At 65.3% G+C, this 57,538-nt stretch carries 52 protein-coding genes (1 of these 52 only partly in view); 13 read left to right on the top strand and 39 right to left on the bottom strand.

Annotation, left to right across the window (positions count from 1 at the left end):
- Positions 1–185 precede the first annotated feature (185 nt).
- The 3 genes from NFI08_RS01645 to NFI08_RS01655 all read left to right on the top strand — a co-directional run bounded on the left by NFI08_RS01645 (position 186) and on the right by NFI08_RS01655 (position 1,996).
- A complete protein-coding gene (locus NFI08_RS01645) occupies positions 186–947 on the top strand; it encodes a hypothetical protein (protein ID WP_108449751.1) in 762 nt (253 codons plus the stop codon).
- 92 nt (positions 948–1,039) lie between these two features.
- Positions 1,040–1,675: a transglycosylase SLT domain-containing protein gene (locus tag NFI08_RS01650; RefSeq protein WP_108449750.1), complete on the top strand. Its 636-nt coding sequence runs from the start codon at positions 1,040–1,042 to the stop codon at positions 1,673–1,675.
- A 195-nt stretch (positions 1,676–1,870) separates the two neighbouring features.
- On the top strand, positions 1,871–1,996 hold the full coding sequence (locus NFI08_RS01655; RefSeq protein ID WP_345840323.1) for a hypothetical protein: 126 nt from the start codon (positions 1,871–1,873) through the stop codon (positions 1,994–1,996).
- A 96-nt stretch (positions 1,997–2,092) separates the two neighbouring features.
- On the opposite strand, the gene NFI08_RS01660 is transcribed toward NFI08_RS01655, so the two are convergent.
- The 8 genes from NFI08_RS01660 to rho all read right to left on the bottom strand — a co-directional run bounded on the left by NFI08_RS01660 (position 2,093) and on the right by rho (position 8,362).
- A complete protein-coding gene (locus tag NFI08_RS01660; protein ID WP_108449749.1) occupies positions 2,093–3,172 on the bottom strand; it encodes a 3-deoxy-7-phosphoheptulonate synthase in 1,080 nt (359 codons plus the stop codon).
- Between the two features lie 4 nt (positions 3,173–3,176).
- Complete coding sequence (locus NFI08_RS01665; RefSeq protein ID WP_185696394.1) at positions 3,177–3,335, bottom strand: hypothetical protein; 159 nt, start codon at positions 3,333–3,335, stop codon at positions 3,177–3,179.
- Between the two features lie 152 nt (positions 3,336–3,487).
- Positions 3,488–3,655 carry a hypothetical protein gene (locus NFI08_RS01670; protein ID WP_156088602.1) on the bottom strand — a complete coding sequence of 56 codons (168 nt, stop codon included), beginning with the start codon at positions 3,653–3,655 and terminating at the stop codon, positions 3,488–3,490.
- 113 nt (positions 3,656–3,768) lie between these two features.
- Entirely contained in the window at positions 3,769–3,924 is a 156-nt protein-coding gene (locus tag NFI08_RS01675) for a hypothetical protein (RefSeq protein WP_181248593.1), read from the bottom strand.
- A gap of 81 nt (positions 3,925–4,005) precedes the next feature.
- Complete coding sequence (gene folM / locus NFI08_RS01680; protein WP_108449748.1) at positions 4,006–4,719, bottom strand: dihydromonapterin reductase; 714 nt, start codon at positions 4,717–4,719, stop codon at positions 4,006–4,008.
- Positions 4,716–5,495 (bottom strand): NAD(P)H-flavin reductase, encoded by a 780-nt coding sequence (locus NFI08_RS01685; protein ID WP_108449747.1) that lies wholly within the window; start codon positions 5,493–5,495, stop codon positions 4,716–4,718. The genes folM and NFI08_RS01685 overlap by 4 nt, the downstream gene beginning before the upstream one ends.
- A complete protein-coding gene (ubiD, locus tag NFI08_RS01690) occupies positions 5,492–6,985 on the bottom strand; it encodes a 4-hydroxy-3-polyprenylbenzoate decarboxylase (protein WP_045991170.1) in 1,494 nt (497 codons plus the stop codon). The genes NFI08_RS01685 and ubiD overlap by 4 nt, the downstream gene beginning before the upstream one ends.
- Before the next feature lie 117 nt (positions 6,986–7,102).
- Positions 7,103–8,362, bottom strand: a complete 1,260-nt coding sequence (gene rho, locus NFI08_RS01695; RefSeq protein WP_045991171.1) for a transcription termination factor Rho — start codon at positions 8,360–8,362, stop codon at positions 7,103–7,105.
- Positions 8,363–8,800: 438 nt separating this feature from the next.
- On the opposite strand from rho, the gene ppx reads away from it, so the two are divergent.
- Complete coding sequence (gene ppx, locus NFI08_RS01700; protein ID WP_108449746.1) at positions 8,801–10,360, top strand: exopolyphosphatase; 1,560 nt, start codon at positions 8,801–8,803, stop codon at positions 10,358–10,360.
- Positions 10,361–10,428: 68 nt separating this feature from the next.
- Here ppx and tilS read toward each other — a convergent pair whose 3' ends face one another.
- The 18 genes from tilS to rpsB all read right to left on the bottom strand — a co-directional run bounded on the left by tilS (position 10,429) and on the right by rpsB (position 31,746).
- Positions 10,429–11,739, bottom strand: a complete 1,311-nt coding sequence (gene tilS / locus NFI08_RS01705; RefSeq protein WP_045991172.1) for a tRNA lysidine(34) synthetase TilS — start codon at positions 11,737–11,739, stop codon at positions 10,429–10,431.
- Positions 11,740–11,895: 156 nt separating this feature from the next.
- On the bottom strand, positions 11,896–12,849 hold the full coding sequence (locus NFI08_RS01710; RefSeq protein ID WP_045991173.1) for an acetyl-CoA carboxylase carboxyltransferase subunit alpha: 954 nt from the start codon (positions 12,847–12,849) through the stop codon (positions 11,896–11,898).
- A gap of 158 nt (positions 12,850–13,007) precedes the next feature.
- Positions 13,008–16,517, bottom strand: a complete 3,510-nt coding sequence (gene dnaE / locus NFI08_RS01715) for a DNA polymerase III subunit alpha (RefSeq protein ID WP_108449745.1) — start codon at positions 16,515–16,517, stop codon at positions 13,008–13,010.
- Between the two features lie 46 nt (positions 16,518–16,563).
- The gene (rnhB, locus tag NFI08_RS01720; RefSeq protein WP_349586725.1) at positions 16,564–17,202 is read right to left on the bottom strand and encodes a ribonuclease HII; all 639 of its coding nucleotides are present in this window, start codon (positions 17,200–17,202) and stop codon (positions 16,564–16,566) included.
- Entirely contained in the window at positions 17,192–18,475 is a 1,284-nt protein-coding gene (gene lpxB, locus NFI08_RS01725; protein ID WP_108449744.1) for a lipid-A-disaccharide synthase, read from the bottom strand. The genes rnhB and lpxB overlap by 11 nt, the downstream gene beginning before the upstream one ends.
- 132 nt (positions 18,476–18,607) lie before the next feature.
- Positions 18,608–19,375 carry an acyl-ACP--UDP-N-acetylglucosamine O-acyltransferase gene (gene lpxA / locus NFI08_RS01730; protein ID WP_045991176.1) on the bottom strand — a complete coding sequence of 256 codons (768 nt, stop codon included), beginning with the start codon at positions 19,373–19,375 and terminating at the stop codon, positions 18,608–18,610.
- Positions 19,372–19,815: a 3-hydroxyacyl-ACP dehydratase FabZ gene (gene fabZ / locus NFI08_RS01735; protein ID WP_045991177.1), complete on the bottom strand. Its 444-nt coding sequence runs from the start codon at positions 19,813–19,815 to the stop codon at positions 19,372–19,374. Before fabZ ends, lpxA begins: the two co-directional genes overlap by 4 nt.
- A gap of 115 nt (positions 19,816–19,930) precedes the next feature.
- Positions 19,931–20,971, bottom strand: coding sequence for a UDP-3-O-(3-hydroxymyristoyl)glucosamine N-acyltransferase (lpxD, locus tag NFI08_RS01740; RefSeq protein WP_045991178.1), 1,041 nt, complete (start codon positions 20,969–20,971; stop codon positions 19,931–19,933).
- A 56-nt stretch (positions 20,972–21,027) separates the two neighbouring features.
- On the bottom strand, positions 21,028–21,534 hold the full coding sequence (locus NFI08_RS01745) for an OmpH/Skp family outer membrane protein (RefSeq protein ID WP_108449743.1): 507 nt from the start codon (positions 21,532–21,534) through the stop codon (positions 21,028–21,030).
- Positions 21,534–23,882 carry an outer membrane protein assembly factor BamA gene (bamA, locus tag NFI08_RS01750; RefSeq protein WP_349586731.1) on the bottom strand — a complete coding sequence of 783 codons (2,349 nt, stop codon included), beginning with the start codon at positions 23,880–23,882 and terminating at the stop codon, positions 21,534–21,536. Before bamA ends, NFI08_RS01745 begins: the two co-directional genes overlap by 1 nt.
- Positions 23,883–24,057: 175 nt before the next feature.
- Complete coding sequence (rseP, locus tag NFI08_RS01755) at positions 24,058–25,416, bottom strand: RIP metalloprotease RseP (RefSeq protein ID WP_045991180.1); 1,359 nt, start codon at positions 25,414–25,416, stop codon at positions 24,058–24,060.
- 97 nt (positions 25,417–25,513) lie between these two features.
- Complete coding sequence (ispC, locus tag NFI08_RS01760; RefSeq protein WP_108449741.1) at positions 25,514–26,737, bottom strand: 1-deoxy-D-xylulose-5-phosphate reductoisomerase; 1,224 nt, start codon at positions 26,735–26,737, stop codon at positions 25,514–25,516.
- Positions 26,734–27,540 carry a phosphatidate cytidylyltransferase gene (locus NFI08_RS01765; protein WP_349586735.1) on the bottom strand — a complete coding sequence of 269 codons (807 nt, stop codon included), beginning with the start codon at positions 27,538–27,540 and terminating at the stop codon, positions 26,734–26,736. Before NFI08_RS01765 ends, ispC begins: the two co-directional genes overlap by 4 nt.
- Positions 27,533–28,303, bottom strand: coding sequence for a polyprenyl diphosphate synthase (gene uppS / locus NFI08_RS01770; protein WP_045991283.1), 771 nt, complete (start codon positions 28,301–28,303; stop codon positions 27,533–27,535). Before uppS ends, NFI08_RS01765 begins: the two co-directional genes overlap by 8 nt.
- 203 nt (positions 28,304–28,506) lie before the next feature.
- A complete protein-coding gene (gene frr / locus NFI08_RS01775) occupies positions 28,507–29,064 on the bottom strand; it encodes a ribosome recycling factor (RefSeq protein ID WP_045991183.1) in 558 nt (185 codons plus the stop codon).
- 4 nt (positions 29,065–29,068) lie between these two features.
- On the bottom strand, positions 29,069–29,836 hold the full coding sequence (pyrH, locus tag NFI08_RS01780; protein ID WP_349586739.1) for a UMP kinase: 768 nt from the start codon (positions 29,834–29,836) through the stop codon (positions 29,069–29,071).
- Positions 29,837–29,979: 143 nt separating this feature from the next.
- Positions 29,980–30,849, bottom strand: coding sequence for a translation elongation factor Ts (tsf, locus tag NFI08_RS01785; protein WP_108449740.1), 870 nt, complete (start codon positions 30,847–30,849; stop codon positions 29,980–29,982).
- Between the two features lie 150 nt (positions 30,850–30,999).
- The gene (gene rpsB, locus NFI08_RS01790) at positions 31,000–31,746 is read right to left on the bottom strand and encodes a 30S ribosomal protein S2 (RefSeq protein ID WP_045991186.1); all 747 of its coding nucleotides are present in this window, start codon (positions 31,744–31,746) and stop codon (positions 31,000–31,002) included.
- A 395-nt stretch (positions 31,747–32,141) separates the two neighbouring features.
- Between rpsB and map the strand changes: the two genes are divergently transcribed.
- The 7 genes from map to NFI08_RS01825 all read left to right on the top strand — a co-directional run bounded on the left by map (position 32,142) and on the right by NFI08_RS01825 (position 40,062).
- Entirely contained in the window at positions 32,142–32,933 is a 792-nt protein-coding gene (map, locus tag NFI08_RS01795; RefSeq protein ID WP_348814851.1) for a type I methionyl aminopeptidase, read from the top strand.
- Between the two features lie 6 nt (positions 32,934–32,939).
- On the top strand, positions 32,940–35,615 hold the full coding sequence (locus NFI08_RS01800) for a [protein-PII] uridylyltransferase (RefSeq protein ID WP_349586743.1): 2,676 nt from the start codon (positions 32,940–32,942) through the stop codon (positions 35,613–35,615).
- 156 nt (positions 35,616–35,771) lie between these two features.
- Positions 35,772–36,968 (top strand): succinyldiaminopimelate transaminase, encoded by a 1,197-nt coding sequence (gene dapC, locus NFI08_RS01805; protein ID WP_349586746.1) that lies wholly within the window; start codon positions 35,772–35,774, stop codon positions 36,966–36,968.
- 43 nt (positions 36,969–37,011) lie between these two features.
- Positions 37,012–37,350, top strand: coding sequence for an arsenate reductase (locus NFI08_RS01810; protein ID WP_349586748.1), 339 nt, complete (start codon positions 37,012–37,014; stop codon positions 37,348–37,350).
- A gap of 50 nt (positions 37,351–37,400) precedes the next feature.
- A complete protein-coding gene (gene dapD / locus NFI08_RS01815; RefSeq protein WP_108132279.1) occupies positions 37,401–38,426 on the top strand; it encodes a 2,3,4,5-tetrahydropyridine-2,6-dicarboxylate N-succinyltransferase in 1,026 nt (341 codons plus the stop codon).
- A 45-nt stretch (positions 38,427–38,471) separates the two neighbouring features.
- Positions 38,472–39,668 carry a succinyl-diaminopimelate desuccinylase gene (dapE, locus tag NFI08_RS01820; RefSeq protein WP_349586752.1) on the top strand — a complete coding sequence of 399 codons (1,197 nt, stop codon included), beginning with the start codon at positions 38,472–38,474 and terminating at the stop codon, positions 39,666–39,668.
- 4 nt (positions 39,669–39,672) lie between these two features.
- A complete protein-coding gene (locus tag NFI08_RS01825) occupies positions 39,673–40,062 on the top strand; it encodes a hypothetical protein (RefSeq protein ID WP_349586755.1) in 390 nt (129 codons plus the stop codon).
- Positions 40,063–40,210: 148 nt separating this feature from the next.
- Here the strand turns inward: NFI08_RS01825 and NFI08_RS01830 are convergent, their stop codons facing one another.
- Positions 40,211–40,675, bottom strand: a complete 465-nt coding sequence (locus NFI08_RS01830; protein WP_349586758.1) for a cold-shock protein — start codon at positions 40,673–40,675, stop codon at positions 40,211–40,213.
- Positions 40,676–40,807: 132 nt separating this feature from the next.
- Here NFI08_RS01830 and NFI08_RS01835 point away from each other — a divergent pair, with 132 nt between their 5' ends.
- Positions 40,808–41,086 (top strand): SlyX family protein, encoded by a 279-nt coding sequence (locus NFI08_RS01835; protein WP_181248591.1) that lies wholly within the window; start codon positions 40,808–40,810, stop codon positions 41,084–41,086.
- 92 nt (positions 41,087–41,178) lie between these two features.
- Here NFI08_RS01835 and trxB read toward each other — a convergent pair whose 3' ends face one another.
- The 3 genes from trxB to NFI08_RS01850 all read right to left on the bottom strand — a co-directional run bounded on the left by trxB (position 41,179) and on the right by NFI08_RS01850 (position 43,470).
- Entirely contained in the window at positions 41,179–42,132 is a 954-nt protein-coding gene (gene trxB / locus NFI08_RS01840; protein ID WP_045991195.1) for a thioredoxin-disulfide reductase, read from the bottom strand.
- Between the two features lie 283 nt (positions 42,133–42,415).
- Positions 42,416–43,018: a peroxiredoxin gene (locus NFI08_RS01845; RefSeq protein ID WP_045991196.1), complete on the bottom strand. Its 603-nt coding sequence runs from the start codon at positions 43,016–43,018 to the stop codon at positions 42,416–42,418.
- Positions 43,019–43,260: 242 nt separating this feature from the next.
- Positions 43,261–43,470, bottom strand: coding sequence for a zinc ribbon domain-containing protein (locus NFI08_RS01850; protein WP_045991197.1), 210 nt, complete (start codon positions 43,468–43,470; stop codon positions 43,261–43,263).
- 220 nt (positions 43,471–43,690) lie between these two features.
- On the opposite strand from NFI08_RS01850, the gene acnA reads away from it, so the two are divergent.
- Entirely contained in the window at positions 43,691–46,435 is a 2,745-nt protein-coding gene (gene acnA / locus NFI08_RS01855; protein ID WP_349586764.1) for an aconitate hydratase AcnA, read from the top strand.
- Positions 46,436–46,691: 256 nt separating this feature from the next.
- Here the strand turns inward: acnA and NFI08_RS01860 are convergent, their stop codons facing one another.
- The 9 genes from NFI08_RS01860 to NFI08_RS01900 all read right to left on the bottom strand — a co-directional run.
- Positions 46,692–48,371, bottom strand: coding sequence for an NAD-dependent malic enzyme (locus NFI08_RS01860; RefSeq protein WP_108132277.1), 1,680 nt, complete (start codon positions 48,369–48,371; stop codon positions 46,692–46,694).
- 270 nt (positions 48,372–48,641) lie between these two features.
- Positions 48,642–49,676, bottom strand: coding sequence for a tryptophan--tRNA ligase (gene trpS / locus NFI08_RS01865; RefSeq protein ID WP_045991200.1), 1,035 nt, complete (start codon positions 49,674–49,676; stop codon positions 48,642–48,644).
- A 110-nt stretch (positions 49,677–49,786) separates the two neighbouring features.
- On the bottom strand, positions 49,787–50,902 hold the full coding sequence (gene ald, locus NFI08_RS01870) for an alanine dehydrogenase (protein WP_349586769.1): 1,116 nt from the start codon (positions 50,900–50,902) through the stop codon (positions 49,787–49,789).
- Positions 50,903–51,116: 214 nt separating this feature from the next.
- Positions 51,117–51,797 (bottom strand): response regulator transcription factor, encoded by a 681-nt coding sequence (locus NFI08_RS01875; RefSeq protein ID WP_108449734.1) that lies wholly within the window; start codon positions 51,795–51,797, stop codon positions 51,117–51,119.
- Positions 51,794–53,353, bottom strand: a complete 1,560-nt coding sequence (locus NFI08_RS01880) for a sensor histidine kinase (RefSeq protein WP_108449733.1) — start codon at positions 53,351–53,353, stop codon at positions 51,794–51,796. Before NFI08_RS01880 ends, NFI08_RS01875 begins: the two co-directional genes overlap by 4 nt.
- Complete coding sequence (locus NFI08_RS01885; RefSeq protein WP_045991204.1) at positions 53,350–54,960, bottom strand: ABC transporter ATP-binding protein; 1,611 nt, start codon at positions 54,958–54,960, stop codon at positions 53,350–53,352. The genes NFI08_RS01880 and NFI08_RS01885 overlap by 4 nt, the downstream gene beginning before the upstream one ends.
- Positions 54,957–56,066, bottom strand: coding sequence for a P-loop NTPase family protein (locus NFI08_RS01890; RefSeq protein ID WP_052704214.1), 1,110 nt, complete (start codon positions 56,064–56,066; stop codon positions 54,957–54,959). Before NFI08_RS01890 ends, NFI08_RS01885 begins: the two co-directional genes overlap by 4 nt.
- Positions 56,067–56,344: 278 nt before the next feature.
- Positions 56,345–56,905 (bottom strand): gamma carbonic anhydrase family protein, encoded by a 561-nt coding sequence (locus NFI08_RS01895; RefSeq protein WP_045991206.1) that lies wholly within the window; start codon positions 56,903–56,905, stop codon positions 56,345–56,347.
- 214 nt (positions 56,906–57,119) lie between these two features.
- Positions 57,120–57,538, bottom strand: partial view of a TraR/DksA C4-type zinc finger protein gene (locus NFI08_RS01900; RefSeq protein ID WP_349586775.1) — the 3' portion only. Its footprint extends 4 nt past the window's final position; 419 of the gene's 423 nt are visible here — the last part of the coding sequence; its start codon lies off the right edge, out of view; it ends in the stop codon at positions 57,120–57,122.

A 57,538-nucleotide genomic window follows, 5' to 3' on the forward strand; every position in this document is an offset into this window, starting at 1 on the left:
CACAGGGGCGCCAGCGGTCCGCCGACAACACTAGGTAGTCCAGATGACACTCGTATGACGATAGACGAGGTTGAAGCAGAGCACAGGAAGTAGCGCTATTGTAAAAAGAGTAACAGTTGGTGAAAGAAAATGGCTTTGCTCGTCGACACAGTGCACCAACAATCGCTATCGACAGGACCAGAACCATGTGGAATCTGGGACACCGACATCAGCGCATACTTCTTATGCCCCAACGCGCCCCTTCAGCCGACGAAGATCCCGAGCCTCGTTGGTACTGGGTCCACTGTGTCGATCAACAGAGCCTCGACCGGGGCAGCGCCGCCAATGTCCAATCGCTTTCATTCCTCGACCAGGCACTTCCCTGTTGTCTCGTCATACCTCCACAATCGGTCACCCTGGTAACGCTGGACGGCGCCCTGGCCGAGGAGGTCGACAGCAGGGAGTCACTGGATGAACTGGTTGAGCGGGAGCTTTGCGTAATACCGCACACTCTCGCGCTCCATGTACTCTATCGCGATGACAGCGCCCTGGATGTCATGGTGGTTCAGCGTACCCTGCTGGCCCAGTGCAGCCGACGCCTGGGACGCCATCACCTCTCGCCCCGCTGGTGGGCCAGCGCCTTCCAGGGTCTGCCGCCGCCCGAACCCGACACCCTGGGCGTACTGCCCTGGGGCGACGACTGGATGCTGAAGTGGCGCCACCCCGAGACCCCTGAACGGGAGCGCTGGCTGTGCTGGCCCAAGAGTCAGGACATGGAGGATCTGAGCGACCTTCTTCCGGAAGTGCTGCGCGAGTCGCCATGGAATTGTCCACTGGCCCCCCAGGCCGTCAACGGCCTCGACTGCCTGGACTTCTGTGCCCGCCACCTGCCCGAGGACCTGCCACTGGTGCCCTCGGACATCGGAGGTGGAGGCCAACCCAGGCAGAGAGAACCCGAGCCCGTCTAAGACGTGCAAGGATGGTCCGGAAGTGCACGGGAGGGCATACTGGGGGCGATATCACTGAACGGGAAAATGTTGTGAAACGGGCCATGCCAAGGATGCGGTCTGCTCTACTCACTACGGTGCTTGCCGCGGCGCTTGTTACCCTCAACGGCTGCGCCGCCTTCGCCCCGGCGCCGCCGAGCCATCAGGACAATCTGTGCGAGATCTTTCGCCAGCAGCCGGACTGGTACGACGCCACCCAGGCCTCCTATGAAAAGTGGGGCACGCCCCCCTGGACCCAGATGGCCTTCATCAAGCGCGAGTCGTCGTTTCGCAGCCACGTCAGGCCGCCACGTACCAAACTACTGGGCTTCATTCCGTGGACGCGCCCGTCCTCGGCCTACGGCTATGCCCAGGCCCAGGATCCGGTATGGGGCGAATACGATGACGCCGCCGGCGGGCTGTTCGCCAGTCGCACCGACATGGACGACGCCACCGACTTCATCGGCTGGTACAACGCCCGCACGCGGCGCATGACGGGGGTGTCACTGTCCAACCCCGAGCACCTGTACCTGGCCTACCACGAAGGCCAGGGCGGCTATCAGCGCGGCAGCTATCGCGCCAAGCCGGCGGTGCAACGCGCGGCGCGGGAGGTGGCCAGCACAGCTTCCCGCTACCGCGGCCAACTGGCGGCCTGCGAGGCGGAATTCCGCTGCGACAGCTTCTATCAGGTATGGCCCTTCTGCCGCTGAGTCAGGTGGCCTCCCACCATGCTTCCCGCTACCGCAGCCAACTGGCGGCCTGCGAGGCGGAATTCCGCTGCGACAGCTTCTATCAGGTATGGCCCTTCTGCCGCTGAGTCAGGTGGCCACCCACCATGCTTCCCGCTACCGCAGCCAACTGGCGGCCTGCGAGGCGAAATTCCGCTGCGACAGCTTCTATCAGGTATGGCCCTTCTGCCGCTGAGTCAGGTGGCCATCCACTATGCTTCCCGCTACCGCAGCCAACTGGCAGCCTGCGAGGCGGAATTCCGCTGCGACAGCTTCTATCAGGTATGGCCCTTCTGCCGCTGAGTCACGTCCCCACCCACGGCGCGAGCCAGTTACGCCGGACATAAACGACCAGAGGCCCGAAAGGGCCTCTGGTCTGGTTCGTTCGCATCGTCGGGCTCAACCCTGCTGGGCGAGGCGCTCGGCAGCCAGGCTCAACAGGTGTTCGGTGGTCTCCCAGCCGATGCAGGCGTCGGTGACCGAGACACCGTAGCGCAACTTGCCGGGCTCCAGCGGCTGCTTGCCCTCGTTCAGGTGGCTTTCGAGCATCACCCCGATCAGCGAGGTGTCACCGGCCAGGCGCTGGGCCAGCACCTCAAGCAGGACCTCACTCTGGCGGCGATGGTCCTTGCGCGCATTGGCGTGGCTGCAGTCCACCATCAGCCGTGGCGGCAGGCCGGCGCCGATCAGCGCTTTTCTAGCCGCGGCGACCGCATCGACCCCGTAGTTGGGCTCACCGTGACCGCCCCGCAGCACCACATGGGTGTAGGGGTTGCCGGCGGTCTCGCGCATGACCGGCTGCCCCTGCTCGCCCACCGCGAAGTGCTGGTGGGGGTGGGCGGCCGAGCGCATGGCGTCCAGTGCCACCTGGACGTCGCCGCTGGTGGCGTTCTTGAAGCCGACCACCGCGCCGATGCCACTGGCCATCTCGCGATGCAGCTGGGATTCGGTGGTGCGTGCGCCGATCGCGACCCAGGCCAGCAGGTCCTCAAGGTAAGGAGCGATCATCGGCTGCAGGATCTCGGTGGCCACCGGCAGGCCCAGCTCGACGATCTCGCGCATCAGCTGGCGTGACAGCTCGAGCCCACGCGCCATGTCGCCCTTGCCATCCAGGTCCGGGTCATAGGCCAGGCCCTTCCAGCCCACGGTGGTGCGGGGCTTCTCGACGTACACCCGCATCACCACCAGCACTCGATCACGGATGCTGTCGGCCAGGGAGGCCAGACGCCGGGCGTATTCAAGCGCCGACCTGGGGTCATGGATCGAACAGGGCCCGACCACCGCCAGCAGGCGATCATCACGACCCTCGAGAATGTCACGGATCTGCTGACGCTGAGCGTCGACGCGATCGCTCAGGGTCGTCCCGAGTGGGCACTGGCGCTTGAGCGCCTGCGGGGTCGGCAGGGTCATCTGGGGGGCGGTCTCTTGCGTCGCGGCAGCGTTGAGGTCGGCGGTGGCAAGCGAAAGGCTGGCGGTCATGGTATCAGCTCCGTGTGGTCGTACATCGTTGGGTGCGTCGACCACCGAGGCGCTCACGGTCGGAGGTGGCCAGTTGGGCCGACCGCGCGTCGATAAATCGCCAGCTATCGCCATAGGCATAGCCATGGGAAATGGTGCTGGCGAAGAGTCGATATGCGGTCATGTCATTGCTCCGGTTGCCTGCCTTTCGCAGGTGAGTGCTACTGAGTGAAAACGTCTGGCCACACAAACAAGGAACCCCCGGACGGGCAGCCGTCCGGGGGTTCTGGGAGGCGGCCCTGGGGGGGAGCGCCTCGCGAGTGCCAGATACTTGGATCAGGCCTCGCGCACCAGCGCCCCGGTATCAAACCAATACCAGGAAAAGCTGGGCCAATAAAAGGACACCGCGTCCGCATGCACACAATCCGAACCCAAGACAGCACCGACGAGGGCGCTGTCGCTGCCATCGGGTCGGGGTCGGGTCGGGTTTGCGTGATCGGTCATCGGTGTCTCCTCGAATCTTGTTTCATCCTGCCCCGCGCCGGAGCAAATGGCAACCCCTGTGCACGGGCAGGAAAAGCGCCGTGCCGTCGACCATGGTCTGCTGACGCCCCTGGCTAGCCTGTCGCCAGTTGCACCCAGCCGATGGTCGCCGGCAGACAGGTCATGCCGACCATCACTACCAGGCCGAGAAAGATCGTCAGGAATCCGCTTTCGTCATGAAAGCCGTCGTGAGAGCTGTCGCCATGCAGGTCGTCGTCGTGATGGGCCATGGGTCGCCTCCTTGTGATGTTGTTGTCAGGGTCATCCAGAGTCTAGGGGGATTCCTCGGGTCAGGCGAGTCCGCCGGCGATTCAGCGCAGGTGGCGGCCACCGTCCACGGCCAGGGTCGTGCCGGTCACATAGCGGTTGTCGAGCAGGTAGCGCAGGCTCTGGTAGATGACCCCGGGCCCCGGCACCATGTCCATCGCCGACTTGGCCCTGGCCTTGGCGGCATAGTCCTCGTCATCGCCCTGATTGAGCATGATCAGCGCGGGTGCAATGGCGTTGACCTGGATCTCTGGGGCATAGCGCGCGGCGAAGGACAGCGTCAGATTGTCGAGCCCGGCCTTGGTGGCGGCGTAGGCGGCGTGCTTGCGCGAGCCCTTCTGCACCACATAGTCGGTCATGTGGACGATGTCCCGCTGGGGCTCGCTACAGGCGTCGAGCAAGGGCTTGGCGTGGAGGTTGATCAGGTAAGGCGCCAGCATATGGATACGGAACAGCCGCTCGAAGGCGGCCCCGGCATCCTCGCCATCGCTGTCCGGTGCCCAGTCGCTGGCGTTGTGGACGATGGCGCGAAGCGATCCGGTCTCGCTCTTGAGCCGCTCCAGGAAGTCGAGGATGCCGTCTTCGCTGGAGAAGTCCGCCTGGAGGGTGACGATGCCGCGCTCGCGCATGGCCTCGAGCTCCGGGCGCTCGCGGCGATAGCTGATGATCACCGGCTGGCCGTCCTGTACCAGGCGCTCGGCGCAGTGACGCCCCAGACGCTGGGCGCCACCGGTAATCAGGATCGGCGACGCGCTCATGACTGCTTTTCCCCGACCAGGCTACCGACCACCGGCACCAGAGGGTCGCGTGGCGCGTAGGCGAAGACGTCCGAGAACACCCGTGACGGGTCCAGCCCCAGCGAGGCGAGCACGTCGACACAGGCATAGACCATGCCGGGCGAGCCCGACAGATAGACGTCGTGGCCCGACACATCGCCAAGCTCGGCGGCGAGTGCGGCGTCGATACGGCCATGATGGGCGTGCACCCGCTCGTCGGCGAAGCCTTGCTCGAAGCCTTCCTCGCAGACCGCGTGGAAGCTGACCTTATCGGACTCGGCGACCCACTGCCGGGCCAGGCTCTCGGCGTACAGATCACGGCGTTCCTTGGCCGCCCACCACAGGCTGATGGAGCGCCCGGGGTTGGCGTGGAGCGCCGCCTCGACGATCGCCTTCATCTGGGCGAAGCCGGTACCGGCGGCGATCAGCGTCAGCGGACGATCGCTTTCACCATCCAGCACGCAGTCGCCCCCCGGCAGACGCACGGTCAGGTGCTGGGCCTCGACCAGCATGGCCCTGAGCTGGGCCGAGTTGGAGCGTTCGGGCCAGTGCTGAATATGCAGCTCGAGTCGCCCATCGTCACGATGGCGGCTGGCGATGGAAAAGGGCACCCAGCAGTCATCGTCCAGGCACATTTCCAGGTACTGGCCCGGGGCATGGGCCATGGCCTCGGCGCGTCCTTCCAGAATCACGCGAAACACGTCAGGGGTGAGGTCCTCGACCTCGATGACCTGGCAGGTCAGGGTCCTTGCCGTCATGTCGACCTCTTGTTGCTGTCGGGGAGAGGAATGTCGAATTCGTCCCAGCGCTCGCTGACCCGGGACTTGATGCTGTCGTCCATGGCAATCGCCACGCCCCACTCCCTGTCCGTTTCACCCGGCCACTTGCTGGTGGCGTCCAGGCCCATCTTGGAGCCGAGCCCAGCCACCGGAGAGGCGAAATCGAGGTAGTCGATCGGGGTGTTCTCGACCATCACGGTGTCGCGGGCCGGGTCCATGCGGGTGGTGATGGCCCAGATCACGTCCTCCCACTGGCGAGCGTCGACGTCATCATCCAGCACCACCACGAACTTGGTGTACATGAACTGACGCAGGAAGCTCCATACCCCCATCATTACCCGCTTGGCGTGGCCCGGGTACTGCTTTTTCATGGTCACGACCGCCATGCGGTAGGAGCAGCCTTCCGGGGGCAGATAGAAGTCGACGATCTCAGGGAACTGGCGGCGCAGGATCGGCACGAACACCTCGTTCAAGGCGAGCCCGAGGATCGCAGGCTCGTCCGGTGGACGTCCGGTGTAGGTGGAGTGGTAGATGGCGTCCTTGCGCATGGTCATGCGCGTCACGGTGAACACCGGAAAGGTCTCCACCTCGTTGTAGTAGCCGGTATGGTCGCCGTAGGGACCTTCCGGCGCGGTATCATCGGGGTACAGGAAGCCCTCGAGGATGATCTCGGCAGACGCCGGCACCTGCAGGTCGGCGTGACCGCAGTTGACCAGTTCGGTGCGCGAGCCACGCAGCAGCCCGGCGAAGGCGTACTCGGACAGCGAGTCAGGCACCGGGGTCACCGCCCCCAGAATGGTCGCCGGGTCGGCGCCCAGCGCCACCGCTACGGGGAAGGGCTCGCCGGGGTGCGCCTGCTGGAATTCCTGGAAGTCCAGCGCGCCGCCACGATGGGACAGCCAGCGCATGATCAGGCGGTTCTTGCCGAGCTTCTGCTGGCGATAGATACCGAGATTCTGACGACTCTTGTGCGGGCCCTTGGTGATCACCAGCGGCCAGGTCACCAGGGGGGCGGCATCACCGGGCCAGCAGTGCTGGATCGGCAGTCGATCCAGGTCCACCTCATCGCCCTCGAAGACTCGCTGCTGGACCGGTGCCGAGCGCACGGTCTTGGGACCCATGCTCATGATCTGCTTGAAGATCGGCAGCTTTTCCCAGGCATCGCGAAAGCCCTTGGGAGGTTCCGGCTCCTTGAGAAAGGCCAGCAGCTCACCGACCTCGCGCAGCGCCTCCACCGAGTCCTGGCCCATGCCCATGGCGACGCGTTTGGGGGTGCCGAAAAGGTTGCCGAGCAGCGGCATTTCGCTGCCCTTGACGTTCTCGAACAACAACGCAGGGCCACCGGCGCGCAGGGTGCGATCGCAGATCTCGGTGATCTCGAGATAGGGGTCCACCTCGGCGGTCACCCGCTTGAGTTCGCCGGCGGCCTCGAGACCCGCGATAAAGTCACGCAAGTCACCATATTTCATGCGATTGCCTCGCTCCCCTGAACACAAAAGGGGCAGCATAGCATGCTGCCCCTCGTCTTGACCTCGGTCACCTGGACCTTGCGTCTGGCGACCGCCCAGGCGCGGCGTTGGCCAACGCTAGCGGCGCTTCATCGCCTCGAAGAATTCGAGGTTGGTCTTGGTGTCCTTGAGTCGGTCGATCAGGAACTCGGTGGCCGCGGTATCGTCCATCGGGTTTAGCAGCTTGCGCAGGATCCACATGCGCTGCATCTCCTCGTCGGAGGCGATCAGGTCCTCACGACGGGTGCCGCTGCGGCGGATGTTGAGCGCGGGATAGACGCGACGCTCGGCCAGACGGCGATCCAGGTGGGCTTCCATGTTACCGGTGCCCTTGAACTCCTCGAAGATCACTTCGTCCATCTTGGAGCCGGTGTCCACCAGGGCCGTGGCGATGATGGTCAGGCTGCCGCCTTCCTCGATGTTACGCGCGGCACCGAAGAAGCGCTTGGGCTTTTCCAGGGCGTGGGCGTCGACACCACCGGTCAGCACCTTGCCGGAGGACGGCACCACGGTGTTGTAGGCGCGCGCCAGACGGGTGATGGAATCGAGCAGGATGACCACGTCCTTCTTGTGCTCGACCAGACGCTTGGCCTTCTCGATCACCATCTCGGCCACCTGGACGTGACGCGCCGGCGGCTCGTCGAAGGTCGAGGCGACCACTTCGCCGCGCACGGTGCGCGACATCTCGGTGACCTCCTCGGGGCGCTCGTCGATCAGCAGCACGATCAACTGGCACTCGGGGTTGTTACGCGTGATCGAGGTGGCGATGTTCTGCAACATCAGCGTCTTACCCGCCTTGGGCGGCGACACGATCAGGCCACGCTGGCCCTTGCCGATGGGTGCGGTCAGGTCGATGATGCGCGCGGTCAGATCCTCGGTGGAACCATTGCCGATCTCCATGCGCAGACGGTCCTGCGGAAACAGCGGCGTGAGGTTCTCGAACAGGATCTTGTGCTTGGCGTTCTCCGGCCGGTCCAGGTTGATCTGGCTGACCTTCAACAGCGCGAAGTAGCGCTCGCCTTCTTTCGGCGGGCGAATCTTGCCGGAAATGGTGTCGCCCTTGCGCAGGTTGAAGCGCCGGATCTGGGACGGCGACACATAGATATCGTCGGGGCCGGCCAGGTAGGAGCTGTCGGCGCTGCGCAGGAATCCGAAACCGTCCTGAAGGATCTCCAGCACGCCATCGCCGAAGATGTCTTCGCCGCTCTTGGCGTGCTTCTTCAGGATGGCAAAGATGATGTCCTGCTTGCGGGACCGGGCCAGGTTGTCGATACCCATCTCGCGGGCGATATCGAGAAGCTCCGGCACGGGCTTTTGCTTGAGTTCGGTCAGATTCATCAGAGTTCAGAAATTACTCGTGGAAGCCGGGCGGCAAGGCGCCGAGGGGCGAAAAGACACGCCGATTGAGTGCGTTCAGAGCCCGAGGCTGCTCGTGCGAGGCCAGGTAAAGATAATAGGGCCATTGACTGGATTCTCCGGAGGGGAGATCCACGCCAGCGTCTGGACGAGGGAGCAGGTTCATTCGCCGTTGCCAGCGTCTCGCGGGCTTGGGCCGGGGCCTTGGCCGGGAGCGGAGCTGACGTCGTGCGGGCTGTCTGACGACTTGGGATGGTCACGTCGCGGCGGCGGCGCGACCGGGAAAACACATTCGAAACAGGCGAATGACCCGATACTAGACAAGCCGGAAGGGGAACGCAAGCCCCGTGGCGGACCCGGATCATTGACATCCCCCGGGGCGAAACGCAACCTTGATCCATCTCCAGTGAAGGACCCGCCATGAATCAACCCTCGGATACGCTCAGCACCCTGCGCGAGTCGCCCCACGACGCCACCAAGGACCCCGCCCGCCTGGCCGCCATCGATCTGGGCTCCAACAGCTTTCACCTGCTGGTGGCCAACTATCAGGATGACCGGCTGCAGGTGGTGGCGCGGCTGGGCGAAAAGGTCCAGCTGGCGGCGGGCCTGGACGACGACGGCTACCTCAACGAGGACGCCATGACGCGGGCGCTGGACTGCCTGGCTCGCTTTGCGCCCTTTCTCGAGGGCATCCCCGCCTCGCGTATGCGGGTGGTGGGCACCAACGCCCTGCGCGATGCCCACAATAGCCAGGAGTTGATCGACCGCGCCGAGGCCATGCTCGGCACGCGCATCGAGATCATCGCCGGGCGCGAGGAGGCACGCCTGATCTACCTCGGCGCGGCCCACGCCCTGGCCGAGAACGGGCGCCGGCTGATCGTCGATATCGGCGGCGGTTCCACCGAGTTCATCATCGGCGAACAGTTCGAACCCAAGGCGCTGGAAAGCCTCTCCATGGGCTGCGTGACCTTTACCCGACGCTTCTTCGGCGACGGCGATATCAGCGAGAAGCGCATGCGCAACGCCGAACTCGCGGCGTTGTCGGAACTGGCTAATATCCGCAGACCCTACCAGCGTCTGGGCTGGGATGACCCGGTGGGCTCCAGCGGCACCATCAAGGCGGCGGCGGCGGTGATGCACGCGGCAGGCGACGCGCCGGAAGGAGTGATCACTCGCGACGGTCTGGCCAAGTTGAGAAAGCGCTTGATCAAGACCAAGCAGCTCGACAAGGTCTCCATGGACGGGCTCAAGGCCGATCGTGCCCGGGTCTTTCCCGCCGGTGTCGCGATTCTGTGCGCGATCTTCGAGGCCTTCGACCTCAGCGAAATGCGCTACGCCGACGGCGCCCTGCGTGAAGGGGTGCTCTACGACATGGCTGGCCGCAACAGTCCCGAGGACTCGCGTCTAAAGAGCCTGGAGACCCTGGCCCGCTACAACGCCGTCGACGTTCGCCAGGCCGACAATGTGGCCGCCTCGGCCAAGGCGCTGTTCGCCCAGGTCGCCGACGACTGGGGGCTCGATGAGGAACGTGGCCGCTATCTGGAGTGGGCCGCCTGGGTGCACGAGATCGGCCAGTCGATCTCGCACAGTCAGTTCCATCGCCACGGCGCCTATCTGCTCGAGCACTCGGATCTGGCCGGCTTCTCGCGCCCGGAACAGCGCCTGCTGGCCTTCCTGGTCCGCGCCCACCGACGCAAGTTCCCGAGCAAGGAATGGCAGCTGTTGCCGAAGGCCGAACAGCGTGACAGCCAGCGCCTGGCACGCCTGCTTCGACTGGCGGTGATCCTCAACCATTCGCGCCCGGAGCAGCCGCCGGCGACGCCGCGGCTCGAGGTGGACGGCGAGGTCCTGCATCTGCACTACCAGGGCAGCGACGAGCCAGGCCTCTTGTGCACCGACCTGGAACGCGAGGCCGACTACCTGGCCAATACCGACTTCGCGCTCAAGCTGCACGCGGGCACGGCCCACGCCGAGGCCTGAGCCCTCTCACACGGTCCCTGGCCAGAGCCCTTGGTCAAAAGCCACGGCCAGAGCCCTTGGCCAAGCCATCAGCCGGCCCCAGGCGTTGCCCGTAAGGGCGACGCCGTCCAGCCCTCGGCCAGGGCGATCCAGCACCCCCTGCCGGCGTCCAGCGCAGCCACACAGACCTCGCCCTGCCACACCACCAGCACCTGGGCACGCCGCCAGGGCGGCACACCAGCCTCCTGCAGCAGCCGCTTCAGGTCGCGACTTCCTCGCCCGGCAAGCCTCAGCCTTTCGCCGCCCTGGCGCTGGCGCAGCCACAGTGGCAGCGGCGTTTCCTCCTCTGTCGTCGGCAGCTTCATCGACACCCCCGCGACCACCAGGGCGCTCCCTGGCGACCAGGGGCCTTCGGCAACCTCCAGCGGATCTCCGGCACCCTCCCCCATCAGCCACAACGCACCGCGCCAGAGCCGCGCCTCTGCCCCGGGCCAGCTCACCTTGACCTCGGCGTCACGCCGGGCATGACATTGCTCGAGCAGATCGTCCAACCGTGGTCCCGGTGCCGGCGCAAGTCCCAGCCGACGCATGCACAGCCCGATCAACCAGCGCTGACGGCGCCGTGACAGCGACAGCAGGCCCTCGAGTTCCAGCCTGGCGGGGTCGCCACCCAGCCGCGCCAGATCCTCAAGCGCGTATTCGTCCAGCAGTGCCGCCGCCTCGCCGGCATGCCGTGCACTCGCCGCCAGGGCGTCCGCGGCGTCGGGCCAGCGCTGCTCCAGCGCCGGCACCACCTCATGACGCAGATAGTTGCGATCGAACTCGCGACTGGCGTTGCTGGGGTCCTCGACCCAATCGAGCCCGCGACGCCGGGCTTCGGCTTCCAGTTCGCTTCGCCGGACCTCCAGCAAGGGGCGCTCGATCGAAAGGCCACGCTCCTCACGCCGCGCCGGCATGGCGGCAAGGCCCGCAACGCCTGCGCGCCTGAGTGCGGCCAGCAGCAGGGTCTCGGCCTGGTCATCACGGTGCTGGGCCAGCCACAGCACATCACCGGCGTCCAGGCATTCGACGAAGGCGTCGTAGCGCGCCTGGCGCGCCGCCGCCTCCAGGCCCTTGCCGGAGGTACGGTCCACCCTTGCCCGGACGACCTCGAGGGTTACCCCCTGCTGCGCGCACAGCCTGCGACAGTGGCGCTCGAAGTCATCCGCCGCCGCCTGCAGGCCATGGTGCACGTGGATCGCCCTCAATCGGCGCGACCGCTGCCCGCAGGCCCTTGCCGCCAGCGCCAGCAGCACGCAGGAGTCGAGCCCACCGGACAGCGCGATCCACAACGACCGCTCCGGCGGCACCCGGTCGAGGGCCCGCTCGATTCGCGCTTCAAGGGTGGGAGACGTCGGCATGTCGGCGATTCCTGAGGGTCAGGGTGGGCGGTGGCACCTACTATGCATACGGCCCCCATCGCAGGACGATGGGGGCCGCACAATCGATGCAGAGCATTCGAGCTCAGGCCGGGCGCCGTGGCTCATCAGACGCTCATCGATGCAGAGCGTTCGGGCTCAGGCCGGGGCGCCGTAGCTCATCAGACGCTCGTAGCGACGTTCGAGCAGCGCCGCGGTATCCATGGCGTCGAGGCGCTCGAGGCTTTCGCCGATGGCATCGCGGACTCGGGTGGCGGTTTCATGGGGGAAGCGATGGGCGCCGCCCAGGGGTTCCTTGATCAAGGTGTCGACGAAGCCCAGCTCCTTGAGACGGCTGGCGGTGATCCCCATGGCCTGGGCGGCGTCGCTGGCCCGCTCGGCGCTCTTCCACAGGATCGAGGCACAGCCCTCCGGCGAGATCACCGAGTAGGTGGAGTATTCGAGCATCATCAGCTCGTCGCACACGCCGATGGCCAGGGCGCCGCCGGAGCCGCCTTCGCCCACCACGGTGGAAATGATCGGCGTCTCAAGCCGCGACATCACCGCCAGATTGTAGGCGATGGCCTCACTCTGACCGCGCTCCTCGGCGTCGATGCCCGGGTAGGCACCAGGGGTGTCGATAAAGGTCAGCACCGGCATCTTGAAGCGCTCGGCCATCTCCATCAGACGGCAGGCCTTGCGATAGCCTTCCGGCCGCGGCATGCCGAAGTTGCGGCGCACCTTCTCCTTGACGTCGCGGCCCTTCTGGTGGCCGATGATCATCACCGGACGATCATTGAGTCGCGCCACACCGCCGACGATGGCAGCGTCATCGGCGAACTCGCGATCACCGTGCAGTTCGTCGAAGTCAGTGAATACGTGCTCGAGGTAGTCCAGGGTGTAGGGACGCTGGGGATGGCGCGACAGCTGGGATACCTGCCACGGCGACAGGTCCTTGAAGATCGACTCGGTGAGCTTGCGGCTCTTTTCCTCGAGTCGGGAAATTTCGTCCGCCAGGCTGACCTGGCTGTCGTTGCCGACCAGACGCAGTTCTTCGATCTTGGCCTGCAGTTCGGCGATGGGCTGTTCGAAATCGAGATAGTTGGGATTCATGGGCCAGCCTTGTGGTCATGGTCAGGCGGGCGCGACGCAGTCGTCGCAAGCCCACCCATGGCAAAGAAAAAGTGGTGTGCATTATCGCACCCTGACCGGGCCACGCAAGGCGCAGCGGGTCAAGATCGTCGTAGAGGCGCCCTCGCAACCCCGCGCCGCTAGCGATACTTGAGGCGGACGCCGTCCTGGCCCTCGACCTCACGCAGCGCGATCAGCAGGTCGTCGGATGGCAGCACCTTCCACTGCTCGTCGAGTTCGAGCCAGCCAGTGGCCTCCAGATTGCGGTAGCGCAGGCGCACCGGCAGGCCTTCCTGGTGACGATGCGGCTCGAGGCTCGTGCGCAGGCTGTCGATCAGTCGACCGTTGGCCTCACGCCCATCCACCGAGACTTCCACCGCCTGACCGAAGCGCGAGCGCGCCTGGACCATGGGGGTGACCTCCTTGCCGCGCAGGCGCAGGCCGCCGGAGTAGTCGTCGCTGGACACCTCGCCTTCGATGATCAGCACCTCGGCGTTGTCGAGCTGCTCACGCACGCTGTCGTAGAGTTCACCAAACAGCGACGCCTCGATGCGTCCGGTACGGTCGTCCAGGGTCACGAACGCCATGGTGTCGCCACGCTTGGACTTCATGGTGCGCTGGGCCACCACCAGGCCGGCGACCCGCTGGGGCTCGCGGGACGGTTTCAAGTCGGCGATGCGGGTCGAGACGAAGCGCGAAAGCTCTTCCTCGTATTCATCGATGGGATGGCCGGTCAGGTAGAGGCCCAGGGTGTCCTTCTCGCCGGCCAGGCGCTCGCGATCGCTCCACTCACGCACCCGCAGATAGTCGGCGTAGGGATCGCTGGCGCTGTCGTCCTCGTCCGGGGCAAAGGCCTCGCCAAACAGATCCATCATCCCGGCGCTCTGGTTCTTGTGGCTCTGGGCCGCGGCCTTCAGGGCGTCATCCAGCGAGGCGGCCAGCACGGCGCGGTTGGGCCCCAGGTTGTCCAGCGCCCCGGAGCGGATCAAGGCTTCCAGGGTGCGCTTGTTCATGCGCTTGGGGTCGATCCGCCGACAGAAGTCGAACAGGTCGCTGAAGGGGCCGTCTGCGCTGCGCGCCTCGACGATGGCGCCGATGGGACCTTCGCCCACGCCGCGGATCGCGCCCAGGCCGTAGACCACCTGCCCCTCTTCGTCGACGGTGAACTTGTAGCCACCGACATTGACGTCCGGCGGGGTCACCGTCAGCTTGAGGTGACGACACTCCTCGATCAGCGGCACCACCTTGTCGAGGTTGTCCATCTCGGTGGACATTACCGCCGCCATGAAGGGACCCGGGTAGTGGGCCTTGAGCCAGGCGGTCTGGTAGGACACCAGGGCGTAGGCGGCGGAATGCGACTTGTTGAAGCCGTAGCCGGCGAACTTCTCCACCAGGTCGAAGATGTTGCCCGCCAGGTCGGCATCGATGCCGTTGGCCGCGCAGCCCTCCATGAAGCCGGCGCGCTGCTTGGCCATCTCTTCCGGCTTCTTCTTGCCCATGGCACGCCGCAACAGGTCGGCCTGGCCCAGCGAGTAGCCGGCCATCACCTGGGCGATCTGCATCACCTGCTCCTGGTACAGGATGATGCCGTAGGTGGGCTGCAGCACCGGCTTGAGCAGTTCGTGCTGGTAGTCCGGGTGCGGATAGGATATCTCCGCCCGACCGTGCTTGCGGTTGATGAAGTCGTCGACCATGCCGGACTGAAGCGGACCGGGACGGAACAGCGCCACCAGGGCGATCATGTCCTCCAGCGAGTCCGGCAGCAGGCGCTTGATCAGCTCCTTCATGCCGCGGGATTCGAGCTGGAACACGGCGGTGGTCTCGGCCTTCTTGAGCATCTCGAAGGTCTTGCCGTCATCCAGCGGAATGGTGTCGATATCGAGCGGTCCCTGGCCCTCCTTCGAGCGCACCTTGTCGACCATCTCCAACGCCCAGTCGATGATGGTCAGGGTGCGCAGGCCAAGAAAGTCGAACTTGACCAGGCCGGCGTCCTCGATGTCGTTCTTGTCGAACTGCACCACCAGGCCGGAGCCGTCTTCATCGCACAACAGCGGCGAGAAGTCGGTCAGCTTGGTGGGGGCGATCACCACGCCACCGGCGTGCTTGCCGGTGCCTCGGGTCACGCCCTCGAGCTTGAGCGCCATGTCCCAGATTTCCTGCGCCTCCTCGTCGGCCTCGAGGAACTCCTTGAGCTGAGGCTCCTCCTCGATGGCCTTGGCCAGGGTCATGCCGACCTCGAAGGGGATCAGCTTGGACAGCTTGTCACCCAGCGAATAGGGCTTGCCCTGGGCCCGGGCCACGTCGCGCACCACCGCCTTGGCGGCCATGGTGCCGAAGGTGACGATCTGGGACACCGCGTTGCGGCCATAGCGCTCGGCCACGTAGTCGATGACCCGGTCGCGCTTCTCCATGCAGAAGTCGACGTCGAAGTCGGGCATGGAGACACGTTCCGGGTTGAGGAAGCGCTCGAACAGCAGGTCGTACTGGATCGGGTCGAGGTCGGTGATCTTCTGGGCGTAGGCCACCAGCGAGCCGGCACCGGACCCCCGCCCCGGCCCCACCGGCACGTCGTTGTCCTTGGCCCACTGGATGAAGTCCATCACGATCAGGAAGTAGCCAGGGAACCCCATCTGCAGAATGATGTTCAGCTCGAAGTCCAGGCGCTCGCGGTAGCGTTGCTCGAGGGCCGCCCATTCGTCGCTGTCGCGGGGGTGCTGGGCCACCGGATAGAGCGCATCAAGGCGCTCGGTCAGACCGTCGTGGGAGATCTTGCGGAAGAACTCGTCCTGGGTCATGCCCTCGGGGATGCCGTACTCCGGCAGGAATATCTCGCCCAGACGCACGTCGACGTTGCAGCGCGCAGCGATCATCACGCTGTTTTCCAGCGCCTCGGGGATATCGGCGAACAGCTCGGCCATCTCCTGGGGCGACTTCAGGTACTGCTCTTCGGTGTAACGGCGCTCACGTCGGGGATCGTCGAGCGCCTTGCCCTCACCGATGGAAACCCGGGTCTCGTGGGCCCAGAAGTCCTCACGCTTCAAAAAGCGCACGTCGTTGGTGGCCACCACCGGCACCCCGGTGTCCAGCGCCAGCGCCACCGAGGCGTGTACACAGTCTTCTTCCAGCGGGCGGCCGGTACGGGTCAGCTCCAGATAGAAACGTCCCGGGAAGGCCTGGCACCAGTCGTCCAGCAGGCGCCTGGCATCGGCGTGAAGATCGCTGAGCAGGTGGCGACCGACATCGCCGTCGCGACCACCAGACAGCGCAATCAGCCCCTCGTTCTGCTCGAGCACCCAGGCCTTCTCCAGGTAGGCCCGCCCCTGGCGCTGGCCCTCGACCCAGCCACGCGAGATCAGCTCGGTCAGATTGCGGTAGCCGACGTCGTTCATCGCCAGCAGGGTCACCCGATAGGGGTGATCCAGGTCGTGGCCGTTGACCAGCCACAGATCTGCGCCGATGACCGGCTTCATGCCGGCGCCCTGGACACCGTTGTAGAACTTCACCAGGCCGAACAGGTTGGCCTCGTCGGTCAGCGCCAGCGCCGGCGCCCCGTGCTCGATGCCCGCCTTGACGTACGGCTTGAGGCGCACCAGGCCATCGACGAGGGAGAACTCGCTGTGGACGCGAAGATGAACGAAGGGAGCGGACATGAGAAAGCCTTACCTCGACCCGCCGTGGCGGGTGTGTGAAAACGGGTCAGAACAGCGCCAGTTGACGCTTTACCGGTGCAAACGACCGGCGATGCTCGGCCAGCGGCCCGAGGCGTTCGAGCGCGGCCAGATGCTCAGGCGTCGGGTAGCCCTTGTGGCGGGCGAAGCCGTAGTCGGGATAGCGCTCGTCGAGGGCCAGCATGGCCGCGTCACGGGCCACCTTGGCCAGGATGGAGGCGGCGGCGATGGCCGGATGGCGGGCATCGCCCTTGACCACGGCCTGGCCCGGAACATGATGCCCGGGCAGCCGATTGCCGTCCACCAGCAGGTACTCGGGAGCCGGCGCCAGGCCATCGATGGCCCGGCGCATCGCCAGATGGGTGGCGTGATAGATATTGAGCCGGTCGATTTCTTCGGGGCTCGCCTCGGCCACATGGTAGGCCAGTGCATGCTCGCGTATCTGGCCGTCGAGCGCCTCGCGACGCTTGGCACTCAGCGCCTTGGAGTCATTGAGTCCGCTGATCGGCACCGAGGGATCGAGGATCACCGCCGCTGCCACCACCGAGCCCACCAGCGGCCCTCGACCTACCTCGTCGACACCGGCCAGCAAGCTGCCATCATAGTCCACCACCAGCGGCGGCAAGGCAGGCTTGTTGCTGCGCCTGGGCTTCGCTTCAGCGGCCACCGCTTGCCTCCTGACGGACATCATCCGTTTCATCAGCCGTGGCCTCGGCCACCTCCTCGGCCAGCCGAGGCGATACGCTGTCCGGCAACGGCTGCCCCGCGACCAGCGCTTCGATGGCCTCCGCCGCACGCCGGCTGGCGTCACGCTGCAGCCCCTCGTGCATGGCGGCAAAGCGAGCCTCGAGCGCAGTCCGCGCCGCTTCATCGTCGAGCAACTCGCCCAGGCGGGTGGCAATGGCTTCGCTGCTGGCCTCGTCCTGGATCAACTCCGGCACCAGCGATTCGCGGGCGATCAGATTGGGCAGCGAGATCCACTCGGTCTTGACCATCAGCCGAGCGATGCGATGGGTCATCGGCGCCATGCGGTAGCCCACCAGCATGGGACGGTGACACAGCATCGCCTCCAGCGCCGCGGTGCCGGAAGCCAGCAGCACCAGGTCGCTTGCCACCATGGCCTCACGGGCCTGGCCATCGAGCAGGCTGACGCAGGCCGCAAGCGCCGGCCGCGCGGCCAGCAGCGCCTCGAGCTCCTGCCTGCGCTCGGGCGTGGCAGCAGGGATCACCACCGCAAGCCCCGGCCTTGCCTTGACCAGGCGCTCGGCAGCCTCCAGGAAGGTCTCCCCCATGAAGCGGATCTCGTTGCGCCGGGAGCCGGGCAGCAACGCCAGCACCCGGGCGTCGGCGGCAATCCCCAGCGCCTCGCGCGTGGCCCGGCGGTCGTTGACCAGCGGCAGCTCATCGGCCAACGGATGGCCGACGAAGGCCACCGGTACCCGGTGCTTGACGTAGAAGGCCGCCTCGAACGGCAGAAAGGTCAGCATGGCGTCCACCGAGCGGGCGATGCCCTTGACCCGACCCTGACGCCAGGCCCACACAGACGGACTGACGTAGTGGGCGGTGGTGACACCTGATTCACGCAGCTGGCGCTCGAGACCAAGATTGAAGTCCGGGGCATCGATCCCGACCATGATGTCGGGCTCCCAGTCCAGCGCATCCCGACGCAGGGTGCGGCGCACGCGGATCAGCTCCGGCAGGTGCTTGATCACCTCCACCAGCCCCATCACCGACAGGGTCTCCAGCGGATACAACGACTCGAGCCCCTCGGCGATCATGCGCGGGCCACCCAGTCCTCGGAATGCCACCTCGGGATGACGCGCCTTGAGCGCGCGCATCAGGCTCGCTCCGAGAATATCGCCGGACAGTTCACCGGCCACCAGGTAGACGCGGCGGATTGAGCCTGCCTCGCTGGCGACATCGCGTGCAGCGTGTGTCATGACGGATCCCTGACTGGCTGAACAAGTCTGACGATGGAAGGGTGCCCAAGCCGACGACGGCCATCAAGATGACCGACGACACTGGGGCTGACGCCCGCCGCTGCGGGCGCCGACCGCCGGGCCGATGACTGCCTAGCGGATGATGCCCCGCGAGGACGCCTCGATCGAGGCCACGAAGGCTTCGGTCTCGGCCAGCGAGAAGCGCTGGCGGATCTCGCCGATGGCCTGTTCCACGGTGAGCCCCTGGCGGTACACCAGCTTGTAGGACTCGCTGAGGGCGCGGATGGCTTCCGTCGCAAAGCCGCGGCGCTTGAGCCCGACCACGTTGAGTCCGTGGGCCTGGGCCGGATTGCCGTTGATCATCACGAAGTCCGGGGTGTCCTTGGTGATGATCGAGCCACCGCCTGCCATGGCGTGGGAGCCAAAACGACAGAACTGATGGATGGCGGATAGCCCGCCAATGATCGCGAAGTCGCCCAGGTGCACGTGGCCCGCCAGGGTGACCTGATTGGCCAGGATGCAGTCGTCGCCGATCACGCAGTCATGGCCGACGTGGACGTAGGCCATGAACAGGTTGCGCGAGCCGATGGTGGTCTCGCTGCGATCCTGAACGGTGCCCCGGTGCAGGGTGACGCCCTCGCGCACGACGTTGTCGTCACCCATCACCAGGCGGGTCGGCTCGCCCTGATACTTCTTGTCCTGACAGGCCTCCCCCACCGAGGCAAACTGGAAGATGCGGGTACGCTCGCCCAGCACGGTGGGGCCCTGCACCACGACGTGGGGGCCGATGACCGACCCGGCGCCAATCTCGACGTCTGGGCCGATCACACTGAAGGGCCCCACCTCGACATCGTCGGCCAGGCGGGCGCCGGGGTCTACGATGGCGGTCGGATGTATCAAGCGATCTTCCTCTCGGCACAGATGATGTCGGCCTCACAGGCCAGCTCGCCTTCCACGGTGGCACGGCACTTGAATTTCCAGATACCCCGCTTGGCCCGCTCGACCTCGGCGCGCAGCTCAAGCTTGTCGCCCGGCATCACCGGGCGCTTGAAGCGCACGTTGTCACTACCGACCAGGTAGTACACATAGCCATCGGCGGGCAGCTTGTTGACGGTCTTGAAGCCCAGGATACCGCAGGCCTGGGCCAGCGCTTCCACCACCAGCACGCCGGGCATGATCGGGTGATGGGGGAAGTGACCATTGAAGAACGGCTCGTTGATGCTGACGTTCTTGTAGGCAACGATGGTTTCGCCAAGGGTCAGTTCCGTGACCCGATCCACCAGCAGAAAAGGATAGCGGTGGGGCAGATATTCGCGAATCTCGTTGATGTCCATAACCATCGTAGCGACCTCTGAAATGACAAGAGCCCTTCTCCCTGGAAGGACATGACCGGCGGGGGCCAAGGGCACCATACCGGCAAATAGGCGGTGGATTATACCGACCTGTACCCGCCCCTCAAGCCTCGCCGGAGCCTCGCTTCTCCAGACGATTGACCCGCTTGGCGATACTGTCGAGCTGCTTGAAACGCACCGCATTGCGGCGCCACTGACTGTTTTCCATGGCCCCGGTGCCCGAGGAATAGACCCCGGGTTCGAGGATGGAGTTGGTCACCAGGCTCATGCCGGTGACCTGGACGCCGTCGCAGATGGTCAGGTGGCCGGACAGCCCCACGCCGCCACCCAGCATGCAGTGGCGGCCCACCCGGGTGGAACCGGCGATGCCGACACACCCGGCCAGGGCGCTGTGGTCACCGATGTGCACGTTGTGGGCGATCTGCACCTGGCTGTCGATCTTGACGTCATTGCCGATCACGGTGTCACCCAGCGCCCCACGATCGATGCTCGAACAACTGCCGACCTCGACATCATCGCCGAGCACCGCGCCACCGAGCTGGGCGATCTTGCGCCAGCCGCCACCGTCGTGGGCAAAACCGAAGCCATCGCCACCGATCACGCAACCGCTGTGCAAGATGACACGCTTGCCGACGACCACGCCGTGATACAGCGTGACGTTGGCGTGCAGGAAACCGTCCTCGCCGATCTCGCAGTCCGCCCCAACCACCGAACCGGGCCCTACCACCACACGATCCCCCAGGCGAGCACCTGACTCGATCACCGCATTGGGGCCGATCGAGACGTCGGCACCCAGACTGGCGTCCTCGGCCACCACCGCACTGGGATGGATGCCCGGCTGGTGCGCGTCGGCCTGGGGGTCAAGCATGCGCGAAAGCTCGGCGTAGCCGAGGTAGGGATTGTCCAGCACCAGCGCTGGCACCGGGCAGGCGTCGAGATGGTCGGCGTGAAGCAGCACCGCCGCCGCCCGGGTGGACGGCAGGTCCTTCAGATAGGCGCGATTGGCAAGAAAGCTCACCTGATCGGGGCCGGCGTCCTTGAGCGTCGCCAGGCCAACGATACGTTGGCTGCCGTCACCGTGCAGGCGAGCGCCCAGGCGAGAGGCGATATCGGAGAGGTTTGGCTGTGTACGTGTCGATTTCATGTATGACCGTAATGCGGTGACGACGGAATTCGGGACAGGCGCTGTCGGCGATTCCCTCAGTACGTGTTGAGCAGCCGGGTGACCTCGGCCGTCAGGTCCGGCAGATCACGACCGCTGTGCAGGACACCGTCCGGTGTCACCAGCACCTCGACCTCGTGACGCTCGATGACCTGAGCGACCGCCTGGTCGACCCTGCCTTCCAGGCGACTTATCAAACGCTGTTCGGCTTCCTGGCGAGCCTCGAGGATATCACGTCTGAGGCGATCGAAACGCTGCCCTTTGCGCTGAAATTCCTGAACCCGTGAGGGGCTCGGCTGCCCTTCGGCAGCCGCCAGGTCGTCGGCCAGGGCCTCGAGCTCAAGGCGTAGCGTTTCGGCCTCGTGCTGCCAGGGTGCGACCTGTTCCTGCAGGCTCTGCATGGCACTGCGGGCGGCCTCGGTGTCGAGCACGGCGCGACGCCAGTCGAGCACCGCCACCTGGGACGCCGACGCCGACACCGGGCTGCTCAGTGCAGCGGCCAGCGTCAGCCACACCAGCCAGCGGCGACGGCCGCCTGCCCTCATCAGAAGGTCTGACCCAGCGAGAACTGGAACACCTGGGTGTCGTCCTCGTCCTCGTCATTGAGCGGCTCGGCCACGCTGAAGGTCAGGGGGCCCACCGGCGTCAGCCAGGAGACGCCCACGCCCACACTGTAGCGTATATCGCTGAATTCCACCCCAGAGTTGCACTTCTTGCGATCCTCGTCCTCGGACAGCACGTCGTAGCACTCGGTAAGGAAGGTGTTACCGGCATCGACAAACAGCGACGGCTGCACCGAGCGCTTGTCCTCGACGAACGGCATCGGGAAGATCAGCTCCATGCTGCCCTCGAGCAGCACGTTACCACCGAGGGTCTCGTCATCACCGTCCTCACGTTCGGTGGTGAGCTGGCCAAGAGTGTTGTCGGTGAAACCGCGCACCGAGCCCAGACCACCGGCGAGGAAGTTCTCGTAGAACGGATAGGGGTCGCTCGAATTGATGGCATCGGCGTAGCCCACCTGGCCACTGAACTTCAACGACCAGGTCTGCTCTTCGTTGAACGGGAAGAAGTGCTTGGCCTGGGCCCTGGCCTTGTAGTACTCGGCGTCACTGCCGGGCACGCCGAGCTCCAGCGACAGCCGCTGGTAATTACCCGCCGTCGGCATGATGCCGCGGTTGAGGTCGTTGCGGGTCCAGCTGCCGGTGACCGACAGGGTATTGGCGTCGTCACCCTCGTCGAGCACGTAACGCTTGATCTCCGACGGGGTGTCGTCGTAGGTGTCGATCTCGAGCTTCTCGATGTTGGCGCCGAAGTTCATCCGCGTCAGCTCGTTGATCGGGTAGCCGAAGTTGATCCCGGCACCGAGGGCATCGGTGGAGTAGGTGGAGATGTCGGAATCTTCGTAGTCCGTGGCCCGGTAGTAGAAGTTGTAGCCGCGGGAGATACCGTCCAGGGTCCAGTAGGGATCGGTGAAGCCGAAGTTGACGCTGGTGTAGGTATCACTCTTCTGGGCGCCGATGTTGACCCGGTTGCCGCTACCCAGGAAGTTGTTCTGGGACAGCGAGGCACCGTAGATGACGCCGGCACTCTGGGAGAAGCCGAGACTCGCCGACAGCGAGCCTGAGGGCTGTTCCTCGACGGTGTAGGTGACGTCGAGCTGGTCGCTCTCGCCGGGGACCGGCTCGGTCTGCACCTGCACCTGCTTGAAGAAGCCAAGGCGCTCGAGGCGCTGGCGCGACTGGGAGATGGCCTCGGTGGAGGCAGGCGCGCTCTCCATCTGGATCATCTCGCGGCGCAGCACTTCATCCTTGGTGGTGGTGTTGCCGACGAACTGGATACGCCGTACGTAGGCGCGACGCCCCGGCGCCACCTGGAAGCTCAGGTCCACCGTCTCGCCGTCGCTGCGCACCTCGGGGATGCCGTTGACCTCGGCGAAGGCAAAGCCCTCCGCACCCAGGCGTGAGCGCATGGCCTCGGAGGACGCCACCACGTCGCTGCGCGAGAAGATATCACCGGATTCGAACTGCAGCAGCTCGCGGGCCTCGGCCTCGGCCACCTTGAGATCACCAACGAAGCTGATGTCGCCGACCCGGTAGCGATTGCCTTCATTGACGTTGATGGTGATGAAGATGCGCGACTTGTCCGGGCTGATCGATACCTGGCTCGAGGTGATCTCGAAGTTCACGTAGCCGCGGTCTAGGTAGTAGGAGCGCAGCCGCTCCAGGTCGCCAGCCAGCGCCTCGCGGGAGTACTCGTCGGCGGAGAACCAGCCGAAGAACAGACCGGGATCGTCCTCGAGCTCGAACTCGTCGAGCAGGATCTCGTCGGAATAGGCTTCATTGCCGACGATGTTGATCTGGCGGATCTTGGCGACCGCACCTTCATTGATGTTGATGTCGACCCGCACCCGGCCCTGGCCCACCGGCGTCAGCTCAGTGTCGATGCGTGCGCTGTAGCGGCCCTGGGACTGGTAGAGGCCTTCCAGCTCACGCTTCATCTCGTCGATGGTCGAGAGCTGCAGCACCTGGCCTTCGCTGATGCCGGCCTGCTTGAGGCCCGCACGCAGGTCCTCGTCGGGAATCTGGGAGTTGCCTTCGATATTCAGCGCCGAGATCGTCGGGCGCTCCTCCACCTGGATGATCAGGACGTCGCCTTCACGGGCCAGCTGGATATCTTCGAACAGTCCGGTGGCAAACAGCTGGCGAGCCGCTTCGGCCAGTTCACTGTCGTCCACTCGATCGCGAGCGTTGACGGGAAAAGCATTGAAGACGGAAGCCGCAGAGACCCGTTGAAGGCCTTCCACGCGAATGTCCGACACGGTGAAAGGGGCCGCGTGCGCCACCTGGGCACAGGCGGTCAAGAGTGTCGCCAATCCGATGGTCTTGATTTTCATGCAGTCGTTTCGCTCGCGTTGAGTCAGCGTACCTGTCCAGACAGGCACCTTATACATTTCTCCGCCTTACTGACAAGTTGGCGGCGGCGTCTCGCTTGGTGACGTCCCCGGCAAAGCGCGATTCACCTGGGCGCTCGTTGTTGCGCACGCACCACGTCGATGGCGGGGGCAACTTCTACCACAAGCGCATCACATCGAAGTACAGGGCCATGATCATCAGGGTGCCCACCAGCGCCAGCCCGACCTTGAGGCCAACGGCCTGGGTGCGCTCGGACACCGGGCGCCCACGTACCGCTTCGACCAGGTAGTACAGCAGATGGCCGCCATCGAGCACCGGAATCGGCAGCAGGTTGAGCACCCCAAGGCTGATCGACAGATAGGCCATGAAGTTGATGAAGCTCTCGAGCCCGGAACGCGCCGTGTCACCGGCGATCCGAGCGATGGTGATGGGCCCGGACAGATTGGTCGGCGAAATCAGGCCGACCACCATCTTGCGCACGGCGTCGAACGTCAGAAGCGTCATCTCGGCGGTACGTGAGGCCGCCTGCCCCACTGCGTCCAGGGGGCCGTAGCGGATTTCCCGCTGGTACTGCTGGGGCCAGTCTACCGGGGCAACGCCGGCACCGATATAGCCGATCTCGCTTCCATCATCCAGCCGGTTGATCCGCGGCGTCAGACTCAGCGCCTTCGACTCGCCGTCACGCTCGACCTCCAGCGACAGCGTCTGGCCGGGTCGCGCTCTGACCCGCTCGACCAGATCAGGCCAGTCACTCACCGCGCGATCGTCGATACTCAGCACACGATCACCGGCTTGCAACCCTGCCTCGGCCGCGGGCTCCCCTTCCATCACCTGGCCGATGACGGCAGGCATGTCGGGACGCCAGGGGGCGATACCGAGCGTTGCCAGCGGCGCGGGCGGGTCCTGCCCCACCAGCCAGTTCTCGACCGGCGCGCGATAGCTGCGGGAGGCACTCGAGCCCTCCTCGCGGGCCTCGATCTCCAGGCTGCCACTGGCGCCGATGGCCGCCACCAGCTTGAGATTGACCTCGTCCCAGGAGCGCACCGTCTCGCCACCGATGGCGGTCAGCTCCATCCCCGACTCGAGGCCAGCCTCGGCCGCCGGCGTCTGCGGGGTGACGTCACCCACCACCGGCACCACCGTAGTGGTCCCGGCGACGAACAGCGCCCAGTAAGCCACCAGTGCCAGCAGGAAGTTGGCCAGCGGACCCGCCGCAACGATGGCCATGCGGGCCCACACCGACTTGCGATTGAACGCCTGATCGAGCTGGTCCTCGGGCACCTCGCCTTCGCGCTCGTCGAGCATCTTGACGTAGCCGCCCAGCGGAATCGCGGCGATGGCGAATTCGGTGCCATGGCGATCGAAACGTGACCACAGCGGGCTACCGAAACCTACCGAGAAGCGCAGTACCTTGACCCCGCAACGCCGCGCCACCCAGAAGTGACCGAACTCATGGAAGGTGACCAGCAGGCCGAGTACGACGATCACGGCCAGAATATTTTGAATCAGGCCCACGCAAGCCTCCTTGGCTGTATCACGACGGCCGCCGTCGCCGCCGCTTCCCAGGCTCCGGCAGCGCCAAAGGCAAAAGGTTCAACCGGGTGCGCGATCATCACAACGCCTCCAACCAGGCACGGGCACGCGCGCGGGCGTCATGGTCGGCGGCGAGTACCGCCTCCAGATCATCGGCACCACCACCGGGGGCACCTGCGCGCACCGCCTCGACCAGCCGGGGGATCTCGGTGAACCCAAGCCGCCCGTCGAGAAAGGCCTCGACCGCCACCTCATTGGCGGCGTTGAGTACCGCCGGCTGCAGCCCACCCTCGTCCATCGCCTCACGGGCCAACCGCAGGCACGGAAAGGCGGCCTCGTCGGCGGGTTCGAAGTCGAGCCTGGCCACCTGAAACAGGTCCAGCGCCTCGACCCCTGCCTCGATCCGCTCGGGCCAGGCCAGGCCGTAGGCGATGGGGGTGCGCATATCGGGATTGCCGAGCTGCGCCAGCACCGAGCCATCGCTGTAGGCGGCCATGGAATGGATCACGCTCTGAGGGTGCACCACCACCTGGATCTGCTCGGGGCGGGCGTCGAACAGCCAGCAGGCCTCGATCAATTCCAGCCCCTTGTTCATCAGGGTGGCGCTATCCACCGAGATCTTGCGCCCCATGGACCAGTTGGGGTGGGCGCAGGCCTCATCCGGGGTCACCCGGGCCAGACGCTCGGCATCGAATCCACGAAAGGGGCCGCCCGAGGCGGTCAGCAGCAGCTGAGTCACGCCGTGGCGCCCGAGTCCCCCACGATGCTGGCCAGGCAGACACTGGAAGATCGCATTGTGCTCGGAGTCGATGGGCAGCAGCGCCGCACCACTTTGCTCCACCGCTTTCATGAACAGGGCCCCGGACATCACCAGGGCCTCCTTGTTGGCCAGCAGCACGCGCTTGCCGGCCCGCACCGCCGCCAGCGTCGGCAACAGGCCCGCCGCGCCGACGATGGCCGCCATCACCACCTCGGCCTCAGGGGCGCTTGCCACCTCGGCCAGAGCCGCTTCGCCGTGACGCACTTCGGTGGCAAGCCCAGCCTCTTTCAGCTGCGTGGCCAGCCAGTCGGCGTCGGTCGGCGTGCCGAGCACCGCCACGTCGGGACGATGGGTCAGACACTGACGATAGAGGGCCTCGCGGGAGCGATGGGCGGTGAGAGCGTGGACCCGATAGCGGTCGGGGTGGCGGGCGATGACGTCCAGGGTACTGGTTCCGATGGAGCCGGTAGCACCGAGCACCGAGACGCCCTTGATGGTGGTCGAGGAGGTTTGGGACGAGGCAGAAACTGCAGATGCCGTCATGCTTGCACCAGCCAGGTAAAGAACAGGGCGAACACCGGGACCGCCGCGGTAAGACTGTCGATGCGATCGAGCACCCCGCCGTGCCCCGGCAACAGCGCGCTGGAGTCCTTGAGGCCGCGATGGCGCTTGAGCATACTCTCGAGCAGATCGCCGAGCACCGACACCAGGGTCACGCCGAGGGTCAACGCCACCAGCGCCAGACCGGCCGACAGCGACAGCTGCTGCCACAGCGCGAACACCAGCGCCAGCGCAGCGGTGACCGCCATGCCCCCATAGACGCCCTCCCAGGACTTGCCGGGGCTGACGTTGGGTGCCAGCTTGCGCCGCCCCAGGGCACGCCCGACAAAGTAGGCGCCGATGTCGGCACCCCACACCAGCAGCAGCACGAACAGAAGCCAGGCGCTGCCGCTCTCGCGCAGCAGATTGAAGCCGACCCAGGTCGGCAGCAGCACCCAGGCTCCCATGGCCAGGCGCATCGCCCGCGAGGACCACTGATGGCTGCGCCCAGGATGACCGAGCACCCACCACAGATTCAGCGCCCAGCCCAGCGCGCCAATGACCAGCGGCCACAGCGCCAGGTGCTGGCCGAAATGCCACAGCAGCGCCATGCCAAGGGCCAGCACCAGCGGTGGCAGCAGGCGCGAGGCCCCGCGCTCGAGCCCCGCCAGATTGGCCCACTCCCAGCCCGCCAGCACCACGATGGCGGCGGTAAACAGAGCGAAGGGGCCGCCCCCCAGACCGAACAGCCCGGCCAGCGCCAGCGGCGCCAGCCAGGCTGCGGTGATGATCCGCTGTCTAAGCACCCTGGGCCTCGAGCTGTTCGTCGGTCATGCCGAAACGGCGCTTGCGCCGGCAGAAATCCTCCAGGGCGTCATCGAAGGCCTCGCCATCGAAGTCCGGCCACAGGACGGGCGTGAAGTACAGCTCGGCGTAGGCCAGCTGCCACAACAGGAAGTTCGAGATGCGTCGCTCACCGCTGGTGCGAATGCACAGATCCACCGGCGCGGCGTCACTCAGACTGACCTGATCGGCCAGCGCCTGCTCGTCGATGGCGCCCGGGTCGAGCTCGCCGGCAGCCACTCGCTCGGCCAGCCGCCGCGCAGCCCGGGCGATGTCCCACTGACCACCGTAGTTGGCGGCGATCACCAGGCGCAGCCCCTGGTTGTCGCAGGTCAGTCGCTCGGCCTCTTCGATGCGCTTCTGGATGGCCGAGGAAAACCCCGAGGTATCGCCGATCACCGACAGCCGGATGTCATGCTCATGCAGCTTCTTGACCTCACGCTTGAGTGCCATCAGGAACAGTTCCATCAAGGCGTTGACCTCGGCCGCCGGGCGCTTCCAGTTCTCGCTGGAGAAGGCGAACAGCGTCAGCGTCTCGATGCGGCGCTCCGCCGCCCGACGAATGACGGCCCTGACCGCCTCCACGCCGGCGTGGTGTCCACGCACTCCTGACAGGCCGCGCGCCTTGGCCCAGCGATTGTTGCCGTCCATGATCACCGCCACATGGCGAGGCAGGCTCGCGGTCGGCGGTAACGGGCGGAGTTCGGGAGACGGCGTTGACTTCATGGTGTCTCGCATGACGGTTGAATCAGGCCCCGAGGCATCCCTGACTCGGGGAGTCCAGACAGTATGACCGATGGCGGAGTCGCCAGGGATCGCTGAACGGCGGTAGTACCCAACGGCCGACCGGCCACGCCAGGCGTGACCGCTCGGTATCGCGCCCCCTCCCGGCCGCACAGGCAGGCCAGTACGGGTATCGCCAGGGCGCCTCAGACCTGCATCAGGTCCTCTTCCTTGGCGGTCAGGGTCTTGTCGATCTCGGCGACAAAGCGATCGGTGATCTTCTGGATCTCGTCCTCGCCCTGACGCTCCTCGTCCTCGGAGATATCCTTGTCCTTGAGCAGCGCCTTGAGGTCGTTGTTGGCGTCACGACGCACGTTGCGAATCGCCACCCGGGCGTTCTCGGCCTCCTGACGCGCCTGCTTGATGTAGCCCTTGCGGGTCTCCTCGGTCAGCATCGGCATCGGCACGCGGATCACGTTGCCGGCAGACGCCGGGTTGAGGCCCAGGTCGGAGGTCATGATGGCCTTCTCGACCTTCGGCACCATGCTCTGCTCCCAGGGCACCACGGCCAGGGTGCGGGCGTCCTCGACGTTGACAGAGGCCACCTGGTTGAGCGGCATCATGGAACCGTAGTATTCGACCTGCACCGCGTCCAGAATGCTGGGATGAGCACGACCGGTACGAATCTTGTTCAGGTTGTGATGCAGCGACTCGACGGTCTTCTGCATTCTTGCTTCTGCGTCTTTCTTGATCTCGTTGATCACGATGTCACCCTCTGTGAATCAGCGTGCCTTCCTTGCCGCCCACCACCAGGTTGAGCAGGGCGCCAGGCTTGTTCATGTTGAAGACCCGGACCGGCATGTCATGGTCCCGCACCAGGCAAATCGCGGTCAAATCCATCACCCCGAGCTTCTGATCGAGGGCGTCATCATAGGACAGTTCGTCGTACTTCACGGCATCGTCGAACTTGACCGGATCCTTGTTGTAGACGCCGTCCACCTTGGTGGCCTTGACCACCACGTCGGCGTCGATCTCGATACCGCGCAGACAGGCGGCGGAATCGGTGGTGAAGAAGGGATTGCCGGTACCGGCGGAGAACAGTACCACGTCACCGGAGGTCAGGTAGCGAATCGCCGTGCGCCGATCGTAGTGCTCCACCACGCCGCTCATGGGAATGGCCGACATCACTCGCGAACGGATGTTCGAGCGCTCCAGCGCATCACGCATGGCCAGGGCGTTCATCACCGTGGCCAGCATCCCCATGTGGTCACCGGTCACGCGCTCCATGCCGGCCTCGTGCAGGGCGGCACCGCGGAACAGGTTGCCGCCACCGACCACGATACCGACCTGGACACCGATACCGACCAGTTGCCCGATCTCCAGCGCCATGCGGTCCAGTACCTTGGGGTCGATGCCAAAGTCGGCATCCCCGGTCAACGCCTCACCCGAGAGCTTCAGCAGGATGCGCTTGTACTTCGACACCGCGGCACGGGGCTTCTCGGACTTGGACAGGGAGGAAGAATCGACGCTGCTCATGGCATTTCTCCGCTTTGGGCTTGACTGGGTCGGGTGGCGGTCGGTCAGGCCGCGAGACACCCACCGCTGACGCATACACGAAGGCGTGCGCTTTCGCGCACGCCATCATTACACTGTGCAGGCACAGTTTGGAACCTTGGACCTTAGCTACGCTTGGCCTGTTCCATGACTTCCTTGGCGAAGTCGACCTCTTCCTTCTCGATGCCCTCGCCCACTTCAAAGCGAGTGAAGCCGACCACTTCACCACCGGCGGCCTTGACGAACTCGGCCACGCTCTGGTTCGGGTCCTTGACGAAGGGCTGCTCGGTCAGGCTGTTCTCGGCCAGGTACTTCTTCAGACGGCCCTGGACCATCTTCTCGGCGATCTGCTCAGGCTTGCCGGCCATGTCCGGCTGAGCCAGGATGATGGCCTTTTCCTCGTCGAGGGCTTCCTGAGGCATGTCCTCGGGACGGGCCACGGCCGGGTTGATCGCGGCGACGTGCATGGACACGTCCTTGGCGGCTTCCTGGGTACCGCCCTTGAGCTCGGTCAGCACGCCGATACGGCCACCGTGCACATAGGCACCCACCAGGTTGCCTTCAGCGGCGTCGACGACGACGGCACGGCGCACGCCGATGTTCTCGCCGATCTTCTGCACCAGCTGCTCGCGGGCGGTTTCCAGCTCGCCTTCGGTCACTGCGGCCACGTCGTCGCTCTTGGCGGCGAAGAAGGCGTCGGCGATCTTGTCGGCGAAGGCCTTGAAGTTGTCGTCACGGGCAACGAAGTCGGTCTCGGAGTTGATCTCGACCATCACACCGTAGCCACCGTCTTCGGCCACACGAGTGACGACGACACCTTCAGCGGCGGTACGACCGGCCTTCTTGGCGGCCTTGAGACCGGAGTTCTTGCGCAGATCCTCGATGGCCTGCTCGATGTCACCGCCGGCTTCGGTGAGTGCCTTCTTGCACTCCATCATGCCGAGCCCGGTACGCTCGCGCAGTTCCTTGACCTGGGAGGCGCTGATAGCTGCCATGGTATTCACCTCTAAATGGTTCGACCTGGGTGTCGGAGAGACCCTCGGTATTACCGCGGGCCTGAAGTAGAGAAAAGGGGGCCACGGCCCCCTTTGCGCCTGTCCGGCGTGGATCGCTTGCGCGATCGGCTGGCCCAGGCGGGCCGAAGCTTACTCGGCAGCGGCAGCGGCGGCGTCGCCTTCGCTGTCGGTCACTTCGACGAACTCATCGGGGCGACCTTCCTTCGCACGGCCACAGGCATCGGCGATGGCCTTGACGTAGATCTGGATGGCGCGGATGGAGTCATCGTTGCCCGGGATCACGTAGTCGACGCCGTCCGGATCGGAGTTGGTGTCGACCACACCGATGACCGGGATGCCCAGCTTGTTCGCCTCGTTGATGGCGATGCGCTCGTGGTCGACGTCGATCACGAACAGTGCGTCCGGCAGGCCGCCCATGTCCTTGATACCGCCGATGGAACGCTCGAGCTTGTCCTGCTCGCGGGTGGCCATCAGGACTTCTTTCTTGGTCAGCTTCTCGAAGGTGCCATCTTCGTGCATGGTTTCGAGTTCGCGCAGACGCTTGATGGACTGACGAATGGTCTTGTAGTTCGTCAGCATGCCGCCGAGCCAGCGGTGGTTGACGAACGGCTGACTCACACGGTTCGCTTCTTCCTTGATGATCTTGCTCGCGCTACGCTTGGTACCGACGAACAGGATCTTGTTGTTGGAAGCGGCCATCTTCTCGACCACATCGATCGCCTCGTTGAGCGCCGGAAGGGTATGCTCGAGGTTGATGATGTGAATCTTGTTACGAGCGCCGAAGATGAACTTGCCCATCTTCGGGTTCCAGTAACGGGTCTGGTGACCGAAGTGTGCGCCTGCCTTGAGCAGGTCACGCATATTGACGTGTGCCATGGATGACTCCTGAAAAATCGGGTTAGGCCTCCACGCACCCCATGGATCCGACCAGAGGTTTCCCTCAGGCACCCGGGACCATGTGTCGGTGCGTGTGTGTTTTCAAGGCGCGAGGCTCCGTCATGGAGACCTCTTCTACTGTTTGTCGCTCGCCAGCGGGCTATCCCGTTGCAGGCGATCGCAAGACCAGGGTCTCGACGAAAACACCAGCAAGGAACGGCGATTGCAGGAAAGCGCGCAGCTTTATACCATGGATGACCTTCGAATTGAAGTCGCCCAACGTCTCGCGCACCTCGACGCGTCCCTCCCCGGAGTCGCCGCGGTCATCGTCGCCGCGAGCCAGCGACTCGGCTCAGCCGCCTGCGCCGGGGCGACACCACCCAGACCGAGATTCCATGAACGTACCCATCAAGACGCCCGAAGAAATCGAGAAGATGCGCGAAGCCGGCCGCCAGGCCGCCAGTGTGCTGGAGATGATCGCCCCCCACGTGGAAGCCGGTGTCAGCACAGGCCACCTGGACAAGCTGTGCCACGACTACATCGTCAACGAGCTCGGCTCCACCCCGGCGCCGCTCAACTATCACGGCTTTCCCAAGTCGATCTGCACCTCGATCAACCACGTGGTCTGCCACGGCATCCCCGACGACAGCAAGAAGCTGAAGAAGGGGGACATCATGAACATGGACATCACCGTAAGGACCGCCGACGGCTACCACGGTGACTCCAGCGTGATGTTCATCATCGGCGAGACCATCCAGGGCGAACGGCTGTGCCGGGTCACCCAGGAGTGCCTCTACCGCAGCATGGCGCTGGTGCGCCCTGGTGCCCGCCTGTCGGAGCTGGCCCAGGCCATCGAGAGCCACGCCAAGGCCAACGGCTATTCGGTGGTGCGTGACTTCTGCGGCCACGGCATCGGCGCCGGCTTCCACGAGGACCCCCAGGTGCTGCACTATGACGGCTACGCCCCCGAGGCGGATATCGAACTGGCCGCCGGCATGTGCTTCACCATCGAACCGATGATCAACGTCGGCGACCATCGCACCAAGGTACTGCGCGATGGCTGGACCGCCGTGACCAAGGACAAGGGGCTGACCGCCCAGTGGGAGCACACCCTGCTGGTGACCGAGACGGGGGTCGAGGTGCTGACCGCCCGTTCCGACGAAGACCTGTCCTTCCTCGAGCGCTGAGAGCCCATGCTGCTGCACCACTATCGCTTCGCACCGGAATTCGAGCTGTTCGACTTCGACGACTTCGCTCGCCAGCTCGAGGGCCAGCGCTCCCCCATCGCGCCCTTCAAGGGCGCGCTCAAGGAGATCCAGTCGCGGCTGGACGAGCGCTTCCTCGGCGGCGCCGACATCCGCGACCTGGTGCGAGGACGGGCCTGGTGCCTGGACCAGCTGCTGGCGCTGGCCTGGGCGCGCCAGCCAGGCCTGGACGATGGTGTAGCGCTACTGGCGGTGGGTGGCTACGGCCGCGGTGAGCTGCATCCTCATTCGGACATCGACCTGATGTTCCTGCTCGAGGACGATGACGACACGCCCTACCGCGAGCCGCTGACCGCCTTCATCACCTTCCTGTGGGACATCGGTCTCGAGATCGGCCACAGCGTGCGCTCGCTCAACGACTGCGAGCGCGAGGCGAAGGCCGACGTCACCGTCATCACCAATCTGCTCGAGTCACGCACCCTGGCCGGCCGCGAGGCCCTGCGCCAGGCCATGCGCGAGCGCCTGTCCGGTGAGCGCATGTGGCCGGCAGACCGCTTCTTCGAGGCCAAGTGGCAGGAGCAGATCACCCGCCACTACCGCTTCAACAACTCCGAGTATCACCTCGAACCGAACCTCAAGAGCTCCCCCGGGGGGCTTCGCGATATCCAGATGATCGGCTGGGTGGCCAAGCGCCACTTCGATACCGAGTCCTACGAGGACGTGGTCGCCAAGGGCTTCATGAACGATGCCGAGCACCGCATCCTGAGCCAGGGCCAGGCCTTCCTGTGGCAGGTCCGCTACGCCCTGCACATGCTCACCGGACGCGCCGAGGATCGGCTGCTGTTCGACCATCAGAACACCATCGCCGAGCTGTTCGGCTACCGCGACAGTCCCGAGCGCCTGGCGGTGGAACAGTTCATGAAGCGCTACTACCGCCATGTCACCGCCCTGGCCGGGCTCAACGACATGCTGCTGCAGCACTTCGACGAACAGATCCTGAGGCCCGACACCCCGATCAGCGTGACCCCGCTGAACGAGCGTTTCGAGATCGCCGGCGGCTACATCCAGGTGCGCTCGCGGACCCTGTTCCGCGACAAGCCGGCGGCGCTGCTCGAGCTGTTCTACCTGATGGCCGAGCACCCCGAGATCGAAGGCGTGCGCGCCGACACCATCCGCCTGATCCGCGACCATCGCCACCTGATGGACGACCGCTACCGCAACGACCCGCGTCACCAGGCGCTGTTCATGGCGCTGTTGCGCTCCGGTGGCAATGTCGCCCGCCAGCTACGCCGGATGAATCGCTACGGGGTGCTGGGCAAGTATCTGCCGGCCTTCGGCCAGGCGGTCGGCCTGATGCAGCACGATCTGTTCCATATCTACACCGTGGACGCCCACACCCTGCGCCTGCTGAAGTGCCTGCACGGCTTCCGCAAGCCCGAGGCGAAGAAGGAGTTCCCGGTGGCGGCGACCCTGATCCACCAGGCGCCGAAGATGGAGATCCTGTGGATCGCCGGACTGTTCCACGACATCGGCAAGGGCCGCGGTGGCGATCATTCGCTGATCGGCGCCCGCGAGGTCGAGGACTTCGCCGAACGCCACGGGCTCAGTCAGCGTGATACCCGGCTAGTCAGCTGGCTGGTGGAAAACCACCTGCTGATGTCGATGATCGCCCAGAAGCGCGACATCACCGACCCCGAGGTGATCCGCGACTTCGCCGCCAGCGTCGGCGACGAGACCCGCCTGGACTACCTGTACATCCTCACCGTGGCCGACATTACCGCGACCAATCCCACCCTGTGGAATGGCTGGCGCGCCTCGCTGATGCGCCAGCTCCACGCCGAGACCCGGCGGGCGCTGCGACGTGGCCTCGAGAACCCGCTGGAGCGCGCCGACTGGGTCCGCGAGACCCGTGAGGAGGCGCACTCGCTGCTGGCCACGATCGGCGCCGACATGGCGCGGGTCGACGCCCTGTGGGAGTCGCTCGGCGAGGACTTCTTCCTGCAGTACGCCTCCAGCGAGGTGGTGTGGCAGACCCAGGGCATGCTGGCCCACGCCGGCAGCGAGCTGCCGCTGATCCTGATCAACGCGCCCACCGACGACATGGCCGAGGGCGGGACCAAGGTATTTATCCATACCCGCTCGGTGGATGACCTGTTCGCCGCCACCGCCGCCGCCATGGAGCAGCTCGGGCTGTCGATCCACGACGCGCGCATCGCCACCTCGCTCAATGACTGGACGCTGAACACCTTCATCGTGCTCGATGACCACGACAAGCCGATCCGCGATGCCAGCCGCCTCGAGGAGATTCGCCGCCACCTGGTCGAAGAGCTCGACGACCCGGACGACTACCCGACCATCGTCACCCGCCACACCCCGCGCCAGCTCAAGCACTTCAAGGTGGCCACTCAGGTGGCCATCGAGCAGGACCCGGGTGGCGAGCGCACCCTGCTGGAGCTGACCGCACCGGACCGTCCCGGCCTGCTGGCTCGGGTCGGCAGTATCTTCATGGAGCAGGGCATCACCCTGTCGGCGGCGAAGATCGCGACCCTCGGCGAGCGCGTCGAGGACGTCTTCTACGTCACCGACCGCGAAGGCCGACCGATCACCGACCCCGAGCGCCAGCAGCAGTTGCGCGAACGGCTGATCGACGTCCTCAGTGTCTAGCGGCCCCGCCGAGCTGAGCTGAATCACACAGCAGGCAAGGCGCGTCGATTTGAGGCTGGTACGCCCCTTCCCTATAATCGATGCCCGGCCGCGCCCCGCGCCGACGGCACCCACTCCCGTGATGACAACGACGCCCCAAGGGCGCGCCTGGACCCCATGAACCCTGATCTCGACGCCTTGCAACCCTACCCCTTCGAGCGCCTGGCGGCGCTGAAGGCGGACCTGACGCCACCAGCCGACCTCGCCCATCGTCCGCTGACCATCGGCGAGCCACAGCATGCGCCCTACCAGGCGGCACTCGACGCCCTGGTCCGACATCAGCATGACTTCGCCCGCTATCCGGCCATCGCCGGACTGCCCGAGCTGCGTCAGGCCATCGCCGACTGGGCCAGTACCCGCTTCGGCCTGGACGGACTCGACGCCGAGCGCCAGGTGCTGCCGGTCAACGGTACCCGCGAGGCCATCTTCGCCTTCGTCCAGGCCTGTCTCGATCGCTCCCGCCCGGCGCGGGTGGCGGTGCCCAACCCCTTCTACCAGATCTACGAAGGCGCCGCCCTGCTGGCCGGCGGCACCCCGCTGTACCTCGACTGCCGTGCCGACAACGACTTCCGCCCGGATTTCTCGGCCGTCGACGCCGACACCTGGCGCCAGGTGCAGCTGGTGTTCTTGTGTTCGCCGGGCAACCCCACCGGCGCGGTGACCCCGATCGAAGAGTTCCAGCAGTTGATCGCCCTGGCCGACGAGTACGACTTCATCATCGCCTCCGACGAGTGCTACTCGGAGCTGTACCTGGATGAGCAGGCTCCCCCACCGGGACTGTTGCAGGCCGCCGCCGCCATGGGGCGCCACGACTATCACCGCTGCCTGGTGTTCCACTCGCTGTCCAAGCGTTCGAACCTGCCGGGGCTACGCTCGGGCTTCGTCGCAGGCGACGCCGAGCTGATCAGCCGCTTTCGTCGCTACCGCACCTACCACGGCTGCGCCATGGCGCTGCCGATCCAGCAGGCCTCGATCGCCGCCTGGTCCGACGAAGCCCACGTGCGCGACAACCGAGACGCCTACCGCGCCAAGTTCGCCGCGGTCACCGAGATCCTCGCACCGGTGATGGACTTTCCCGCCCCCGAGGCTAGCTTTTATCTGTGGCCAGCGGTCCCCGACGGTGACGACGCCGCCTTCACCCGGCGACTCTACGCCGAGGCCCACGTCAGCGTCCTGCCGGGCAGCTACATGGGCAGAACCGGCAGCGACGGCACCAACCCAGGCGCCGGTCGGCTGAGACTGGCGCTGGTGGACGAACTAGCCCCCACTCGGGAAGCGGCCGAGCGCATCCGCGACCTGCTCGCACGCGGCTGATCCCGACCGACGCCACGACCAACGAACATTGAGGACGGGCCCCATGCTGACGCTCTACGTGATCAAGAACTGCGATACCTGCCGCAAGGCCCAAAAGGCGCTGGACGGCAGCGGCCACCCCTACCAGGTCCATGACCTGCGCGCCGATGGCGTATCGGCGGCGCTGCTCGAGCACTTCCTCGAGTCGGTGCCGGTGCTGACCCTGCTCAACAAGCGCAGCACCACCTGGCGCCAGCTACCTGAGGACGACAAGAACGACGTCGACGCCAACAAGGCCCGCGAATTGATGCTCGCCAACCCGACCCTGATCAAGCGCCCGCTGCTCGACACCGGCGACGACATCCTGCTCGGCTATCGCGACGGCGACTACGACGACCTCTAATTTTTCGCCCCTCTTTGCGAATTCCAGTACCTACGAAAAGGACATACGGCATGCACAGCTTTGCACTCGGCATCGGCACCCAGAACACCCAGGGCGACTGGCTCGAGGTCTACTACCCGGCGCCGCTGCTCGCCCCCGACGCCAGCCTGGTAGAGGCCGCCGCCCGGGTACTCGACGCGCCCCAGGGCACCGCCGCCGTCAGCTTCCTGCCGGAACACTGCCAGGCCCTGGCCGACGCCCTGCGCGACGCCGGCCACCCGGAGCAGGCCGAACTGGCCGCCAGCCTCAGCGCCAGCCAGCGTCCGCTGGTGGCGACCTTCATCAGTGAGGACCTGCCGCCCCAGAGCGCCCCGGAGGTCTACCTCAAGCTGCACCTGCTGTCCCATCGCCTGGTCAAGCCGCACCAGCTCGACCTCACCGGCATGTTCGGTCTGCTGCGCAATATTGCCTGGAGCAGCGAAGGCGCCATCGACATCATCGAGCTGCCGGCACGCCGCCTCAAGGCCCGCCTGGAAGGTCGCACCCTGTCGGTGGACTGTGTCGACAAGTTCCCCAAGATGACCGACTACGTGGTGCCCAATGGCGTGCGCATCGCCGACACCGCACGGGTGCGTCTGGGCGCCTACCTGGGCGAGGGCACCACGGTGATGCACGAGGGCTTCGTCAACTTCAACGCCGGCACCGAAGGCCCGGGAATGATCGAGGGCCGTATCTCGGCCGGCGTGGTGGTCGGCAAGGGCTCCGACCTGGGCGGTGGCTGTTCCACCATGGGTACCCTGTCAGGTGGCGGCAACATCATCATCTCGGTGGGTGAAGGCTGCCTGATCGGCGCCAACGCCGGTATCGGTATCCCGCTGGGCGACCGCTGCACCGTCGAGGCCGGGCTCTACATCACCGCCGGCGCCAAGGTCACCCTGCTCGATGACCAGGGCCAGGAAGTACGCACCCTGGCGGCCCGCGAACTGGCCGGCCAGGACGATCTGCTGCTGCGTCGCAACTCGACCAACGGCCGTATCGAGTGCCTGACCAACAAGAGCGCCATCGCCCTCAACGAAGCGCTGCACGCCCACAATTGATCCCGAGCGCGGCGGCCCTGGCCGCCGCCTTTCTTCGAGACCGCTATGCCGACTACCGACTTGCCTGCACCGACCGACGCCCCCGCGACCACCGAGACACTCTCGCCCACCCTGGAGCTTGCCCTCGAGCTGTTGCGGCGTCCTTCGGTGACCCCGGACGACATGGGCTGCCAGGCGCTGATGATCGAACGCCTCGAGCGCCTGGGCTTCAACATCGAGTCGCTGCCCTTCGGCGAAGTGGAAAACTTCTGGGCGGTGCACGGTCACCACGGCCCGGTACTGGCCTTCGCCGGCCACACCGACGTGGTACCCACCGGACCCGAGCACCAATGGCAGACCCCGCCCTTTGCCCCGATCATCGATGATGACGGCATGCTGCGCGGTCGTGGCGCCGCCGACATGAAAGGCAGCCTGGCCGCCATGGTCACGGCGGTGGAACGCTTTGTCAGCGCCCACCCCGATCACCCCGGACGCATCGCCTTTCTGATCACCGCCGACGAGGAAGGCCCGGCGGTGGACGGCACTCGTGCGGTGGTCGAGCACCTGCGCGAGCGCAACGAACGCCTCGACTACTGCATCGTCGGCGAGCCTTCCTCCACCGAGCGCCTGGGCGACGTGATCAAGAACGGCCGGCGCGGCTCGCTGGGCGGCGTGCTCAAGGTCCGCGGCATCCAAGGCCACGTGGCCTATCCTCACCTGGCGCGTAACCCGATTCACCAGATCGCGCCGGCGCTGGACGCCCTCGCCAACGAACACTGGGATGCCGGCAACGACTGCTTTCCTGCCACCAGCTTCCAGATCTCGAACCTGCGCGCCGGTACCGGTGCCACCAATGTGATCCCGGGCGAGGTCGAGGCCACCTTCAACTTCCGTTTCTCCACCGAGACCACCGATGCCGAGTTGCGCGAGCGCACCGAGGCCATCCTGCGTGGCTTCGACCTGGACTTCGAGATCGACTGGACGCTCAATGGCCAGCCCTTCCTGACCCGCGAAGGGGCGCTGGTCGACGCCGCCGTGGCCGGCGTCCGCGACGTCACCGGCACCACCCCGGTGCTGTCCACCTCCGGCGGTACTTCCGACGGTCGCTTCATCGCCACCCTAGGCGCCCAGGTGGTGGAACTTGGCCCGCTCAACGCCACCATCCACAAGGTCGACGAGCGCGTGAGCGCCGCGGACCTGGATGACCTGAGCCGGGTCTACGAAGCCATCCTGACGCGGCTGTTTGCCGACGCAAGGAGCTGAAGTGATGACCGAGCGCTACCCGGATATCGAGATCTATCTTGGCGAAGCCAGCGCCGAGCGCATCGGCGAGTGGCTCGGCGCCACGCTGAATGCCCCGCCGCTGACCCCCTGCGGCAAGCTCAAGTGGCGCACCGAAGGTCACCTCGATGGCGCCGACATTCCCGTGTTGCTGGTCGGCAAGGCCGCCGATGGCTTCGCCAGCCTGTGGCTCGACAGCGGCCAGTCCCCCTGGCCCACCGACGCCGACTTCGCCAGGGCCGCCGCCCTGGCGCTTGGCTGCGAGGTGCGCTGTTCGCTGGGCGGCTGGCAGCCCGGCGACGACCCCGACCGCTTCCTGCAGGTGTTACCCGACGGCAGCGAATCGGCCATCGACTGGCCCGACTCGGGACACTGAAGAGGCGCTCCCAGCTGGGCCCTGAAACGGGCCCTGCAACGGGCGCAGAGCCGGGCACTGAGCCGGGCGCAGAGACAGACCCGCGGCGCCACAAACGACAACGCCCCGCACTAGGCGGGGCGTCGTGGCAATGGCGAGAGCATCGCGCTCAGGTGATGACGGTGACGTCGTCGGCCTGCAGGCCGCGCTCGTTCTCGATCACGTAGTAGCGTACTCTCTGGCCTTCGGCCAGGGTGCGATGGCCCCGGCCGCGGATGGCACGGAAGTGAACAAAGACGTCCTCGCCCCCGTCACGGGTGATGAAGCCGTAGCCCTTGTTGACATTGAACCACTTGACCTCGCCGATCTCGCGATCGTCATCCTCGACCTCGGCCAGGTTGACCAGCCTTGGCGTCAGGGCATTGAGGGCCAGGGTGGCTACCAGCAACACGCCAAAGACCGCTCCGGCAGCGGCAAGGTAGCCATGCAGCAGTGCCTCCTCGGCGATGGCGCCGTGCAACTCCTCGACGGACAGCCGGGTCACCAGGCTGACGGCAAGAGCAATCAGCAGCGGTGCAGGCGCGGCCAACAGCAGACTGATCACACAACAACGAACGAATACCCTTTTTTTCATGGACGTGAAAAACTCTCTTCTTATGGTGAAAACAGGTGGAATGACCATGGGATCTGCGGCCATGCACGATACACAGACGAGATCCTTCCGCCACGACTTCTCGAAAAAAGCCCAAGGCAGGCAGTTGACACGATGAACAGTGACACACCGCAACATGAGTCTATCACGGGTATTGACAAGTCGTCCGCCGATCTAGCAAAGCGTGTCGAAGAACTGGAGAGCCGTCTGGCCTACCAGGAACACTGGCTGGACAGCCTGGACGCCACCATCGCCGGCCAGGAGCGCCGAATGATGGAGCTGGAACGCATCAATCGCCTGATGCAGGAAAGACTACGCGAACTGGCGGCCAGCAACGACCGCGGACTGGGCGATGCCCCCGGCCCCGAGGACGAGTTGCCGCCACACTATTAAGAGCCATCGATAGCCATCGACAAAAAAGCACCGCCAGGCGATCGCCTGGCGGTGTTCTTGTACTTGCCCAATGATCGAGTCTAACTAGCGCCTTAGTCGAGGCTGTCCAGGTAACGCTCGACGTCCAGCGCCGCCATGCAGCCGCTGCCGGCGGAGGTGATCGCCTGACGATAGACGTGATCCATGACGTCGCCGGCGGCGAACACACCGGGCACGCTGGTGGCGGTGGCATTGCCCTCAAGCCCTGACTTGACCTTGATATAGCCACCTGCCATCTCGAGCTGGCCCTCGAAGATGCCGGTATTGGGGCTATGACCGATGGCGATGAACACGCCGGGTGCGGTGATCTCGCGGGTCGAACCGTCCTCGACCGCCTTGAGTCGCGCGCCGGTGACCCCGGTGTTGTCCCCCAGCACCTCGTCCAGGGTGTGGTTCCAGATCAGCTCGACGTTGCCGTTCTCGGCCTTCTCGAACAGCTTGTCCTGCAGAATCTTCTCCGCCCTGAGGCTGTCGCGGCGGTGCACCAGGGTGACCTTGGAGGCGATATTGGACAGGTACAGCGCCTCTTCCACGGCGGTGTTGCCGCCGCCCACCACGATCACTTCCTGGTTGCGATAGAAGAAGCCGTCGCAGGTGGCGCAGGCCGACACGCCCTGGCCCATGAACTGCTGCTCCGAGGGCAGCCCCAGGTAGCGCGCACTGGCCCCGGTAGCAATGATCAGGGCGTCGCAGGTGTAGGTGCCGTTGTCGCCCTTCAAGGTGAAGGGACGTTCGCGCAGTTCCACCTCGTGGATATGGTCGAATAGCACCTCGGTATCGAATCGCTCGGCGTGACGGCGCATGCGCTCCATCAGCTCCGGCCCCTGGACACCGGCGTCGTCGCCTGGCCAGTTGTCCACGTCGGTGGTGGTGGTCAACTGACCGCCTGTCTGCATGCCGGTGATCAACAGCGGCTTGAGATTGGCCCGCGCAGCGTAGACCGCCGCACTGTAGCCGGCAGGCCCCGAGCCCAGGATGATCAGACGTTCGTGGCGCACTTCGCTCATGGCTACCTCACAAGACTAACTTGACTAAGCCGGGGGCTCCCCTGGGGGGCCGCGACGCTAAAGGAAAATGGATTCGATGATGACGGCGACGCAGCGTCGTCATGAGCCAATCCACCCGGAACTCGGGTCGGCAGGGTGCGGTCTGCCGCGCAACGGTCTGTCGCGACTGGCCAGCACACCAGCATGCCGAGAATATACGCAACGGGGCGGCCAGGCCGCCCCGTCGTGACACTGCTCGGGCTGTCCCGAGCCGGCTCACCTGGCGGTGAGCGCTGGCAGCGTCTTACAGCTCGCTGGAGTGAGTACCCAGGTACTTGGCGACACCTTCAGCGGTATCCTTCATGCCTTCCTGGCCTTCGTCCCAGCCAGCCGGGCAGACTTCGCCGTGCTTCTGGTGGTGCTGCAGGGCCTTGACCATACGCACCATCTCATCGACGTTGCGGCCCAGCGGCAGGTTGTTGACCACCTGATGCTGCACCACGCCATCCTCGTCGATCAGGAAGGAGGCGCGCAGGGCGACACCGGCTTCCGGATGCTCGATGCCGTACGCCTGGGTAATCTCGTGCTTGACGTCGGCCACGATCGGGAAGCCGACCTCACCGATACCACCGGCGTCCGGGCTGGTCTTGCGCCAGGCGTAGTGGGTGAACTGGGAATCGATGGAGACACCGATCACCTCGACGCCCAGATCCTTGAACTGCGCCAGACGGTTGTCATGGGCGATGATCTCGGACGGGCACACGAAGGTGAAGTCCAGCGGCCAGAAGAACAGCACGCGCAGCTTGCCGTTGCTGTCGGACAGCTTGAAGTTCTCGACGATTTCGCCGTTGCCGGTGACGGCGGCGGCTTCGAAATCGGGAGCTTGACGTCCTACCAGTACGCTCATGAAAGTCTCCTTGGAGTAGTGAAACGTGAGGGTTCAAGAATCAGGGGCAAATACCGGATGTCACCCTAGGCCAGCGAACCACACCGGGCCAATCGACCTGGACCATCGACCCGATAGTCGCCGGCTATTGTCACCCGACGGCGATGACGTCGCAATGACGCCGTCATCGACATCCGCCAGGCTCGAATGAGATCGTTACGCGGCCCACAGCGGCGCATGACACTTCCATCACATGAGCCCTGTCACATGACCTCGTCATCGTCGCCGGCGACCACCGAGACGATATCCTCGGTCACCGCATCCACCTCGATACGGTAGTGGATCGGCGCACAGCACTGAGGGCAGTCTTCCCAGGTCTCGTGGCTGCCCTGGGAGGTGTCCACCACCAGCTCGATATGGGCATCGCAGTAGGGGCAATCAAGCGGCCAGCTCGGCAGCGTCTGTTCGTGCACGATGCACCTCCCCTCTGGTCGCGATCGACGTGAACCTTCACCATGGGGGTGACCCGACAGCCTTTCAAGGCGTGATCCGGCATCCGTTTACACGTCAACGGTTGAAGAACACAACTATGATGACCAAGTACCACTACTAGTACCACCAAGGGATCGATATTGGCCCCGCGCCGATCCCAGCGAACCTGGACCGTTCGATTCAATGCCTCAGGAGGACAGCATGAGTAGCGATTCCCTACCGGATACCCGTCGCACGCTAGATGTAGGCGGGACTCAGTACGACTTCTACAGCCTGGCCCAGGCTGCCGAGGACCTTGGCGATATTCAGCGTCTGCCGATGACGCTCAAGGTACTGCTGGAAAACCAGCTACGCTTTGCCGACGATGAGAGCGTGTCCAGAGACGACCTTCAGGCGCTGGTGGACTGGCAGAAGGAAGGCCGCTCGGACCGCGAGATCGGCTACCGTCCCGCCCGCGTGCTGATGCAGGACTTCACCGGCGTGCCGGGGGTGGTCGACCTGGCCTCGATGCGTGCCGCGGTGGAGAAACTCGGTGAGCAACCGTCGAAGATCAACCCGCTGTCGCCGGTCGATCTGGTCATCGACCACTCGGTGATGGTCGACAAGTACGGCGACCCGTCCGCCTTCAAGGACAACGTGGCGCTGGAGATGGAGCGCAACCGCGAGCGCTACGAGTTCCTGCGCTGGGGCCAGCAGGCCTTCGACAACTTCCGCGTGGTGCCGCCGGGCACCGGCATCTGCCACCAGGTCAACCTGGAGTACCTGGGCAAGACGGTGTGGACCCGGGAAGAGGACGGCAAGACCCTGGCCTACCCGGATACCCTGGTCGGCACCGACTCCCACACCACCATGATCAACGGCCTCGGCGTACTCGGCTGGGGTGTCGGCGGTATCGAGGCCGAGGCCGCCATGCTCGGCCAGCCGGTGTCGATGCTGATCCCCGAGGTCATCGGCTTCAAGCTGACCGGCAAGCTCAGAGAAGGCATCACCGCCACCGACCTGGTACTCACCGTCACCGAGATGCTGCGCAAGAAAGGCGTGGTCGGGAAGTTCGTCGAGTTCTATGGCGACGGCCTCAAGGACCTGCCCCTGGCCGACCGCGCCACCATCGCCAACATGGCCCCGGAGTACGGCGCCACCTGCGGCTTCTTCCCGGTGGACGACGAGACCTTGAACTACATGCGGCTGTCCGGCCGCGACGACGACCAGATCGCCCTGGTCGAGGCCTACTCCAAGGAGCAGGGCCTGTGGCGCGAACCCGGCCACGAGCCGATCTTCAGCGACACCCTGGGACTCGACATGGGTGACGTCGAGGCCAGCCTCGCCGGTCCCAAGCGGCCCCAGGACCGTGTCGCCCTGAGCCAGCTCGCCACCACCTTCGAAAAACTGATGGAGGACGAGGGCAAGTCGGCCAAGGACAGCCGCGACGACAAGATGGGCTCCGAGGGCGGCCAGACCGCGGTCGGCGTCGAGCGCAGCTATCGTCACGCCGACAGCCAGGACGTCAACTACAAGGGCGAGGACTTCAGCCTGGACCCCGGCGCGGTGGTCATCGCTGCCATCACCTCGTGCACCAACACCTCGAACCCCAGCGTGATGATGGCTGCAGGCCTCTTGGCCCGCAAGGCCAAGGAGAAGGGCCTGGCGACCAAGCCCTGGGTCAAGACCTCGCTGGCTCCCGGCTCCAAGGTGGTCACCGAATACCTGGCCGCCGCCGGCCTGCAGGACGACCTCAACGCCCTGGGCTTCAATCTGGTGGGCTATGGCTGCACCACCTGCATCGGCAACTCGGGCCCGCTGCCCGAGCCGATCGAGGATGCGGTCAAGACCGGCGACCTGACGGTGGCCTCGGTACTGTCCGGCAACCGCAACTTCGAAGGCCGGGTGCACCCGCTGGTGAAGACCAACTGGTTGGCCTCACCGCCCCTGGTGGTGGCCTTCGCCCTGGCCGGCAATGTGCGCTGCGACCTGGACAATGACCCCATCGGTGAAGGTAGCGACGGCGAGCCGGTCTACCTCAAGGACATCTGGCCCACCCAGGCCGAGGTCGCCGAGGCGGTGGAGAAGGTCAACACCGAGATGTTCCGCAAGGAATACGCCGCGGTGTTCGACGGCGACGAGGTGTGGAAGGCCATCAAGGTGCCGGAAAGCGAGGTCTACGAGTGGGACGACAACTCGACCTACATCCAGCACCCGCCCTTCTTCAAGGGCATGGGCAAGGAGCCGTCCAAGGTCGAGGACGTCAAGGACGCCCATGTACTGGCCATGCTCGGCGACAGCGTGACCACCGACCACATCTCGCCGGCCGGCGCGATCAAGCCCGACAGCCCGGCGGGCCGCTACCTGCAGGAGAACGGCGTCAAGCCGGTGGACTTCAACTCCTATGGCTCGCGGCGCGGCAACCACGAGGTGATGATGCGCGGCACCTTCGCCAACGTGCGCATCCAGAACGAGATGCTCGATGGCGTGGTCGGTGGCGAGACTCGCCACGTGCCCAGCGGCGAACAGATGGCGATCTACGACGCCGCCATGAAGTACCAGGAGGAAGGCACCCCCCTGGTGGTGGTGGCCGGCAAGGAGTACGGCACCGGCTCCTCCCGCGACTGGGCGGCCAAGGGCACCCTGCTGCTCGGCGTGCGCGCCGTGCTGGCGGAGTCCTACGAGCGCATCCACCGCTCCAACCTGATCGGCATGGGCGTGGTACCGCTGCAGTTCCCCGAAGGAGAGGATCGCAAGTCACTCGGCATGACCGGCGACGAGACGGTCTCCATCGAGGGCCTCGACAGCCTCGAACCGGGCGGCAAGGTCAAGGTGACCATCAAGGGCGACAAGGGTGAGAAGACCCTCGACGCCCTGTGTCGCATCGACACCGCCAACGAGCTCGAGTACTACCGCCACGGCGGCATCCTGCACTATGTGCTGCGCAAGATGATCGGCGCCGCCTGATCACCCGGCGGGCCCAGGCCCGCCACACAGACGGCCGGCGCCTCGCACTGACCGTCACACCGAGACCTCGCCCACCGGCGAGGTCTTTTTTTGTGCGAATCTTGTTTTCTACTCCATCTACAGACCCTTCAGCGCAGCGCTTGAGCGACCGCATCTATTGCTACCCGCCTGTGTTGCTACCCGACTGCGCCTCACGCCAGCAAATAAAAACCCCGCCTTGTGGCGGGGTTCAGTGATCGCTTGAGCGCGCAGATGCCTAGAAGGCGCGGCGACGATAGTCGCGATAGTTGGGCATCCAGCAGCTCTTTTCGATGTCGCGGCGCAGCTTGGTACCGTCGCTCTTGAGGGCCACGCCCTCGTGCTGGGCCTGGGCCGCCACGTCGAAGGCGATCGACTTGGAGATATCGCGGATGCGCGACAGCGCCGGCAGCATGGCACCCTCGCCCTCCTTGACGATCGGTGCCTCCCGGGCCAGAGCCCGTGAGGCCGCCATCAGCATCGCATCGGTGACGCGGCGTGCACCGCTTGCCACCACCCCGAGGCCGATCCCCGGGAAGATGTAGGCGTTGTTGCACTGGGCGATGGGAATGCGACGACCATTGATCTCGACCGGGGCGAAGGGACTGCCGGTGGCCACCAGGGCGTCGCCGTTGGTCCACTCGAGCACGTCGGAGGGGATCGCTTCGGCCCGCGAAGTGGGGTTGGACAGCGGCATGATCAGCGGCATCTTGCAGTTGGCGTGCATCGCCTTGACCACCGCCTCGGTGAAGATACCCTTCTGGCCACAGACGCCGAGCAGCACCGTCGGCTGAACCTGCTTGACCACCTCGAGCAGGTCCTGACCTTCCCAGCCCTCGACCATACCGGCCGGGTGGGCAAGGCGGCGCTGGAAGTCACGCAGCCAGGTCTGGTCGTCCGTCACCAGGCCCTCGCGATCGACCATGTAGACCCGCTCGCGGGCCTGGGACTCGGTCAGGCCTTCGGCCATCATCGCCACCACCACCATCTCGGCGATGCCGCAGCCGGCGGAGCCGGCGCCGACGAACACCACCCGCTGACGGGCCATGCCCTCGCCACGGGCCTGGCAGGCCGCCATCAGGGTGCCGACGCAGACCGCAGCGGTGCCCTGGACGTCATCATTGAAGCAGCATAGCTCGTCGCGATAGCGCTCCAGCAGCGGCATGGCGTTGGCCTGGGCAAAGTCCTCGAACTGCAGCAGTACCTTGGGCCAGCGCCGCTTCACCGCCTGCATGAAGGCATCGATGAACTCGTCGTATTCTTCCTGGCTGATACGCGGGTGGCGCCAGCCCATGTAGCGCGGGTCGTCCAGCAACTGCTGGTTGTTGGTACCGACGTCGAGCATTATCGGCAGAGTATTGGCCGGGCTGATGCCGCCACAGGCGGTGTACAGCGACAGCTTGCCGATGGGGATGCCCATGCCGCCGATGCCCTGGTCACCGAGGCCGAGGATGCGCTCGCCGTCGGTGACCACGATCACCTTGACGTTGTCCTTGGTGGCGCTGCGCAGGATGTCGTCCATGTACTCGCGGTCGGGGTAGGAGATGAACAGCCCCCGGTGGTTGCGATAGATATTGGAGAACTCCTCACAGGCCTTGCCGACCGTGGGGGTGTAGATGATCGGCAGCATCTCCTCGAGATGCTCGGAGACGAGGCGGAAGAACAGCGTCTCGTTGTCGTCCTGGATCGCCCGCAGGTAGATATGGCGGTCCAGGTCATTTTGGCACTGCTGGTACTGGTGGTAGGCACGCTCGACCTGTTCGTCGATGGTCTCGACGTTCTGCGGCAAGAGGCCGATCAGGTTGAACTGCAGGCGCTCCTTCTGGGTGAAGGCGCTGCCCTTGTTGAGCAGCGGCATCTCCAGCAGAGAGGGTCCAGCGTAGGGAATATAGAGGGGACGCTTGGGTTCTGTGCTCATCTCTCGTCTCGTTTGGTGACTCGGTCAAGGGACTCTGGCGAGTCCGGGCACTCTTCTCGGTACCCTTGGGGAAACACTGACGACATCGCCCGTGCGCGATGCACCGGGCTCAGGCGGCGCCTGCCTGACAAGGCGTTATACCATTCTTCCTTTGTGCCCACTCTAGCACGCCGTCGAGAAAGCCCCGCACAAGCGGGCCCTCAACGCAGGGCCCATGCGCACTTTAGCTCAGACAAGAGCGACTCGACGATGAGACGCGTAGGAAACGGCTCAAACGAAGCGACCAAGCCCCGCGGCGACACGCAGTCGATCCATCAGCGGAGCAGCCTCGGCACGAGCACGCTCGGCCCCTTGAAGCAGCACCGTCTCGATATGGCCCGGATCTTCCATGAGCGCCTGGTAACGCTCACGCGGGGCGCGCAGCTGTTCGTTGAGGTGTTCGAAGACCCGGTTCTTGGCGTCCCCCCAGCCGATGCCCGCGGCGTAGTCATCACGCATGGCCTGGGTTTCCTCGGCGCTGGCGAAGGCCGAATAGATCTGGAACAGGGTGCAGGTGTCGGGATCCTTGGGCTCGCCGGGCTCCAGCGAGTTGGTCTTGATCTTGCGCACCAGCTTGAGCAGCTTCTTTTCCGGCACGAACAGCGGGATGGTGTTGTTGTAGCTCTTGGACATCTTGCGACCGTCGAGGCCACCCAATACCTGGACCCGCTCGTCCACCACTGCCTCGGGCAGGGTGAAGAAGTCACCCTTGTAGAGATGATTGAAGCGCCCGGCCATGTCTCGGGCCATCTCGATATGCTGGATCTGGTCGCGTCCCACCGGCACCTTGTTGGCCTGGAACATCAGGATGTCGGCGGCCATCAGCACCGGATAGCCGAACAGCCCCATGGTGACACCCTTGTCCGGATCCTGGTTGCCGGCTTCGTCGTTCTCCGCCACCGCCGCCTTGTAGGCGTGGGCGCGGTTCATCAGGCCCTTGGCACAGACGCAGGACAGCATCCAGGTCAGCTCGGGAATCTCGGGGATATCGGACTGGCGATAGAAGATGGCGTTGTCGGTGTCCAGCCCCAGCGCCATCCAGGTCGCGGCGATCTCGAGGCGCGACTGCTGGACCCGCTGCGGGTCCTGACACTTGATCAGCGCGTGCAGATCGGCGAGGAAGTAGTAGGACTGCACGTTGGGATCGAGGCTGGCCTCGATCGCCGGCTTGATGGCCCCGACGTAGTTGCCCAGATGGGGGGTACCGGTGGTGGTGATACCGGTCAGCACCCGGGTCTTGTCGGAAGCGGTGGTCGTTGCGGACATGGACGGCACTCTAGTATCGGCAAATGCCCGCTATGGTAACGCCAAGGCCTGTGGATGGCGACCGGGGCGACGCCGCTGGCCGCCCCGTCGCCCATCACCCATACAATCCATCAGCCAAGTACGCTGTCCACACTGGTCACCGGCAGTGAGAAGGCGTCCCCTACGGCTTTGTAGGTCAGCTGGCCGTCATGGACATTGAGACCGGCGGCGAAGTGACGATCCTCACCGAGCGCCCGACGCCAGCCCTTGTCGGCCAGCGCCACCACAAACGGCTGGGTGGCGTTGGTCAGGGCCTGGGTCGAGGTGCGCGCCACCGCACCCGGCATGTTGGCGACACAATAGTGCACGACGCCGTCCACCACGTAGGTCGGCTCGGCATGGGTGGTGGGCCTGGAGGTCTCGAAGCAACCGCCCTGATCGATGGCCACGTCCACCAGCACCGCCCCCGGCTTCATTTCCGACAGCATGGCGCGGTTGATCAGCTTGGGCGCCGCCGCCCCCGGGACCAGCACCGCCCCGATGATCAGGTCCGATTCGCGCACCGCTTCTTCCAGTGCGTCGGCGCAGGAAAACACCGTCTTCATGCGCCCCTGGTAGCGATCATCCAGGGTCTCGAGGCGCGGGATCGACTTGTCCAGCACGCTGACATCGGCGCCCAGCCCCAACGCCATGCGGGCGGCGTTCTCGCCGACCACGCCACCGCCGATCACGGTAACCTTGGCAGGCGGCACCCCAGGCACCCCGGGCAGCAATACACCCGCACCGCCCTGGGCCTTTTCGAGACTGTGGGCACCGGCCTGCACGGCCATGCGTCCGGCCACGGTGCTCATCGGCGCCAACAGGGGTAGTCCGCCCTGAGGCGCGGTGATGGTCTCGTAGGCGATGCAGGTCGCGCCGCTGTCCAGAAGCCCCTTGGTCAGGGTTTCTTCGGCAGCCAGATGCAGGTAGGTGAACAGGGTGTGCTGGGGGCGCAGCCGGGCCACCTCTTCGGGCTGGGGCTCCTTGACCTTGAGGATCAACTCGGCGCCATCGAACAGCGCGTCCACGTCGGCCTCGATGGTGGCACCGGCAGCCTGATAGGCCTCGTCGGCAAAACCGGCGCCCTCACCCGCACCGGCCTGCACAACCACCGCGTGGCCACGCTCGGTCAGCTCCCGCGCACCACTGGGGGTCAGGGCGACGCGGTACTCATGGTTCTTGATTTCCTTGGGGACGGCGATCTGCATGGCGACTCTCCCATCGATTCGTACAACAGATTTTTTATCGTCACCCACAGTGAAGCACAGGAATTTTTTGCCAATAAACCCCCGGCGAAAAAACGGAAAGATCAGAAAACTTCACCCTCAAAGACCTTTGAACTTTCTTCCCAGGCCCCTAAAAACAGCAAGACACACCAGGGCGTGAAGTTCTGCCCCGGAGACAACCCGATGGTAAAGGACCTCAAAGGCCTTGAGCGTCGTAGCGGTATCCGGCGCCGCGGACCGTAGTGATGCGCGAGGCGTGGTCACCGAGCTTACGCCGAACCCGCCCCACGTAGACATCGACGGTATTGGTCATGGGGTCCTCGTTGAGCCCCCAGACCGCGTTGAGGATACGTTCACGGCTCATCACCCGCCCGGCATTGCCGAGCAATAGCGCCAGCAGATCACGCTCCTTGGTCGACAACTCGACGACCTCACCGTCGACCTTCAGGCACAGCGCCTCGCGATCGAACTGCACCGGATCCTCCGCCTGAGCGCCCGGTGTCGCTCCTGCCCGTGCCCGGGCGCGTCGATGCAAGGCCTCCATGCGCGCAATCAGCTCGTCGAAGGAAAAGGGCTTGCTCAGATAATCGTCGGCTCCCTTGCGAAGCCCCACGATCTTCTCGTCGGTGGCATCCAGGGCCGTCAGCATCAGAATCGGGACCTCGTCGCCCCGTGCCCTGACTCGCGTGCACACCTCATGCCCGGACAGCCCCGGCAGCATGATGTCGAGCAGCACCACATCAAAACCGCCCTCCTTCAACAGCGACAAGGCGGTTTCACCATCACCGGCACGGGTGGCGGTCCACCCCTCGCCCTTGAGCCCGCGACACAGAAAGTCCGCGACCCTATCTTCGTCTTCCACTACCAGCACGTTCACGTCGTCGTGGACTCCTCGGCCATCCCTGGCACATCGATGTAGACGATCAGCCCGCCTCCCGGCCGGTCCTCCAGACCGGCCTCCCCTCCGTGGGCACGGGCGATAGCACGGACAATGGGTAGTCCCAGACCACTGCCCTCAGTGTAGTTGGTGGAGGCATTGGCACCGCGATAAAAGCGTTCGAACACCACCGCCTTATCGACCGCCGATACCCCCCTGCCATCGTCCTCCACCGCGATTCGCCAGCCACCACCATGACGCCACAGGCGCACCACCACCCGGGGGCCCCCGTGGACCCGGGCATTCTGAAGAAGCGCCAGCACCGACTGGCGTAGACGCAGGCGATCCACCTCCACGGGGGCAACGGTCACCTCGGTCTCAAGAGACACCAGCACCGATGACAGACTGATGACATCCTTGAGAAACCCGACCAGTTCGGTGGGTTGCGGTTGCAGGCGCAATTCGCCGCTCTCCTGCCGTGCGATGGTCAGCAGGTCGTCGATCAGAGCAGCAGTATGGCCGGCCGCCTCACGGGCACGACGCAACGCCTCGCGGTAGTCGTCCTCGTCGGGTTGGCGCGCGCGCAGTACCACGTCGCATTCGCCCTGGATGATGGTCAACGGTGTGCGCAGCTCGTGGCTGACATCGGCCAGTAGTCGACGCCGATGCCGTTCGGCCCGACGCGCTTCCTCCAGCAACCTTTCGAGTTCTCCGGTGCGATCCGCCACCGCCTCCTCCAGCGCGCTGTTCTGGCGCTCGAGCGCGCGCCGCTGGGAGTGCACGTCTGCACCCATCTGATTGAGCAGACGGCTGATGCGGCCTAATTCGTCACCGCCGGAGACCTTGATGGCATGACCGAAGGCACCCCCGTGCATACGCTCGACGCCCGCCATCAGCCTCTGAAAGCGCCGCGATACCCGCCAACGGTAGAACACCATGACCGCCACCGTCAGCACCACCGCCAGCAGCGCAAACCCGAGCGCCAGCCAGCGCGTCTGGCGGGCGCCTCGGGCCAATTCCTCGCGGGCTTCGCGCACCTCCTCGATCTCGCCCTCCAGGGCCACGTCCATCAGCTTGCGAAAGCGTTCATCAATGGCTTCATCGAGCAGCGCATAGAAACTCAACCAGCGGCTGACCGGATCGAGCTCCCGCTCCGAGTCGAGCAGCTCAGCGTAGCCGCGGATCACCTCGTCCAGCTGGTCCTCGAGCCTGGCCAGCAGTTCCAGCTCCTCGACTTCCTCGTCCCCTACCAGCTCGATCTCGGCGCCGATGATATCGCGGATCTCGCCGATATCCTGGCGCACCAGCTCCTGTAACCTGCGCTCCCCCTCACCGCCGTCCTGATCACCGATCAGCAAGGCATCTGCGTACTGCTTGAACAGCCGATAGCTGTGGGTCGACAGATTCAGGTGTGCTTCGTAGGAGTGATGCGCCAGGTTCATGCGATCGCTCAACCAGGTACTGCGCTCGACGCTCCAGTAGGCCAACACCGCTCCGGTGCAGGCCATCGTCAGCAAGACCAGGGTATAGGCGGTTACCACACTGATGATTTTCATGACCCCAGTTTACTGTTCCCGCAGACGGAAGGCGTTTTCGGATGATCCATGTTCTCCGACAGGCGCAGCAACATGCCGGCACCGCCGGTGACCGAATCAGGTAGATTGTGCACCAGGGTCGCCTGGCAGCGTGCGTCAAGCAGCGTGAACAGCTCGACGGCGTCCTTGAGCAGCGGCCACAGGTAACTGTCGACCACCACCAGATCAGGGCGCGACAGCAGCGCCTGGACCAGGGCTAACCGCAGGGACTCGCCGGGTGTCAGATTGTGCCCTGCTTCCTCGATCCGCCCATCCAGACCTCCCAGGCGAGCGATCGCAGGGCCTAGACCACACTCTCGCGCCACCCGGCCGATGTCGTCATCGTCGGGGCGCGCGGCGGCCCCCATGGTCAGCGCGCGGCGCAGGCTGCCCCTGAGCAAGGCGGGGCGATCACCGATACAGGCGATGGCCGGCTCGGTCGGCAAGCCGTCAAACCGCAGTCGCCCCGCCTCGGGTGCACGCCGCCGTGCCAGCACCGCCAGCACCCGCGACGCCAGGTCGGGATCATCGGTGGCGAGACACACCCGCTGGCCCGCGCGAATACGCAGATGCAGGGTGCAGCCACCCACCCGGAGGTGCTCCAGATCCAGCGGCACCGGCCGTCCACGTCGACGCACTCGCGGCAAGGCCTCGGTCCGCGCGAGCAGTGCCCGACACTTGTCGCGGGCGACACACCAGGCGCTGTAGCGATCCCATACGCCGATACATTCGCGCACAGGTACCACCAGGATCGCCAGCACCGACAGTGCCGCGGCGGCGTCCGCCGCCGCCAGACCAAAGCGCGCCGTAGCCCACAGCACCGCCGCTCCACCAAGCCCCAGAGAAGCGTTGGGCAGCGCACGCAGCAGCGATACCCGACGTACGCGACGCACGGCGTCCTCGGCACTGCGACGTCCCTTGCGCTCCAGGCTGGCGATTTCACGGGGCAGGCGATTCATCAACGCCAGCTCGCGGGCGATGGGAATCCGCTCCATCGCGGCAATGGCCACCCCGGCACGCCGCCTTCGCAGATCCCGATGCAGGCGGCCCAGCGCCAGACCCAGCCCGGCGGCCAGCGCCACGGCGGCGAATATGGGTAGCATGCCGGCCAGCGCCAGGACGGGATCGATCAGCCACAGGCACAGCGCCGCCATGGGAAAGACCACCGCCGCAGACACCAGCCGAGTGATGCCCATGCCGACCCAGCCCCGGGCCGCCGCCAGGTCACCGACAAAGCGCAGCGACAGCCCTCCGAGACGACGACCGGCACGCTCGGCACCGAGGGCAGCGATGGCGCGGAAGACGACGCTGCGAAGCTCCACCGCGTAGCTCTGGCCGATGGCCTCGCCCCGGACCCTGGCCAGGGCCTGGCAGGCAGCGATCACCAGCGCTGCCGCTGCCAGTATCAGCAGCGAGGTCAGCGGCAGCTGGGAGTAGGTCGAGCCGGACGTCGAACGCAGTGCGACGAAGACATCGCGGGTGGCGAAGGCCGTGGCCATCATCAGCCCAGCCTGGATGATCCCCAAGCCCACCACCAGCGCGATATGACGGCCTCTGCCACGCCCCGAGAGTTCGGGAAGCTCGCTCATGCGGCGGCACCCGTGGCAAGCCGGTTATCCTCTGTCAGGTCCTTGAGCATGGTCTGACCGAGACGCCTTCTGATGATTGGCGCCACCAGCCTCGATACCGCCTCGGGGTCACACAGCGCCTCACGCTTGACCACCGGCAGCCCGGTCTCGCCGCTGGCTTCACGGCTACCGAGCGCCGACAGACTGACCATCCCCGCCAGGGCAAAGGGCGTTTGGCCATGACGTTTGAGCACCGACACACCCCCGACCGCACCCAGCGCATCCGGAGCCGCGAACAGGATACCGTCCAGGCGCTCGATGATCGTGGAATCCGCCAGGATGGCAGCGGTCTCGTCCTGGAACACCCCGTCGGCGATTTCCACCACCACCACCTCGGCACCGCGCGCCGCCGCACCTCCGACCAGCGCCTCGAAGCCACGTTCGATGCGCTCGAGCGGACAGCGGAAGGTCGACGCCATGCCGGCATCGGTAAAGTCACTGACGGCCACCGAGGCGTCAGCGAAGGCGTTGAAGTCACCAAAGGCGCCGGTGCCGGTGGCCTTGACCCCCTCCACCGCAAAGCCCGCACGTTGGAGGCCGTGGGCCAGGCTCACCGCCGCCGTAGTCTTGCCGGCATTCATCGAAGCGCCGAACACCCCAAGCACCACTATGTCATCGGGGATACGCGCATCGGCGATGGCATAGCGGTCAATATTGATCACCTCGCCATGAAGGTCGGCGAGAAAACCCAGCGGTCGCAACTGAGTGGGGCGAGCCATCCTGGCATGTGCCGCCTCGACCTTGCCGGCGATGCCGCCACCGGCCAGCAGATCCATACGCACATCCACCTCAGCGCGGCCCATGAATTGATCCGGTGCGTAGCGATCTCCCACACACAGCACCAGCAGATCACCGGGATAGCTCTCGCTGGGACGGCCGCAGGCCAATTGGACCCGCTTGTGCTGCCCGACCTGGAGGACTTCACACAGGATCAGGTCACCGGCGCGCAAAGGATGGTCGAGACTGACCAGGGAACGGACGTCATCGCGCCTGGCGCGGCGGGTGGTAAAGGCCCACTTGGCGGTGGCGGGGACGGCGAAGGGAGTCACGGCAGCGGCACAGGTCATGGCGGTAATCCTCTGGGATGAAGGCACATCCCGAGGCTACCGTGGGCCGCTCGTTGCATCCTGTCAGGCGGGTGAGCGCGGCATTAAGCCCACATGAACACAAGCTGACAAGGCGCGAAAAAGCGCGTAGCGGATTGGCGACAGCGAACAACCGTGGCCGATAAAGGGCGCTACCCCCCTCCTTCGCCTTGCATCAGGCGCGCAAGCGCTTGCGGTTGCCAAACCTCCCGTCTCGCCGCCCAGAGGCCATCCGCCTATCCTCGAACCAGGGCGCCGGGCTAGAAAGAGTTCTGGATCCGCCTATAGCCTTCCACCAGGCTATTGTTGGTGCGCGCCACGTCTTCGGAAAACGCTGAATCCTGGACCGTTACTCGGGACAGGGTGTCCAGATCGGTCCCTGGGCCAATTCGCTCGGTGGACGGCACATAGAAGTCATCGGGAAGATCGCAACCATCCACCACGGCGTTATGCCGCACCACCGCGCCCTTGCCGATAGTGCAGTTGAACAGCACGCTGTTGAAACCGATAAAGGCGCTCTCTCCGACCACGCAGGGACCGTGCACGATGGCCCGATGCGCAATCGACGTGCGTGCACCAATGATCACCGCCGCGCCGGACTTGGAGTGGATGACGACACCGTCCTGGATATTGGAGTGGGCGCCGATGATCATCGGCTCCATCTTGCCATCGGCATCGACCTCATCGGCACGAATGACCGCGTAGGGGCCGATGAAGACGTTCTCCTCGACGATCACCCGCCCACAGAGAATGGCCGTGGGATCGACAAAGGCGCTGGGGTGGACAACCGGCAAATCACCGTAGGGATTCTTGCGAATCATTCATGCTTCCTTGGTTGTGATTCCTGCGAATCAGATAGTGATCGTCGCCCGGCGTGGTCGGCATGGGCGAATCTCGATACGACATACGCCACCGCCTTCGCTGAGCCGGTTGGATCGTCCGTGGACAAGCCCACCGCGCAGGCACTCGTCCAGACTCAGCATCGCCCCTGGGGCGGCCATCACGGTCACAAGCGGTGGATGCTTACCGGCGACGCTACTTCCGCGTCCTGGCGAAGTGATGTTCTCTCTGTTCCTGGCGCTGCTTGGCTTCGAGGCACAGACGCGCCGTGGGCCGGTGCAACAGCCGTGGCAGTCCGATGGGAACGCCGGTCTCCTCGCAGTAGCCGTACTCACCCGTCTCGACGCGCTTCAAGGCGCTGGCAATATTGCCCAGCAAGCGGGTTTCCCTGTCGGCCTGGCGAAGCTGCAGCTGAAGCTCTTCCTCCTGGGCTGCCTGGTCCAGGTCGTCGCTCGACCTTTCTCGAGCCGACATGCGCAGGCGAACCTCCTGCAACCGCTCTTCGACCAGCGCCCGTTCCTGCAGCAACCGGCATCGAAAGAACGCCAGTTGCTCACCGTTCATGTAGTCGTCGTCCGGCATCTCGAGAAGATGCGCTCCGTCATCCATCGTTG

Origin of the sequence: Halomonas sp. EF61 (assembly GCF_040147045.1) — a bacterium.
In the GTDB taxonomy this organism is placed as follows: domain Bacteria; phylum Pseudomonadota; class Gammaproteobacteria; order Pseudomonadales; family Halomonadaceae; genus Halomonas; species Halomonas litopenaei.

What these genes read in the sequence shown, in the direction of transcription:
- uppS (WP_045991283.1), bottom strand. Translation starts at nt 28,303, where the DNA reads ATGAAGTCAACGCCGTCTCCCGAACTCCGCCCGTTACCGCCGACCGCG.
- lpxD (WP_045991178.1), bottom strand. Translation starts at nt 20,971, where the DNA reads ATGAAATCGACACGTACACAGCCAAACCTCTCCGATATCGCCTCTCGC.
- folM (WP_108449748.1), bottom strand. Translation starts at nt 4,719, where the DNA reads ATGAGCGCGTCGCCGATCCTGATTACCGGTGGCGCCCAGCGTCTGGGG.
- NFI08_RS01685 (WP_108449747.1), bottom strand. Translation starts at nt 5,495, where the DNA reads ATGACGGCAAGGACCCTGACCTGCCAGGTCATCGAGGTCGAGGACCTC.
- NFI08_RS01660 (WP_108449749.1), bottom strand. Translation starts at nt 3,172, where the DNA reads ATGACCGCCAGCCTTTCGCTTGCCACCGCCGACCTCAACGCTGCCGCG.
- ispC (WP_108449741.1), bottom strand. Translation starts at nt 26,737, where the DNA reads ATGACGGCATCTGCAGTTTCTGCCTCGTCCCAAACCTCCTCGACCACC.
- dapD (WP_108132279.1), top strand. Translation starts at nt 37,401, where the DNA reads ATGCACAGCTTTGCACTCGGCATCGGCACCCAGAACACCCAGGGCGAC.
- NFI08_RS01845 (WP_045991196.1), bottom strand. Translation starts at nt 43,018, where the DNA reads ATGAGCGTACTGGTAGGACGTCAAGCTCCCGATTTCGAAGCCGCCGCC.
- NFI08_RS01800 (WP_349586743.1), top strand. Translation starts at nt 32,940, where the DNA reads ATGCTGCTGCACCACTATCGCTTCGCACCGGAATTCGAGCTGTTCGAC.
- dapC (WP_349586746.1), top strand. Translation starts at nt 35,772, where the DNA reads ATGAACCCTGATCTCGACGCCTTGCAACCCTACCCCTTCGAGCGCCTG.
- NFI08_RS01645 (WP_108449751.1), top strand. Translation starts at nt 186, where the DNA reads ATGTGGAATCTGGGACACCGACATCAGCGCATACTTCTTATGCCCCAA.
- ubiD (WP_045991170.1), bottom strand. Translation starts at nt 6,985, where the DNA reads ATGAAATATGGTGACTTGCGTGACTTTATCGCGGGTCTCGAGGCCGCC.
- rho (WP_045991171.1), bottom strand. Translation starts at nt 8,362, where the DNA reads ATGAATCTGACCGAACTCAAGCAAAAGCCCGTGCCGGAGCTTCTCGAT.
- ald (WP_349586769.1), bottom strand. Translation starts at nt 50,902, where the DNA reads ATGCAGATCGCCGTCCCCAAGGAAATCAAGAACCATGAGTACCGCGTC.
- NFI08_RS01810 (WP_349586748.1), top strand. Translation starts at nt 37,012, where the DNA reads ATGCTGACGCTCTACGTGATCAAGAACTGCGATACCTGCCGCAAGGCC.
- pyrH (WP_349586739.1), bottom strand. Translation starts at nt 29,836, where the DNA reads ATGAGCAGCGTCGATTCTTCCTCCCTGTCCAAGTCCGAGAAGCCCCGT.
- NFI08_RS01835 (WP_181248591.1), top strand. Translation starts at nt 40,808, where the DNA reads ATGAACAGTGACACACCGCAACATGAGTCTATCACGGGTATTGACAAG.
- acnA (WP_349586764.1), top strand. Translation starts at nt 43,691, where the DNA reads ATGAGTAGCGATTCCCTACCGGATACCCGTCGCACGCTAGATGTAGGC.
- lpxB (WP_108449744.1), bottom strand. Translation starts at nt 18,475, where the DNA reads ATGACACACGCTGCACGCGATGTCGCCAGCGAGGCAGGCTCAATCCGC.
- NFI08_RS01890 (WP_052704214.1), bottom strand. Translation starts at nt 56,066, where the DNA reads ATGACCTGTGCCGCTGCCGTGACTCCCTTCGCCGTCCCCGCCACCGCC.
- NFI08_RS01885 (WP_045991204.1), bottom strand. Translation starts at nt 54,960, where the DNA reads ATGAGCGAGCTTCCCGAACTCTCGGGGCGTGGCAGAGGCCGTCATATC.
- tsf (WP_108449740.1), bottom strand. Translation starts at nt 30,849, where the DNA reads ATGGCAGCTATCAGCGCCTCCCAGGTCAAGGAACTGCGCGAGCGTACC.
- NFI08_RS01655 (WP_345840323.1), top strand. Translation starts at nt 1,871, where the DNA reads ATGGCCCTTCTGCCGCTGAGTCAGGTGGCCATCCACTATGCTTCCCGC.
- NFI08_RS01650 (WP_108449750.1), top strand. Translation starts at nt 1,040, where the DNA reads ATGCGGTCTGCTCTACTCACTACGGTGCTTGCCGCGGCGCTTGTTACC.
- dnaE (WP_108449745.1), bottom strand. Translation starts at nt 16,517, where the DNA reads ATGTCCGCTCCCTTCGTTCATCTTCGCGTCCACAGCGAGTTCTCCCTC.
- map (WP_348814851.1), top strand. Translation starts at nt 32,142, where the DNA reads ATGAACGTACCCATCAAGACGCCCGAAGAAATCGAGAAGATGCGCGAA.
- trpS (WP_045991200.1), bottom strand. Translation starts at nt 49,676, where the DNA reads ATGTCCGCAACGACCACCGCTTCCGACAAGACCCGGGTGCTGACCGGT.
- rpsB (WP_045991186.1), bottom strand. Translation starts at nt 31,746, where the DNA reads ATGGCACACGTCAATATGCGTGACCTGCTCAAGGCAGGCGCACACTTC.
- NFI08_RS01670 (WP_156088602.1), bottom strand. Translation starts at nt 3,655, where the DNA reads ATGACCGATCACGCAAACCCGACCCGACCCCGACCCGATGGCAGCGAC.
- NFI08_RS01895 (WP_045991206.1), bottom strand. Translation starts at nt 56,905, where the DNA reads ATGATTCGCAAGAATCCCTACGGTGATTTGCCGGTTGTCCACCCCAGC.
- ppx (WP_108449746.1), top strand. Translation starts at nt 8,801, where the DNA reads ATGAATCAACCCTCGGATACGCTCAGCACCCTGCGCGAGTCGCCCCAC.
- NFI08_RS01880 (WP_108449733.1), bottom strand. Translation starts at nt 53,353, where the DNA reads ATGAAAATCATCAGTGTGGTAACCGCCTATACCCTGGTCTTGCTGACG.
- fabZ (WP_045991177.1), bottom strand. Translation starts at nt 19,815, where the DNA reads ATGGTTATGGACATCAACGAGATTCGCGAATATCTGCCCCACCGCTAT.
- NFI08_RS01710 (WP_045991173.1), bottom strand. Translation starts at nt 12,849, where the DNA reads ATGAATCCCAACTATCTCGATTTCGAACAGCCCATCGCCGAACTGCAG.
- NFI08_RS01830 (WP_349586758.1), bottom strand. Translation starts at nt 40,675, where the DNA reads ATGAAAAAAAGGGTATTCGTTCGTTGTTGTGTGATCAGTCTGCTGTTG.
- dapE (WP_349586752.1), top strand. Translation starts at nt 38,472, where the DNA reads ATGCCGACTACCGACTTGCCTGCACCGACCGACGCCCCCGCGACCACC.
- NFI08_RS01675 (WP_181248593.1), bottom strand. Translation starts at nt 3,924, where the DNA reads ATGGCCCATCACGACGACGACCTGCATGGCGACAGCTCTCACGACGGC.
- trxB (WP_045991195.1), bottom strand. Translation starts at nt 42,132, where the DNA reads ATGAGCGAAGTGCGCCACGAACGTCTGATCATCCTGGGCTCGGGGCCT.
- bamA (WP_349586731.1), bottom strand. Translation starts at nt 23,882, where the DNA reads ATGAAAATCAAGACCATCGGATTGGCGACACTCTTGACCGCCTGTGCC.
- NFI08_RS01745 (WP_108449743.1), bottom strand. Translation starts at nt 21,534, where the DNA reads ATGAGGGCAGGCGGCCGTCGCCGCTGGCTGGTGTGGCTGACGCTGGCC.
- NFI08_RS01825 (WP_349586755.1), top strand. Translation starts at nt 39,673, where the DNA reads ATGACCGAGCGCTACCCGGATATCGAGATCTATCTTGGCGAAGCCAGC.
- NFI08_RS01860 (WP_108132277.1), bottom strand. Translation starts at nt 48,371, where the DNA reads ATGAGCACAGAACCCAAGCGTCCCCTCTATATTCCCTACGCTGGACCC.
- NFI08_RS01665 (WP_185696394.1), bottom strand. Translation starts at nt 3,335, where the DNA reads ATGACCGCATATCGACTCTTCGCCAGCACCATTTCCCATGGCTATGCC.
- tilS (WP_045991172.1), bottom strand. Translation starts at nt 11,739, where the DNA reads ATGCCGACGTCTCCCACCCTTGAAGCGCGAATCGAGCGGGCCCTCGAC.